This is a genomic window from Erwinia typographi, assembly GCF_000773975.1.
Lineage (GTDB): Bacteria > Pseudomonadota > Gammaproteobacteria > Enterobacterales > Enterobacteriaceae > Erwinia > Erwinia typographi.
In genome coordinates this window covers 1-57,093 of sequence record NZ_JRUQ01000040.1, presented here as the reverse complement: position 1 = coordinate 57,093, position 57,093 = coordinate 1, and the positions used below count along the sequence as shown (strand labels likewise).

The 57,093-nt window shown below is 57.4% G+C and carries 53 protein-coding genes (1 of these 53 only partly in view); 31 read left to right on the top strand and 22 right to left on the bottom strand.

Annotated elements, in window-relative coordinates:
• On the bottom strand, positions 1-2,398 hold the 5' portion of the coding sequence (gene acrD, locus NG99_RS13635) for a multidrug efflux RND transporter permease AcrD (RefSeq protein WP_034893727.1). The gene continues 731 nt to the left of window position 1, outside the view; 2,398 of the gene's 3,129 nt are visible here — the first part of the coding sequence; its start codon is at positions 2,396-2,398; its stop codon lies off the left edge, out of view.
• Positions 2,399-2,659: 261 nt separating this feature from the next.
• Positions 2,660-4,315, bottom strand: coding sequence for a nitrate/nitrite two-component system sensor histidine kinase NarQ (narQ, locus tag NG99_RS13630; protein ID WP_034893725.1), 1,656 nt, complete (start codon positions 4,313-4,315; stop codon positions 2,660-2,662).
• 360 nt (positions 4,316-4,675) lie between these two features.
• On the opposite strand from narQ, the gene NG99_RS13625 reads away from it, so the two are divergent.
• The 8 genes from NG99_RS13625 to nudK all read left to right on the top strand — a co-directional run bounded on the left by NG99_RS13625 (position 4,676) and on the right by nudK (position 12,751).
• Complete coding sequence (locus NG99_RS13625) at positions 4,676-4,951, top strand: YdgH/BhsA/McbA family protein (RefSeq protein ID WP_034893722.1); 276 nt, start codon at positions 4,676-4,678, stop codon at positions 4,949-4,951.
• 319 nt (positions 4,952-5,270) lie between these two features.
• Entirely contained in the window at positions 5,271-6,746 is a 1,476-nt protein-coding gene (ansP, locus tag NG99_RS13620) for an L-asparagine permease (protein WP_034893719.1), read from the top strand.
• Between the two features lie 322 nt (positions 6,747-7,068).
• Positions 7,069-7,842, top strand: a complete 774-nt coding sequence (locus tag NG99_RS13615) for an ATP-binding cassette domain-containing protein (protein ID WP_034893716.1) — start codon at positions 7,069-7,071, stop codon at positions 7,840-7,842.
• A 33-nt stretch (positions 7,843-7,875) separates the two neighbouring features.
• Positions 7,876-8,859, top strand: coding sequence for an autoinducer 2 ABC transporter substrate-binding protein (locus tag NG99_RS13610; protein WP_034893712.1), 984 nt, complete (start codon positions 7,876-7,878; stop codon positions 8,857-8,859).
• A gap of 11 nt (positions 8,860-8,870) precedes the next feature.
• Complete coding sequence (locus NG99_RS13605) at positions 8,871-9,836, top strand: ABC transporter permease (protein ID WP_034893709.1); 966 nt, start codon at positions 8,871-8,873, stop codon at positions 9,834-9,836.
• Positions 9,833-10,777, top strand: coding sequence for an ABC transporter permease (locus NG99_RS13600; RefSeq protein WP_034893706.1), 945 nt, complete (start codon positions 9,833-9,835; stop codon positions 10,775-10,777). The genes NG99_RS13605 and NG99_RS13600 overlap by 4 nt, the downstream gene beginning before the upstream one ends.
• A gap of 3 nt (positions 10,778-10,780) precedes the next feature.
• Positions 10,781-12,109, top strand: a complete 1,329-nt coding sequence (locus tag NG99_RS13595) for a M20 family metallopeptidase (protein WP_034893704.1) — start codon at positions 10,781-10,783, stop codon at positions 12,107-12,109.
• A 63-nt stretch (positions 12,110-12,172) separates the two neighbouring features.
• Complete coding sequence (nudK, locus tag NG99_RS13590; protein ID WP_034893702.1) at positions 12,173-12,751, top strand: GDP-mannose pyrophosphatase NudK; 579 nt, start codon at positions 12,173-12,175, stop codon at positions 12,749-12,751.
• 17 nt (positions 12,752-12,768) lie between these two features.
• On the opposite strand, the gene NG99_RS13585 is transcribed toward nudK, so the two are convergent.
• The 8 genes from NG99_RS13585 to NG99_RS13550 are packed head-to-tail and all read right to left on the bottom strand — an operon-like array spanning position 12,769 to position 20,706.
• Complete coding sequence (locus NG99_RS13585) at positions 12,769-13,731, bottom strand: ribokinase (protein WP_034893700.1); 963 nt, start codon at positions 13,729-13,731, stop codon at positions 12,769-12,771.
• The gene (alsK, locus tag NG99_RS13580) at positions 13,728-14,621 is read right to left on the bottom strand and encodes an allose kinase (protein ID WP_034893698.1); all 894 of its coding nucleotides are present in this window, start codon (positions 14,619-14,621) and stop codon (positions 13,728-13,730) included. Before alsK ends, NG99_RS13585 begins: the two co-directional genes overlap by 4 nt.
• The gene (alsE, locus tag NG99_RS13575) at positions 14,618-15,310 is read right to left on the bottom strand and encodes a D-allulose 6-phosphate 3-epimerase (RefSeq protein ID WP_034893697.1); all 693 of its coding nucleotides are present in this window, start codon (positions 15,308-15,310) and stop codon (positions 14,618-14,620) included. Before alsE ends, alsK begins: the two co-directional genes overlap by 4 nt.
• Entirely contained in the window at positions 15,310-16,347 is a 1,038-nt protein-coding gene (locus NG99_RS13570; RefSeq protein WP_034894061.1) for an ABC transporter permease, read from the bottom strand. Before NG99_RS13570 ends, alsE begins: the two co-directional genes overlap by 1 nt.
• A 14-nt stretch (positions 16,348-16,361) precedes the next feature.
• Positions 16,362-17,351 (bottom strand): ABC transporter permease, encoded by a 990-nt coding sequence (locus NG99_RS13565; protein WP_034893695.1) that lies wholly within the window; start codon positions 17,349-17,351, stop codon positions 16,362-16,364.
• On the bottom strand, positions 17,344-18,849 hold the full coding sequence (locus NG99_RS13560) for a sugar ABC transporter ATP-binding protein (RefSeq protein WP_034893693.1): 1,506 nt from the start codon (positions 18,847-18,849) through the stop codon (positions 17,344-17,346). Before NG99_RS13560 ends, NG99_RS13565 begins: the two co-directional genes overlap by 8 nt.
• A 2-nt stretch (positions 18,850-18,851) precedes the next feature.
• The gene (locus NG99_RS13555; protein WP_034893692.1) at positions 18,852-19,835 is read right to left on the bottom strand and encodes a substrate-binding domain-containing protein; all 984 of its coding nucleotides are present in this window, start codon (positions 19,833-19,835) and stop codon (positions 18,852-18,854) included.
• A gap of 40 nt (positions 19,836-19,875) precedes the next feature.
• Positions 19,876-20,706, bottom strand: coding sequence for a DeoR/GlpR family DNA-binding transcription regulator (locus NG99_RS13550; protein WP_034893689.1), 831 nt, complete (start codon positions 20,704-20,706; stop codon positions 19,876-19,878).
• A 409-nt stretch (positions 20,707-21,115) separates the two neighbouring features.
• On the opposite strand from NG99_RS13550, the gene NG99_RS13545 reads away from it, so the two are divergent.
• Positions 21,116-22,207, top strand: coding sequence for a DUF1176 domain-containing protein (locus NG99_RS13545; protein WP_034893686.1), 1,092 nt, complete (start codon positions 21,116-21,118; stop codon positions 22,205-22,207).
• Between the two features lie 115 nt (positions 22,208-22,322).
• On the opposite strand, the gene tkt is transcribed toward NG99_RS13545, so the two are convergent.
• From tkt to rpiB, 3 genes are all read right to left on the bottom strand, one after another.
• Positions 22,323-24,323: a transketolase gene (gene tkt / locus NG99_RS13540; RefSeq protein ID WP_034893683.1), complete on the bottom strand. Its 2,001-nt coding sequence runs from the start codon at positions 24,321-24,323 to the stop codon at positions 22,323-22,325.
• Between the two features lie 112 nt (positions 24,324-24,435).
• Positions 24,436-25,386: a transaldolase gene (gene tal, locus NG99_RS13535; RefSeq protein WP_034893680.1), complete on the bottom strand. Its 951-nt coding sequence runs from the start codon at positions 25,384-25,386 to the stop codon at positions 24,436-24,438.
• 320 nt (positions 25,387-25,706) lie between these two features.
• Positions 25,707-26,165 carry a ribose 5-phosphate isomerase B gene (gene rpiB, locus NG99_RS13530; RefSeq protein WP_034893678.1) on the bottom strand — a complete coding sequence of 153 codons (459 nt, stop codon included), beginning with the start codon at positions 26,163-26,165 and terminating at the stop codon, positions 25,707-25,709.
• A 421-nt stretch (positions 26,166-26,586) separates the two neighbouring features.
• Between rpiB and NG99_RS13525 the strand changes: the two genes are divergently transcribed.
• From NG99_RS13525 to NG99_RS13500, 6 genes are all read left to right on the top strand, one after another.
• A complete protein-coding gene (locus NG99_RS13525; protein ID WP_034893675.1) occupies positions 26,587-27,927 on the top strand; it encodes an MFS transporter in 1,341 nt (446 codons plus the stop codon).
• Complete coding sequence (locus NG99_RS13520; RefSeq protein WP_034893672.1) at positions 27,924-29,684, top strand: dihydroxyacetone kinase family protein; 1,761 nt, start codon at positions 27,924-27,926, stop codon at positions 29,682-29,684. Before NG99_RS13525 ends, NG99_RS13520 begins: the two co-directional genes overlap by 4 nt.
• A complete protein-coding gene (locus tag NG99_RS13515) occupies positions 29,684-30,472 on the top strand; it encodes a triose-phosphate isomerase family protein (RefSeq protein WP_034893669.1) in 789 nt (262 codons plus the stop codon). The genes NG99_RS13520 and NG99_RS13515 overlap by 1 nt, the downstream gene beginning before the upstream one ends.
• The gene (locus tag NG99_RS13510) at positions 30,463-31,269 is read left to right on the top strand and encodes a sugar phosphate isomerase/epimerase family protein (RefSeq protein ID WP_034893667.1); all 807 of its coding nucleotides are present in this window, start codon (positions 30,463-30,465) and stop codon (positions 31,267-31,269) included. The genes NG99_RS13515 and NG99_RS13510 overlap by 10 nt, the downstream gene beginning before the upstream one ends.
• A gap of 3 nt (positions 31,270-31,272) precedes the next feature.
• Positions 31,273-32,130 (top strand): phosphogluconate dehydrogenase C-terminal domain-containing protein, encoded by an 858-nt coding sequence (locus tag NG99_RS13505; protein WP_034893664.1) that lies wholly within the window; start codon positions 31,273-31,275, stop codon positions 32,128-32,130.
• Positions 32,131-32,283: 153 nt separating this feature from the next.
• A complete protein-coding gene (locus NG99_RS13500; protein ID WP_034893661.1) occupies positions 32,284-33,246 on the top strand; it encodes a sugar-binding transcriptional regulator in 963 nt (320 codons plus the stop codon).
• A 50-nt stretch (positions 33,247-33,296) separates the two neighbouring features.
• On the opposite strand, the gene hemF is transcribed toward NG99_RS13500, so the two are convergent.
• Entirely contained in the window at positions 33,297-34,205 is a 909-nt protein-coding gene (gene hemF, locus NG99_RS13495; RefSeq protein ID WP_034893658.1) for an oxygen-dependent coproporphyrinogen oxidase, read from the bottom strand.
• Positions 34,206-34,255: 50 nt separating this feature from the next.
• A complete protein-coding gene (amiA, locus tag NG99_RS13490; protein WP_052130707.1) occupies positions 34,256-35,137 on the bottom strand; it encodes an N-acetylmuramoyl-L-alanine amidase AmiA in 882 nt (293 codons plus the stop codon).
• 209 nt (positions 35,138-35,346) lie between these two features.
• On the opposite strand from amiA, the gene NG99_RS13485 reads away from it, so the two are divergent.
• The 12 genes from NG99_RS13485 (at position 35,347) to NG99_RS13430 (ending at position 45,931) form a co-directional block, all read left to right on the top strand.
• Positions 35,347-35,772, top strand: coding sequence for a GNAT family acetyltransferase (locus NG99_RS13485; RefSeq protein ID WP_034894055.1), 426 nt, complete (start codon positions 35,347-35,349; stop codon positions 35,770-35,772).
• 45 nt (positions 35,773-35,817) lie between these two features.
• Positions 35,818-36,270 (top strand): DUF2919 domain-containing protein, encoded by a 453-nt coding sequence (locus NG99_RS13480; RefSeq protein ID WP_034893655.1) that lies wholly within the window; start codon positions 35,818-35,820, stop codon positions 36,268-36,270.
• Positions 36,271-36,332: 62 nt separating this feature from the next.
• Complete coding sequence (locus tag NG99_RS13475; protein ID WP_034893653.1) at positions 36,333-36,950, top strand: RpoE-regulated lipoprotein; 618 nt, start codon at positions 36,333-36,335, stop codon at positions 36,948-36,950.
• 162 nt (positions 36,951-37,112) lie between these two features.
• A complete protein-coding gene (locus NG99_RS13470; protein ID WP_034894052.1) occupies positions 37,113-38,009 on the top strand; it encodes a Dyp-type peroxidase in 897 nt (298 codons plus the stop codon).
• 207 nt (positions 38,010-38,216) lie between these two features.
• Positions 38,217-39,233, top strand: a complete 1,017-nt coding sequence (locus NG99_RS13465; RefSeq protein ID WP_034893646.1) for a sulfate ABC transporter substrate-binding protein — start codon at positions 38,217-38,219, stop codon at positions 39,231-39,233.
• A complete protein-coding gene (gene cysT, locus NG99_RS13460) occupies positions 39,233-40,066 on the top strand; it encodes a sulfate/thiosulfate ABC transporter permease CysT (RefSeq protein WP_034893643.1) in 834 nt (277 codons plus the stop codon). Before NG99_RS13465 ends, cysT begins: the two co-directional genes overlap by 1 nt.
• Positions 40,066-40,941: a sulfate/thiosulfate ABC transporter permease CysW gene (cysW, locus tag NG99_RS13455; RefSeq protein ID WP_034893640.1), complete on the top strand. Its 876-nt coding sequence runs from the start codon at positions 40,066-40,068 to the stop codon at positions 40,939-40,941. Before cysT ends, cysW begins: the two co-directional genes overlap by 1 nt.
• Positions 40,931-42,019, top strand: a complete 1,089-nt coding sequence (gene cysA, locus NG99_RS13450) for a sulfate/thiosulfate ABC transporter ATP-binding protein CysA (protein WP_034893637.1) — start codon at positions 40,931-40,933, stop codon at positions 42,017-42,019. The genes cysW and cysA overlap by 11 nt, the downstream gene beginning before the upstream one ends.
• 80 nt (positions 42,020-42,099) lie before the next feature.
• Positions 42,100-42,978: a cysteine synthase CysM gene (gene cysM, locus NG99_RS13445; protein ID WP_034893634.1), complete on the top strand. Its 879-nt coding sequence runs from the start codon at positions 42,100-42,102 to the stop codon at positions 42,976-42,978.
• 175 nt (positions 42,979-43,153) lie between these two features.
• Positions 43,154-43,834, top strand: a complete 681-nt coding sequence (locus NG99_RS13440) for a response regulator transcription factor (RefSeq protein ID WP_034893631.1) — start codon at positions 43,154-43,156, stop codon at positions 43,832-43,834.
• Positions 43,831-45,180 (top strand): ATP-binding protein, encoded by a 1,350-nt coding sequence (locus tag NG99_RS13435; protein WP_034893629.1) that lies wholly within the window; start codon positions 43,831-43,833, stop codon positions 45,178-45,180. Before NG99_RS13440 ends, NG99_RS13435 begins: the two co-directional genes overlap by 4 nt.
• A gap of 64 nt (positions 45,181-45,244) precedes the next feature.
• Positions 45,245-45,931: a GntR family transcriptional regulator gene (locus NG99_RS13430; RefSeq protein WP_034893627.1), complete on the top strand. Its 687-nt coding sequence runs from the start codon at positions 45,245-45,247 to the stop codon at positions 45,929-45,931.
• Between the two features lie 82 nt (positions 45,932-46,013).
• Here NG99_RS13430 and crr read toward each other — a convergent pair whose 3' ends face one another.
• The 5 genes from crr to cysZ form a co-directional block, all read right to left on the bottom strand.
• Entirely contained in the window at positions 46,014-46,517 is a 504-nt protein-coding gene (gene crr / locus NG99_RS13425) for a PTS glucose transporter subunit IIA (RefSeq protein ID WP_034893625.1), read from the bottom strand.
• A gap of 43 nt (positions 46,518-46,560) precedes the next feature.
• Positions 46,561-48,288, bottom strand: a complete 1,728-nt coding sequence (gene ptsI, locus NG99_RS13420; protein ID WP_034893622.1) for a phosphoenolpyruvate-protein phosphotransferase PtsI — start codon at positions 48,286-48,288, stop codon at positions 46,561-46,563.
• 218 nt (positions 48,289-48,506) lie between these two features.
• Positions 48,507-48,764 carry a phosphocarrier protein Hpr gene (ptsH, locus tag NG99_RS13415; RefSeq protein WP_004158914.1) on the bottom strand — a complete coding sequence of 86 codons (258 nt, stop codon included), beginning with the start codon at positions 48,762-48,764 and terminating at the stop codon, positions 48,507-48,509.
• A 393-nt stretch (positions 48,765-49,157) separates the two neighbouring features.
• Entirely contained in the window at positions 49,158-50,129 is a 972-nt protein-coding gene (gene cysK, locus NG99_RS13410) for a cysteine synthase A (RefSeq protein ID WP_034893615.1), read from the bottom strand.
• Between the two features lie 129 nt (positions 50,130-50,258).
• A complete protein-coding gene (cysZ, locus tag NG99_RS13405) occupies positions 50,259-51,020 on the bottom strand; it encodes a sulfate transporter CysZ (protein ID WP_034893612.1) in 762 nt (253 codons plus the stop codon).
• A gap of 220 nt (positions 51,021-51,240) precedes the next feature.
• Here cysZ and zipA point away from each other — a divergent pair, with 220 nt between their 5' ends.
• From zipA to NG99_RS13390, 3 genes are all read left to right on the top strand, one after another.
• Complete coding sequence (zipA, locus tag NG99_RS13400; protein ID WP_034893609.1) at positions 51,241-52,206, top strand: cell division protein ZipA; 966 nt, start codon at positions 51,241-51,243, stop codon at positions 52,204-52,206.
• 85 nt (positions 52,207-52,291) lie between these two features.
• Positions 52,292-54,310 carry an NAD-dependent DNA ligase LigA gene (gene ligA / locus NG99_RS13395; RefSeq protein WP_034893606.1) on the top strand — a complete coding sequence of 673 codons (2,019 nt, stop codon included), beginning with the start codon at positions 52,292-52,294 and terminating at the stop codon, positions 54,308-54,310.
• A gap of 1 nt (position 54,311) precedes the next feature.
• Positions 54,312-54,524, top strand: coding sequence for a DUF3820 family protein (locus NG99_RS13390; RefSeq protein WP_034893603.1), 213 nt, complete (start codon positions 54,312-54,314; stop codon positions 54,522-54,524).
• 53 nt (positions 54,525-54,577) lie between these two features.
• Here NG99_RS13390 and NG99_RS13385 read toward each other — a convergent pair whose 3' ends face one another.
• Positions 54,578-55,594, bottom strand: coding sequence for a bile acid:sodium symporter family protein (locus NG99_RS13385; protein ID WP_034893599.1), 1,017 nt, complete (start codon positions 55,592-55,594; stop codon positions 54,578-54,580).
• Positions 55,595-55,690: 96 nt separating this feature from the next.
• Here NG99_RS13385 and NG99_RS13380 point away from each other — a divergent pair, with 96 nt between their 5' ends.
• Entirely contained in the window at positions 55,691-56,611 is a 921-nt protein-coding gene (locus NG99_RS13380; RefSeq protein WP_034893596.1) for a LysR family transcriptional regulator, read from the top strand.
• Here the strand turns inward: NG99_RS13380 and NG99_RS13375 are convergent.
• Entirely contained in the window at positions 56,608-56,955 is a 348-nt protein-coding gene (locus NG99_RS13375) for a FlxA-like family protein (RefSeq protein WP_034893593.1), read from the bottom strand. The two genes, NG99_RS13380 and NG99_RS13375, sit on opposite strands and share 4 nt — an antisense overlap.
• Positions 56,956-57,093 lie beyond the last annotated feature (138 nt).

The window sequence follows — 57,093 nt, the reverse complement described above, 5'->3', positions numbered from 1 at the left end:
TGAACGGCACCATGCCGCCGCTGCTGTTGCGCACGTACCACTTGCTGATGTCATCCGGCAACATGCGGTATTTCGCCGCCGCCTGAACGTAAACTTTCTTCACGCGGCCACGATCGAGGAAGTCATTGACGTAGGTCGATCCCCAGCCGGTTTGCAGCGTGTTGTTGATGTCATCAATGGAAACCCCAAGTGCCTGCGCCTTATGCTGATCGACATTGATCCGCAACTGCGGCGTATCATCCAGACCATTGTGGCGCACGCGGATCAGCGAGGCATTCCCCTCCGCCGCGCTAAGCAGCAGGTCACGCGCCTTCATTAATGCATCGTGTCCCTGGCCGGCATGATCCTGCAGCTCCATATCAAATCCGGCAGAGTTGCCCAGGCCGGTAATGGCTGGCGGGCTACTGGCAATAACGCGGCCCTCTTTAATTTTTTTAAAGGCCCTGGTCGCGCGCTCGATAATGGCAAACGAGGTATTGTCCGCGCCGTGACGATCGCCCCAGTCCTTCAGCCGCACGAACATACGCGCCACATTCTGACCATTCCCCCCCGGTCCCGCGCCGATGGTCGAGAAGACGGAAAGCACGTTATCTTTCTCTTTGGTTAAATAGTACTGTTCAACCGTGTTGACCACTTTGTTGGTTTCCTGCAGCGTCGAGCCGGGCGGGAGCTGAACCTGAGTAGTAAACACGCCGCGATCTTCCAGCGGCAGGAAAGAAGTCGGCAGGCGCAGAAACAGAAAGGCCATCCCGGCGATTAACAACAAATACAGCAGCATCCAGCGCCCGGCTTTTGCCAGAATGCGGCCGACGCCGCGCTCATAGCGCTCGGCATTGCTGTTGAACATACGGTTAAACCAGCCAAAGAAGCCTTTGCGCCCATGATGGTGTCCCTGTGGGATCGGCTTAAGCAGCGTAGAGCACAGGGCCGGGGTGAGGATCATCGCCACCAGCACCGACAGCACCATCGCGGAAACGATAGTGACCGAAAACTGGCGGTAAATTGCGCCAGTGGTGCCGCCGAAGAAGGCCATAGGGATAAATACGGCAGACAGTACCAGCGCAATACCCACCAGCGCTCCCTGAATCTGCCCCATCGATTTCCTCGTGGCGTCGCGGGGCGAAAGTCCTTCTTCGCTCATGATTCGCTCGACGTTTTCCACCACCACGATGGCATCGTCCACCAGTAGTCCAATAGCCAGCACCATGGCAAACATCGTCAGGGTGTTGATGCTGAAACCGAAGGCAGAAAGAATGGTGAAGGTGCCCAGCAGCACCACCGGAACGGCAATCGTCGGGATCAGCGTGGCGCGGAAATTCTGCATAAACAGATACATCACCACAAACACCAGCATCACCGCTTCAACCAGCGTTTTAACCACATCCTCGATCGAGGCCTTCACAAATGGCGTGGTTTCGTAAGCGATTTCGGCCTTCAGCCCGTGCGGAAAGTAGTGGGAAAGCTCGTCAATACGCGCACGAACCAGCTCATCGGTTTGCAGCTCGTTGGCGCCGGAGGCCAGCTTGATGCCCAGCCCGGAGGCGGGCTGGCCGTTATACTGGCTGAGGAAATCATACTTCTCAGCGCCGAGCGCGATATCCGCCACGTCGCCAAGTTTCACTTCCGAACCGTCCTGATTTACCCGCAGGGTGATATTGCGAAACTGCTCTGGGGTATTCAGCAGCGACTGTGAGTTGATGGTGGCGTTCAGCGCCTGCTTATCGACGGAAGGTAACCCGCCCAGTTGGCCCACCGCCACCTGGCTGTTCTGCGCCTCGATGGCGGTGACGATATCCGAGGTCGTGAGGGCGTAATTAATCATTTTATTCGGGTCAAGCCAGATGCGCATCGCATACTGCGATCCGTAAGCATCCACTTCCCCCACGCCGTCAATGCGGCTGAGTGGGTCCTGCACGTTGCTGGCGACGTAGTCGGAGATGTCCTGTTTACCCATGCTGCCGTCGGTCGAAACAAACGCCACCATCAGAATATTGGTATCCCCGGTTTTGGTGACGGTGACCCCCTGAGACTGCACGTCCTGCGGCAGCTTGCGCAGCGCGGATTGCAGCTGGTTTTGCACCTGCTGGCGCGCCTCGTCTGGATTTGTCCCGGCGGTGAAGGTCAGCGTGATAGTGGCCTGGCCGGTATTACTGCTCTGCGACGACATATACATCAGGTTATCGATGCCGGTCATGTTCTGTTCGATAACCTGGGTCACGGTGTTTTCCAGCGTTTCCGCCGAAGCGCCAGGGTAGTTAGCCGTGATACGAACGTTGGGGGGAGCAAGATCGGGATATTGCTCAACGGGAAGGGAAAAAATCGCCAGTGTGCCGGTCAGGCAAAGCAAAATCGCTATCACCCAGGCGAAGATCGGGCGATCGATAAAAAAATTCGCCATTGAATAAAGCTCCAGGCAAGTCGTCAGAAAAGGAAATGCGCCAGCCTTTTCCCTGAGGCGCGGGATGCTGAACGTCAGTCCGCCGCAAATTTTTTTAGTTTATTCAATATGCTTTGGCTGAGTTCACTTTACCCTCAGGTAGGTGAATAATCGTGGAGAAATTGAGGAGAAAATGTAAATTATCGTGCTAATTCGTCCACTAAGATTATCTGGCAGCCCTTGTGCCGTCACGCTGTTGTCGTAAACAGCGCAACCGGCAGACTAAGTGGGGAAGCGCAGTGAGACGACTGTTCCCTTTTGGCTTGCTGAAGAAATGTTGAGCTCTCCTCCCAGACTGGCTGTACGCTCGCGCATTATCGACAGGCCGTAATGGCCGGGCGGCGAGATTTTGTCGCCGATGCCGATACCATTATCCTGAATTTCAATGACATTCTGCCCTTCAGCCGGGCAGCTACAGTGGATCTCAATTCTCGACGCCTGCGCATGGCGGATCGCGTTGAGCAGGGCCTCACGGACGATTTGCAGTACGTGTACCTGTTTCTGCGCTTCCAGCTGGCGAGGTTCAGGTTCGCTCACCAGCACGATGTCCGCGCTGGACTGTTCGCTAAGCGTCGTTATCACCTGGCGCAGCGCGGTGGCTAAATCGGCAGGCTCAATCGACAGGCGGAAAGTGGTTAACAGTTCCCGCAGCTGGAGGTTTGCTTCCGTCAGAGCGCGATCGATTTCGCCCACGATAGCCTGAGCCGGTAACGCGTTGCCCTCCGATACGCGCTTCAGCCGCGCAAGCTGGATGCGCAGATAGGCAAGAGATTGTGCCAGCGAGTCATGCAGCTCGCGGGCGATGGTGGCGCGCTCTTCCATTACCAGCAGGTGGCGAACCTTTTGCTGCGCGCGATCGAGCAGCACCGACCTGGCCAGCATTGTCGCCACTCCCTGCATCAGCTGAGGCTCGCTACTCTGCGCCTGCCAGCGCAGAGTAGCGCCTTCCGTATCCAGCGGCAGGGTAAGCCAGGCCAGGCTTGGGTCAGGCTGACCGGCGCTGAGGGGGCCGTGCGGCGGGGCGCTTATTTCGATCGCGCAGAAACTTTCGTGTTCTGCCACCAGCTCAAGCACTTCCGGCCAGGCCCGGGCGGGATCGAGGTAGCGGCTGAGCGTCTCTGAGCACTGATAAAGCAGGGCCAGACGGCGATTGGCGAGGCGCAGGTCGCTGGTTTTCTCTTTCACCGCCAGCTCAAGACTTTGATAGAGTTTTTCCAGCTCGGAGGTCATGCGGGCAAAGGCCCGGGCCAGCACGCCCAGCTCGTTTGGCAGCCGGGTATCCAGCGTCGTATGGTGAAAACGGGCGTGCTCAATGGCGTTACTGGCCATCACCAGCTGATTCAGCGGGGCCACCACCTGACGTTTAACCAGGCGCAGCGTCCAGATGACCAGCAGCGCGATCGCCGCAAAGCCCAGCAGGCTGACCCCGGCAACCAGCTTCATTTTCAGTTCGGCCCAGTGCTGTAACGCCAGCACGAAGCGATCGATCTGCGCGACATAAAGAGAAACGTTCTGTTGGTAGTGTCGGGTATTGCCCGCCGCCAGATCCGGCTGCAAGGTTTGCCAGTCCTGTAGCAGCGCGTGATAGCGCGTCCTGACGCTGTTCGGGACATAAAGCCGATCCAGCGCCTTTAGCGCCGGGGCTTCAACCGACTGCTGGTACGCCGCGATATCTCGCGGCAGCTCAGAGGTCAGGCTGGCGGCATCCCAGGCCAGTCGATAACTCTGCATACGCAGCGACCCGGCAATATTAACGGCTTCGGCATCGCGCAGGCTGGTGGCGAGCGTCAGCAGCGCCAGGCCGGACGAGAGCACCGAGAGCAGCACAATGGCGAACAACATGCGGCCCAGGCTGCTGGTTACGGAACGCTTAAACATCCATCGCTTCCTTATAGTAGCGTTGCGGTCAGTATAGCGGTAACGCCCGGCAAAACATTGACCTGGGTGCCAGGCAGAAAGAATGTTCAAAACGTGCTCTTTATCGCTTGAAGCCAGCCCTTATGCTGGTTACAGTGCTTACATCCCCAACAAAAGTGGCGGTATTTATTTCAGCAGCGGCTGTTGAGACACATCCTTTTACAGTCCAGGTTAAATGTAACTTTCATTGACACTTCTTTGGACAGCACCTCAATCTCTTCACAATCCTTAAACACTTTTACCCCATTGCCACGCTGCTTTTCATTAGCAGGGTCATAATTAATCTCGTGACGAATGATAACTTCGACGAGGAAATAAATTATGAAGATGAAACTCCCTGCTCTGCTTGCCGCCACCCTTTTTGCCGCCACCTCTTTCTCAGCGCTGGCTGCCACCCAGGTCGACCGGGCACAGAGCCAGGATCTACAGGCTATGGGCACTGTTTCTGTGTCTGGCGTCAGTGGTTCACTGGATGATGCCACCCATCAGCTGTCGAAAAAAGCGGAAGAAATGGGGGCCAGCCACTACCGTGTCATTCGCGCGGATACCCCCGGTGATTCCAGCCTGTGGAGCGGTAACGCCGAGATTTACCGTTAAGTTTTACCCCTCAGTCCGACCCCTGTGTAGCCTTAGTGACCTCACTGAACCGACCGCCTGTTGCGGTCGGTTTTTTTATGCGCCAACCGGCAAAAATAACAAAAGCTCACGATTTCCCCGGCGGAATTTTTGCGTCAGCTTTACAGAACGGTTAGGATGCATCGCCGCAATTTTCCCGCTTCCGTCAAGAATATAACTACAGGAACCCGGGTTTTGCCCAGACGTTTGTGCTGCTGGCGCAATCGTTTGGTTGGTAACACACATCAGGATACCCGGGACGGGTAGCCGTCATACTGTGGACAGGATAATAGGAACGATAATGAAAGCTGATAAAACAGCGGTTGCCAACAAGCGCGCCGCAAGAAGACGTTGGTTAAACTCTCATGACTCCGGCTATCACAAGGCCATGGACAATCGTCACGTTCAGATGATTGCCATTGGCGGCGCAATAGGCACGGGGCTGTTTCTGGGGGCGGGGGCTCGTCTGCAGATTGCCGGTCCGGCGCTGGCCATCGTCTATTTAGTATGCGGTATCTTCTCTTTCTTCATCCTGCGTGCGCTGGGTGAGTTGGTGCTTCACCGCCCCTCCAGCGGTAGCTTTGTTTCTTACGCGCGTGAGTTCCTTGGTGAAAAGGCTTCCTACGTGGCGGGCTGGATGTATTTCGTCAACTGGGCGATGACCGGTATCGTCGATATCACGGCGGTAGCGCTCTATATGCATTACTGGGGAGCGTTTGGCGATGTGCCGCAGTGGGTGTTTGCGCTGGGCGCGCTGGCTATCGTCGGGACCATGAACATGATCGGCGTGAAGTGGTTTGCTGAGATGGAGTTCTGGTTCGCGCTGATTAAAGTGCTGGCGATTGCTATCTTCCTGGTGGTTGGCGTGGTGTTCCTCGGCTCTGGCAAACCGCTGGACGGCAACACCACCGGCTTCCACCTGATCAGTGATAACGGCGGATTCTTCCCGCATGGCCTGCTGCCGGCTCTGGTTCTGGTCCAGGGGGTCGTCTTCGCCTTTGCCTCTATCGAACTGGTAGGGACGGCTGCCGGGGAGTGTAAAGATCCGAAGACCATGCTGCCAAAAGCGATTAACAGCGTGATCTGGCGAATTGGTCTGTTCTACGTTGGATCGGTGGTGCTGCTGGTGCTGCTGCTGCCGTGGAATGCCTATCAGGCCGGGCAAAGCCCGTTTGTTACCTTCTTCTCCAGGCTCGGCGTTCCCTATGTTGGCAGCATCATGAATATTGTGGTGCTGAGCGCGGCGCTTTCCAGCCTTAACTCCGGCCTTTACTCAACGGGCCGCATTTTGCGCTCAATGTCGATGGGCGGATCGGCGCCGAAGTTCATGTCAAAAATGAGCGGCCAGCAGGTGCCTTATATGGGCATTCTGGTGACGATTGGCGTCTACATCATCGGGGTTTACCTCAACTATATCGTGCCCTCCAGCGTCTTCGAAATCGTGCTGAACATCGCTTCGCTGGGGATTATCTCCTCCTGGGCCTTTATCGTGGTCTGCCAGATGCGGCTGCGCAAGGCGATTAAAGAGGGGCGGGCGGAAGACGTGAGCTTTAAGCTGCCGTGGGCGCCGTTTACCTCGTGGCTGACGCTGCTCTTCCTGGCGAGCGTGCTGGTGCTGATGGCTTTCGACTACCCGAACGGGACGTTCACCATCGCCTCGCTGCCGCTGATTGCGGTGATTCTGGTGCTGGGCTGGTTTGGCGTGCGTAAGCGCGTGCATGCGGTCGCTCAGACCGAACACGAACAGCAGCCGACGAAAGAAGATTCGGCAGGCTAACCGTTTGCTGAACAGAGAAGGGCGGCCTGAGTCAGGCCGCCTTTTTTATGGCGGCTGCTTCAGACTGGCGCAGGGCTGCACGATGATGACGCATCCTTGATTTTCAACGGAAAAAATCCTCTGCCATCGCGTTAACCGGTTTACCGGCTCATTCATAAATTACTGCTGTTATTTCAGCCTCCTGCCTTTTATATCTGTCACCTCACCGCTGAACTGGCACGCGAACTGCTTAATTATTCCCCAACAGACCAATGCTGGATGCCCCGCTCCCTAAAGCGGGTAAACCGGTTTACTTAAGCACAGTCAGCCTCAGGGAATCGTTATGGGTGAAGTTCTGGTCAAAGCAAACAATATTACCAAGCGCTTTGGGGCGCTGACGGCGCTGAACGGCGTCAGTCTTGAGATCCATCGCGGAGAGGTACTGGCGCTGCTGGGAGATAATGGTGCGGGCAAATCAACCTTCACTAAAGTGCTTTCGGGGGCCTTCAGCGCCTCTTCCGGGGAACTGAGCGTCTCCGGGAAAAGCGTCCGCTTCGCCTCGCCTAAAGACGCCGCCGACCACGGCATCGCCACCATCTATCAGGAACTGGCGCTCGCCGAAAACCTGTCGATTGCTGAAAACGTTTTCCTTGGCCGCGAGCTTAAGCGTCGGGTGTTGGGTATTCCTTTCTTACGGATGCAGGCCATGCGGCAGCGCGTTGAGCAACTGCTGAAGGAGCTGGACGCGCATATCTCAGATGCCGAAGCGCCGGTGGGCAGCCTGTCAGGCGGGCAGCGGCAGGCGGTCGCCATCTGCCGGGCGCTGAACCTGAATGCGCAGCTGGTGATGATGGATGAGCCTACCGCCGCGCTGGCGGTGGCGGAAACCCGCAAAGTACTCTCCCTGACGCGCAGGCTCGCCGAGCGTAACTGCGGCGTGGTGCTGATTAGCCACAACATCAGCGACGTTTTTGAGGTGGCCGATCGAATGGTGGTATTCCGTCGCGGTCGGAAAATTGCCGAGCGGCGGCGGAATGAAACCTCGCCTGATGAAATTGTCTCCCTGATCACCGGCGCGCATCCCGACGCGCGCGCCAGTGAGCAACTGCGTGATTAACCGATCGTTCCTTTCACTGGGTGGAATCTGACTATGATGAAACGCATCACTCTCACATTGCTTGCGACCTCTGTTTACCTTGCCAGCCAGTTTGTCAGCGCCGCCGACAAACCTAAAGTGGCTTTCGTCCCACAAATCGTCGGTATTCCTTACTTCCAGGCGATGCAGGAGGGCGGAAACCGCGCGGCGAAAGATCTGGGGGTGGATTTTGTCTACTCCGGGCCGGTGGATACCAACCCGATGGACCAGCTGCAAATTGTGCAGAACCTGATTGCTCAGGGCGTTAAGGCCATTTCGGTCAGCGTGCTGGACGCGTCAAGCCTCGCGCCGGTGGTGGAACAGGCGAAATCTCGCGGCGTATCGCTCTATACCAGCGACAGCGACGCGCCGGACAGCGGGCGGGCGGTCTATGTGGCGCAGGCAACCGACCAGGGACTCGGCGAGAGTATTATTGATGAGATGGTGAAGCGCGTCGGCGAAAGCGGCAAAATTGGCATTGTCTCCGGTGAGGCCACCGCTTCTAACCTCAATGGCTGGATTGGCTTTATGCAGGCCAGGGTGAAGGCGAAATACCCCAACATTACCCTGCTGGCGCCCCAGTTCGCCGGTGGCACCGCCAGCCGCGCCGCGCAGATAGCCACCGACCTGATCTCTTCCAATCCTGATTTGAAAGGCATTATCGCCGTCGCTTCTACTACCTGTCCGGGGGTAGCACAGGCTATTGAAACCGCAGGCAAGATTGGCAAAGTGATTGGCGCTGGCTATTGCAGTCCGAACACCGCCCGCGCCTACCTGAAAAGCGGTGCATTTGGCTACACCGTGTTATGGGACCCGGAAAAACTCGGCTATCTGACCGTCTGGGCAGGCAAGCAGCTGATTGACGGCAAACAATTCGCCACCGAAAACAGCGTTCCCGGCTTTGCTAAACCGGTCAGCTACGACAGCAAAACCGGCATTCTGCTGCTCGGCGCGCCCGCCGTTTTCACCAAAGATAACGTTGACCAGTATCACTTCTGACGGGAGCCGGTATGAAAGGAACGCTGTGGCGCTGGTCCGCGCGGGAAATCACTCTGGCAGCCGTTTGCCTGCTGGCCTGCGCGATTTTTTCGCTGGCTTCCCCCTGGTTTGCCACCGCCGACAATCTTGGCACGGTGCTGCGCAACAGCGTGGAGCTGCTGCTAATCGGTTTGGGAATGACGCTGATCCTGGCGATGGGTGGCGTTGATGTCTCGGTTGGGGTGGTGATGGGGCTGGCGGCATGGGGCGTTGGGCAGATGCTGGGGGCCAACGCGCTGTTTGCCGCCGTGCTGATTGGGCCAGCAATTGGTATCGCCGTTGGCGCTCTCACCGCCACCGTGGTGGTGGTGGGGCGGATACCGGCGATTGTTGGCACCCTGGGCCTGTACGGCGTTTATCGCACCGCCATCTTTGCCTTGCTGGGCGGCCAGTGGCTGTCCGGCCTGCCGGACGGGCTGACTCGCTGGGTAAACAGCCGGTTGCTGGGGCTGCCGCTAATGGCGTGGCTTATCGCGCTGGCCTGGTTGCTGGTCTGGCTGGCGCTGCGCAGGACTGCCTATGGTCCTCATCTGCTGGCTATCGGCCATTCGGAAGAGAAGGCTCGCCTCTCCGGCGTGCCGGTCAACCGCATCCGGTTTATGACTTTTATGCTGAGCGGACTGCTTTGCGGGATTGCGGCCACTTTTTATGTGGCGACCTACCGTAACGTCGAGATGACCATTGGCAGCACGCTGGCGCTGGAAGCTATCGCCGCTGTGGTACTCGGCGGAACGCGGATTACCGGTGGTGAATGCAGCCTGCTGGGTACGCTTCTGGGCGTACTGCTGCTGCGCATTTTGCAAAACGGCCTGCTGCTGATCGGCGTGCCTTCGCTGTGGCAGACGGTAGTGACCGGCGTGCTGTTGCTGGGGGTATTAAGTGCGGAAGTGCTAAGCGGACGCCTCTCGGTAAATGGACTGAGGCGGGGAAGGACATGAAATTTTTGCGTTCGCATCTCGTCACCTGCCTGCTGGTGGCGCTCTGGTGCCTGCTGGTCGCCGTGGTGCTGCTATTCCAACCCACGATGCTGGACCCGATAAACCTGACGGCCCTGCTTCAGTTTGCCACGGTGCTGGCGCTGGTTGCGCTGGGCCAGGCGCTGGTGGTGCTGTCAGGCGGCGCCGGGATCGATTTATCCGTTGGCGGCAATGTCTCCCTCTCTGCGGTAGTGGGCATGATGGCGCTGGACGCGGGAGCGCCTGCCTTTCTGCTGCCGGCGATCTGCGTGCTGTGCGGGCTGCTGCTCGGCCTGTTCAACGGCCTGTTGATCGCCCGGCTGAAGATCTGGCCGCTGATTGTCACGCTGGGGACGTTTTACGCCTGGTCAGGTCTGGCGCTGGCGCTGACCGGCGGCGCGGCGCTGTCCGGCGTTCCGCGCGAACTCCTGCCGTGGGGACGGGGCGCGTTAGCCGCTATTCCGCTGCCTTTCCTTTGCTGCGTGCTGCCCGCTTTTATCCTGGCGTGGGGAATACTGCAATTTACCAGCTGGGGGCGCTGGATCTATGCGATGGGGTTTAACGAACGTTCGGCCAGGCTGGTCGGCATTCCGGTCGATCGCTTACGACTGCTGATCTACGGCATTTGCGGCGCGCTGGCCGGCTGTGCCGGGTTTATTACCCTGGCCTGGCTGGGCAGCGGTCGTCCGAACGTCGGCGTCAATCTTGAGCTGGAATCCCTGACCGCCGCGCTGCTGGGCGGCATGGCGATCTTTGGCGGGCGGGGTGGGGCGATCGGCGTGCTGGCCGCCACGCTGCTGCTGGTGGCGATCAAAACCAGCCTGTTGCAGTTTGGCATCAATACGGTCTGGCAGGTCGGCGTGGTCGGGCTGCTGCTGATTATCGTGCTGCTGGCCGACCGTTTCTCATCTTACCGGAGATAATTTATGACATTAGCTCAGCGGATAGCCCGCCATGTGGAGAGCAACAGCGATCGTCTGGTGCAGACGCTTTGCGACTTAATTGCCTTTCCGTCGATAGTTAAGGTTGACCCCCGTGAAGCGGGGCCGGGAGAGCGTGACTGTCAGCTCTACCTCCAGCAGCGCCTGGCTGCGCTGGGCATGACCACCGACCTCTGGGATGCTGATGGCCCGGCGCTGTATGCCAAATATCAGGGGCGACCGGGCGCGAATAAAGGCCGGACTTTCGAAGGGCGTCCCAACCTTGGCGGCGTCCTGCGCGGCAGCGGCGGCGGGCGTTCAATCATGCTTAACGGCCATGTTGATGTGGTTCCTGCTGGCGCAGCGGAGCACTGGCACAGCGATCCTTTTACGCCGGTCGTGAAAGAGGGCGCGGTGTACGGGCGCGGCTCGGTAGACATGAAGGGCGGGGTGGCCTGCATGTTGATGGCGCTGACATTTCTTCAGGAGCTGAAGGTGCCGCTGGCCGGTGACGTGGTTTTCACCACCGTAGTGGATGAAGAAATTGGTGGGATGGGTTCGCTGGCTATGGTCGACCGGGGGTTCAGGGCCGATGCCGGGATCATGACCGAGCCGACCGCCAACCGTATTGCGCCAATCTGTCACGGCGTCCTGTGGGGAAGGATTGTGCTGGAAGGCATCGGCGGTCACGCGGAGCTGACCCCGAACTCGTGGGACGCCAGCGGCCCGGTGGATGCGATCGTGCTGTGTCGACAGATGCTGGACTCGATAGATATTCTCAATCGCCGCTGGCAGTACGATCCGCGTAAAAATCATCCGCTGATGGATTTGCCCAACCAGATTATCGTCACTCAGCTGAAGGCGGGAGAGCATCCGGCATCGCTGGCGGGAAGGGCTGAAATAATTATTGATGTCCAGTACCTGCCCGCCGAAAAGGATGAGTTTGGGCTGGGCGGCCACGTAAAGCGCGAACTGGAGGAGTATCTGGCGCGGGTTTGTGACGTCGATCCCTACCTTCGGGCGCATCCTGCCCGCATTGAGTGGATCCTCGATGCGGACTGTGCAGAAGTGTCGGCCAACCATCCTTTCGTCACCACTTTTCAGTCGGCGGTCGCGGAAGCGGCCATGCCGCCGGGCCTGGCGGGGTTTGGCGCGCATAGTGATATTGGCCTGCCGGGGCTGTTCGGCACGCCAACCGTCAACTTTGGCCCCGGCGATCCGGCGCTGTGCCATCAGCCGAATGAGCATGTGCCGGTGGCCGATCTGATGAGCTGCACCACGGCGATCGCGCTGGCGATAGCGCGCTGGAGCGGTCCGTCAGAAAGCCAGAATTAGGATAGTTTTCACCGCCGCGCGGCCTTATGATGACAGGCTCCCGAAAAACGCAACGGAGCCTGTATGTCAGCTAAAATCGAAGTGATCAAGAATAAAATCCTGTCAGATAACTGGTTCGTCCTGCGTAACTTTACCTACGATCTTACGGCCAAAGATGGCACCACAATCCGCCACAAGCGCGAAGTTTACGATCGCGGCAATGGCGCAACTATCCTGCTTTACAACCGCGATAAAAACAGCGTGATCCTCACCCGCCAGTTCCGCATTGCTACCTGGGTTAACGGTAATGAAAGCGGAATGCTTACGGAAACCTGCGCCGGGCTGCTGGATGATGATTCGCCGGAAGACTGCATCCGTAAGGAAGCCATTGAAGAGACCGGCTACGCGATAGGCCAGGTTGAGAAGCTGTATGAGATGTATATGTCGCCCGGCGGCGTGACCGAGCTGCTCCATTTTTTCGCGGCAGAATACGATGATTCCCTGCGCGCCAACGCTGGCGGCGGCGTGGAGGATGAGGATATTGACGTGATGGAAATTTCTTTTCCTCAGGCGTGGGCGATGATCAAAGAGGGCCGCATCAAAGATGGTAAAACCGTGATGCTGCTTCAGCATGCGCTGCTGGAAGGCTGGCTGACGCTTTAGCCCTCTCCGACGTTTGCTTAAACCGTTGCTGGCTGCAATGCCTGGATAGCGATCTCAGGAAAAGCACGCATCCTTTCCACCGCATCCGCGTAGAGCGGCATCGAGTGCGCGGCACCGGCCCGCTCAACGCAGACCGAAGCATAGGCGGCGGCGAACAGCGCCGCTTTCTCCAGCGCTTCGCCTGCCGCCAGCCTGGCCGCCAGCGCGCCGTTAAACGCGTCTCCTGCGCCGGTGCTGTCTTTTGGCTGTGCGGGATACACCGGGATCAGCGAAAACTGCTCGCCGTCGGACAATAAGGCGCCGCTGGTGCCTAAGGTGATAATCAGCTGCCGCACGCCTTTACGATGCAGTATGGCCGCCGCCTGCCGCGCACTGGGCACATCGTTAACCGTCATGCCGCTGAGCAGAGAGGCTTCGGTACTGTTCGGCGTCAGCAGGTCAATCTTGCTTAACAGGCCGTCGCTGACCTTTTGCCACGGTGCCGGGTTGAGGATCAGGAAGGTTTCTGCGGCCCTCGCGCTGTCCACCATCCGCTGGATAGCGTTGAGGTTGTTCTCCAGCTGCATCAGCATGATATCCGCCGCCGCGACCGTCGGCTGGCAGCGCGCGACCTCCTGGGCGGTCACCGTCAGATTAGCGCCCGGATAGACCGAAATCATATTCTCGGCATCGTCACCCGCCACATAGATCAGCGCGTTACCGGTTGGTTTCTCTTTACAGGTAAACAGCGTAATGGCATCAAAGCCGGTTTTTTCCAGATGACGGCGGGCGAAGCTGCCGAAGTCGTCGCTGCCGATTTTGCCGATATAGTGCACCCTTGCGCCAGCGCGCAGGGCTGCGGTGGCCTGATTCGCCCCTTTGCCGCCCGGTCCCATCATGCAGCTTTGCGCAATCAGCGATTCGCCCGGCATCGGGAAACGGGCCATCCTGGAGACGATATCCAGATTGAACGAGCCAAATACGCACACTTTTCCTTTCATGCCGTTTCTCCAAAGTGACGCTCGGCGGCCAGGCAGGCGCCGCGACAGCCGGTGCGGTCGGTGGCCTCGCTGAAGACGATTTTCAGAGCGTTGCGGGTAACCGGCGGCCGCAGATGCTGTTGAATTTGCTGGCGCAGCTCGGCCAGCGGAAAGTCCGCCATTGCCAGCACGCCGCCGCCGAGGATCAGCGTGTCCGGGTCAAGAATATTCATCTCGGTAGCGATAGTTTTTGCCAGCCGCTGCGTAAATGCCTGTAGATCGGCATGAGCGTGATGGCGAGTGAAAAGATGGGCGATCGGCGTGTCCGGCGCCTCTTTTGCCGCCCAGCCGCTCAGCCAGTGGCCGGAGATCAGCGTCTCTGCGCAGCCATGGTTGCCGCACGGGCAGGGGAGCGCGTTGTCACCCAGCGGAATATGCCCCAGCTCGCCTGCGCCGCCGTGCTCGCCGTGATAAAACGCGCCGTTCAGCCACAGGCTGTTGCCCATTCCTGTGCCAAGGTAGAGCCCTACCGCGCTGTTGGGCAGCGCGGGGAGCTGGAGCAGATCCCACAGCATCAGATGGTTGACATCCTTATCCATCGCCACCGGCACGCCCAGCCTTGCCGACAGTTTTTCCGCCACCGGCTGGTTATCCAGCGCCTGAATAAACGGCAGCGACAGCACCTGCAGGCGATCGCGGCTGAGGATCCCCGGCAGGCCCAGCATGATCCCGCTGACCCGCTGTTTCTCCAGCACCTGCAAAATCAGTTCCGCCAGCGCGGCCAGCGCATCGTGCTGCAGCGACCAGCTGGCGGTAGCGACCTTATGAAAATCCAGCCACTTTCCCTCACTCATCGTCGTCAGCCTGGTGCTGGTCCCGCCAATATCCACACCCAACCAGCTTTGTGTCATGCGGACGCCCTCAGCCTGTCCTGAGCGTCGGCAATCTTCTGCGCCATGCTGTCCCAGGCCCTGGTCAGATCGTTATCCAGGTTAAACAGGCCTGAGGTGCCGACGATCAGCACTTCCGCACCGGCCTCCAGCAGCGTGGCGTAGGTTTTCTCGTTACAGGAACCGTCGATCTCAATCAGGTAGTGATAGCCGTGCTGCTGCTTCAGCGCCTTCAGCTCGGCAATTTTCCTGACCATTTCGGGAATAAAAGGCTGACCGGCGTAGCCGGGATCAACGGTCATCACGGTAATTTTATCCAGCAGATGGATGTAGTGATGAATAAAGGATACGGGCGTTGCAGGATTCAGCACCACGCCCACTTTCTTCTTCAGCGAGCGAATTTGATTGATAACCCGGAACGCATCGCGATTAATGGTTTCTGCGTGTGGGCAAATATAATCGGCACCGGCTTTGGCTACCGCGTCAATAAAATCGGTGGGCTCTTCAACCATCAGATGCACGTCAATCGCCACCGGCGTGAAGGGGCGGATCTGTTCGATAAAAAACGGCGACAGCGTGATGTTTTTCACGTAGTGACCGTCCATGATATCCACATGGAGAAAATCGGCGCGGGTATTCAGTACGGCCAGCTGCTGCTTAATTTCCATCAGGTTCATGCACATCAGCGAAGGGGAGATTTTAGTACGCATCAGACTTCCTTTTTCATTAAGTTGGCGCGCAGGGCGCTACGGCGCACGGCGCGGTATTCCGCGTGACGGGCGTTAAAGAATTTCACCGCCAGCACCACGATCAGCACGGCTCCCCACATGGCGAGGCTGAAATGCTGGCTGATATTCATCAGGTTGAAGCCGGTAGAAAGGGTTTGCAGCGCAATCAGCGAGAGCACCACGCCGCTGACGCGGCCAAAGCCGCCGTTGGGGTCGGTGCCGCCAAGAATGATCGCCAGCACGGTCAGCAGCAGATACGAGTCGCCGTAGCCCATGCGGGCCGAATTAAAGCGAGCCATCATCACCAGCCCGGCCAGCACGCAAAGCAGGCTGGAAAGGATATAGACCAGCATCAGAATGCGGTGGGTGTTAACGCCGCTGAACCAGGTGGCGTTGATATTGCTGCCGCCCATATAAATACATTTGCCCGCGTGGGTTTTGCCGAGGAACAGCGCCATGCCGGCGGCGGCAAACAGGAACACCCACATCGGCAGCGGTACGCCAAGCAGCGTGCCGGAACCCAGCACGTTCAGCACCTCTGGCATACCGCTGATGGCTGCGCCGCGCGTCAGGAAAATGCCAATGCCGTTGACCGTCATCATCGTAGCCAGCGTGACCAGAATAGGATGAGCACCAATTTTGGTGACCATCAGCCCGGTCACCGCGCCGATAACAATGGCGATGGCCGCCGCGCCAGCCAGCCCCATCGCCAGCCAGAACAGCTGCATAGCAATGCCCGCTCCGGCCGGTAGAAAATGCAGCAGCAGCCAGGCGATAAACAGACTGGTCAGGTTAGCGGTGGCGATAATGCACAGGTTCAGGCCGCCGCTGAGAATGGCGATAAACATCGCCAGCGTCAGCAGCCCCAATTCCGGCAGTTGAAAAGCCATGCTCATAAAGGTGCCGTCGGTCAGAAAGCGGCCCGGCAGCATCCAGGAAAAAAGGGCGACGGCCAGCACAATCAGCAGCAGCAGCCCGCTGGTTACGCCGTCCGGTTTAGCCCAGTGCAGTCGTTTCATCATCTCTCCTCCGGTCAGACGAAGCTGACGTCGGTCTCTTTGCGTTTTTTGTAGTGGGTCACGGTAATAGCCGCCATGATCACCCCGCCAACCACGATATTCATGAAGTAGTCAGAGACGCCGAGCAGGTTGAGGCCATTTTTGAGGATGGCTATCAGGAACACCCCCATCAGCGTGCCGGTCACCGTGCCTTTGCCGCCCATCAGGCTTGCGCCGCCCAGCACGGTAGCGGCCAGCACGTCCAGCTCGCCGCCGACCAGCGCGTTCGGCACCACTTCACCCATGCGGTAAACCTGCACCAGCCCGCCGATAGCGGCCAGCGCCCCCAGATAGCCGTAGGCCAGCAGATGAATCAGCCCGACGCGGATGCCGATGCGGCGCGCCGACTCCTGATCGCCGCCGACGGCATACAGCTGGCGGCCCAGATGGGTTTTGTTCAGCAGCAGCCAGGTCAGCAACGCCAGGCTCAGCATCACCGTCAGCGGCAGGCCAACCTGAAAGGGTTGCCCCTGCCACGTAAAAGGCATCACGCTTCTGAGCTGAATCCACCAGTCCGGCAGGCTGTAAAGGCTTTTGCCGTTGGTCAGCCACATCAGCAGGCCGAACAGCAGCGACTGCATACTGATGGTGATGATGATCGAGACGATGCGCAGCGAGTAAATCAGCAGCGCATTGATCGTCCCGAACAGCGCGCCGCAGACGATAGCGAGCACAATGCTCAGCAGCGCGTTATCGAACTGGAACTGAACAAACAGTGTCGCTATCAGGTACTGCACCACCGAGGCAACGGCCGCGAAGGAAATATCAATGCCGCCCGTAACCAGCACCACAAACAGCCCGAGGGCGAAAATTCCGGTAACGGCGTAGCTTTCCGCCAGATCCAGCAGATTCTGCACGCTGAGGAAACGATCGCTGGCGAGAGAAAAAATCACCACGCCGATCAGCAGTACCCACGCCAGCCAGCCCTGACTGGACTGCGGTTTGAAAAAGGATAAATCAGGCATTGATCACCTCCGCGAGAGCCTGTTGGTCCAGCCCGGCAGGCTGATATTCCGCGCAGATCTGCCCGTCGCGGAAATGCAGGATGCGGTCGCAGTTGTAGTAAACCTCCGGCACTTCGTCGGAGATCAGCAAAATTGCCAGCCCCTCTTTTGCCAGCTCGTGAATCAGCCGGTAGATGCTGGCCTTAGCGCCAACATCCACGCCGACGGTTGGCGAGTCGAGGATCAGAATTTTCGGCTGGGTCAATACCCATTTCGCCAGCACGATTTTTTGCTGGTTGCCGCCGGAGAGGGTAGAGATGGCCTGGCTGGGATCGGCCACGCGCACGCCAAGCTGATTAATCCACTGGTGGATCAGCTTGTTTTTGCGATATTCATCAATCAGATGGAAGCGGTTGCGCAGCTTGTCGAGGATCGGCAGCACCATGTTGTCCGCCACCGACTGCTGCTGGACTAATCCCAGCGTCAGGCGATCTTCCGACACATAGCCAATGCCGGCCTTGATGGCGTCTTCATGACTGCGAAAGCGCACCGGCCTGGTATCAAGCCAGATTTTGCCGCTGTCCGGGCGGGTCATGCCAAACAGGGAAAGCGCCAGTTCGGTGCGGCCGGAGCCAAGCAGGCCGCAAAGGCCCAGCACTTCGCCTGCCCGCAGGCTGAAGCTGACGTCCTGATACTGACCGGCGCGGGTGAGTTTTTCCACCTCCAGCAGCGTGCGGGCATCCTGCTTAAAAGGCGGCCTGAGCTGATAATCGAGCTTCAGCCCGGTCATCAGCTCAGTCAGCCGGTGACCGTCGATTTCGCTGGCGGGCCAGGTGCCCATTTTGCGACCGTCGCGGATCACCGTGACCCGATCGGATATCTCCAGCACTTCGTCCAGCCGGTGGCTGACGAACACCACGCAAATCCTCTTCTCCTTCAGGTAGCGCACGGTTCTCAGCAGCTGGTTGACCTCGGTACGGGTCAGCGAGGCGGTCGGCTCATCCATGATCACCAGCCGCGCATCCGCCACCAGCGCGCGGCAAATGGCCACCTGCTGACGCTGGGCGATCGACAGGGAAGCCACTTTGTCATCCAGCCGCAGGCTAAAATTCAGCTCGCTGATAATGCGTGCGGCGGTCTGGCGCAGCTTTCTGGCGCTGTACCAGCCCAGCAGCCCGTTAAGGTTGTGTTCAAAGGCGATGTTCTCGGCCACGCTCAGGTTGGGAAACAGGGACAGATCCTGATAAATCACCTGAATACCAAACTGTCGGGCCTGTTTCGGGGTAAGGCGGGGAAACGACTCCCCGCTATCCAGCGTGATGCTGCTGCCGCTGTCCGGCGCGTGTACGCCGGAAATAACCTTGATCAGCGTGCTCTTGCCACAGCCGTTGGTGCCAGCCAGGCAGTGAACTTCCCCTGCCATCAGCGACAGCGAAATTTCGCTCAGAGCGCGGTTACCGCCAAAGGTCTTCGACAGGTTAGCCAGCTCAATCAGCCGGTGTGGTTCGATTAGCTCCATGATCACAGCCCCATTTTGACCAGTTTCGGCAGGTTGGTTTTGTCCAGGCTTTCGGTGTTGTTACCCAGCAGGGTGTGGCTCTTCTCATCCACTTTTACCTTGCCGAGGCCCTCAATCGTCATGCCATCGGTGAACGGCTCTTTTTTCTCCATCATGTCGGCCACGCGGACAAACACTTCACCCGCCGTCATTGGATTCCAGATATAGCCGCCTTTAATTGCGCCGCGGTTAACCAGCGAAGCGCCCTGGCCAGGACTGAAGGCGCCGATCACGCAGATTTGGTCGGTCTTCTGCCGGTTCAGCACCGCGCGACCGGCGCCAATCGGTCCCTGAGAACCGAAAGCCATGATGCCTTTCAGATCGGGATATTTGGACATCAGCTCATTGGTGGTGCGGATCGAGTCATCCAGCGATTCGCCGACGCCAAACTTGTCGGACACCATCTGCATTTTCGGATAGTGCGCTCGCTGATAGTTGAGCGCTGCGTCGGTCCACTGCTGATGCAAAGGGACGGTCAGGCTGCCAACGTACATGGCGTATTTCCCTTCCTCATGCATACACTGGGCGAGCGCCTTCATATGGTTAATGCCGTGGGTATCGGCATCCACCAGCTCAAAATCCCAGTTGGCGTACTGCTGGCCGGGAGACTCGTGAGTAATCACCCTGATGCCTGCCTCCCGAGCGCGCTTCAGCACCGGTTCCAGTACCTTCGGGTCGTTAGGTACGACGCCAATGATGTCGACCTTTTGTGCAATCAAGTCCTCGATAGCGCGAACCTGAAGCGCCGGATCGGCCGAGGTGGGGCCAACCTGCCAGGCATCAATCCCGCGCTTAGCCGCTTCGCTTTTAATCCCGGCTTCCATTGCGTTAAACCAGGGAATGCCGCCGACTTTGACCACGATGCCCATCCGCAGCTTATCTGCGGCGTGGAGGGTGCTGCTGGCGAATAGCGCGAAGAGGGAACAGACAATAAGCGTCTTTTTCATTCTTACTCCTTGTTTTATTTTTTAATCGGTAAACGTTCGGTTAAAAATTCATTATTTGCATGGTGCTTTGTCGTTGGGAACAGTCAATAATATTGACGCCGTTCCACGCCAGCTCCTGCTGCAATTCTTTATCTTTCAGGGTGTCGGTAATTAAAATATCCACGTCCCGGTAGTGGCAAATACGAGCAAATGATGGCTTGAGAAATTTACTGGCATCCATCAGCAGAAACTTTCTCTCTGAAGCCAACAGCATTTGTTGTTTTAAATGGGCGTTATTTTCATTGCCTTCCCGCAGATAGCCGTCATTACCGAGGCTGCTACAGGAGAAGAAAATTTTATTAATCAGAAACTCCTTTAGGGGATGTTCTGCGACCACGCCTTTAAAATCTTCATAGCGTGAGGAATATTGCCCTCCCAAACAGATCGTGCGGATATTTCCCTTCGCGGCCAGCGTTTGCACCGTTCTCAACGAGTTAGTCAGGACGGTTAATTCAATATCCGGCAGCTGTCGCGCTAAAAACCAGCAGGTGCTGCTGCTGTCTAATAGCAGACAGTCTCCAGGGCTTATAAAGTCCAGCGCCCGTTTGGCTATCTGCATTTTTTGCGGCACGTTCTCGTTAATCCGCTGGCTGAAGGCTAATTCATGTTCACTCAGGTCAGCTTTCCCGGCCGTTGATGGCCCGATATTTCGCTGGGTAATCACTGCTCCGCCGTGGCTACGCTGGAGAATCCCTTGTTTTTCCAACATGCTTAAGTCACGACGAATAGTTTCCTGCGAGACCTGACATAAATTAACCAGTTCCGCGACCAGCACCCGACCGTGGTTGGTTAATTGCTCAACAATTTGTCGCTGGCGTTCAATCGGCAACATAATGGCCTCCGGTGTTGATAAAAGTAATGGATAGCGGGATCGCAAAATGTGCCCTGGACGAGGGTCCAGGGCCCAAAAAAGGGGCCCGCTGAATTAAGCGATCTTCATCAAGTAAATAGTTGTGACTGTCATGCGTTTCAGGAAATAATTTGAAGTGCATCACATTATTTCGGCATTCTGGTGCCTGGCGCCGCGAGAATTATCTCAACAGCCGTTGTCGCAAAATTAGAATAACATGACCGTTTTTGCCCGAAAGTGTGGATTTGACTGATTTAACGTTTTGCTAACCTTGTCCGACAAATCTGATTGAGCTGGGGAGTGGCAGGCTGCATGATAGATACCGTATTATCAACTGCTCTTATTCGCTCTCTCCTGTAGCCATTACGCCACCCTGGGATATACGTTATCAATGCCTTACTGGATGAAATTACCTTTTGCTTCGCTGCTGCTGTTCGCTGCTTCGCTTCACGCTGAGCCGCTGCAAAAAGTCTTTTCCGACTGGCAAATAACCTGCAATAACATTAACAGCTGCGTAGTGCGTAATTTCCCCGGCGACAACGGTCTGGTGATGACCTTTAGCCGCAGCGCCGGCAGCAACGATCGCCCGCTGCTGCGCATCGACTATGGCAACCGCTATACCGGCGAGCTACAGGGCGCGCCGCTGAAAGATAATTTATTGCTCGATGGGCAACGGCTGAAGCCCGACCTGAAGCACTGGGACGTGCAGCCTCACCATCTGGCGACCGCCCACGCGATTTCCATTGATGAGTTTCTCGCGCAGGTTATGGATGCGGACAATATTCAGCTGCTTTACCGACCCAACGCCACCATTTCGCTGCACGGCCTGAAGGCGGCTCTGCTGCTGATGGACGATATTCAGGGGCGAGTGAACGGCATGAGCGCCTGGGTGAAGCGGGGCAATCGTGCGGCGATGGATGTGCCGCCTGAACCGGCGATCCCTGAAGTTGAGCCGCCTCTCCGCGCGCCCACGCCGCTGACGCGCGATGAAACTACCGGCCTGATTGATTTTGGCACCTGGCGGGTCAATACCGACGAGTGCTCGCTGGATCCTCAGCGCCGTGAAGTCAGCGTAGCGCCGCTGTCCGATGACAAAGCGCTGCTGCTGGTGAGCTGTGAAATGGGCGCCTATAACGTGATTGACCTGGCTTTCGAGGTCAGCCGCAGCGAGCCCTATGTGGCCAAGGGGCTGACGCTGACGCTGCCTTTCGTGCCGCCAGATCGGGGCGACAAGCAGCTTGAACTGATCAACGCGGAATACGACGCCAACTCAGGCGAGCTGCTGACCTTCAGCAAAGGGCGCGGCCTGGGAGACTGCGGCACCGCCACCCGCTGGCAGTACAACGGACGTCAGTTCGTGCTGGCTGAATATGCCCAGGAGAGCACCTGTGACGCCTGGCACGGCAGCGATGACTGGCCAACGCTGTGGACCAGCAAAACCGAACCAGTCGCGCCGACGGGAACCGTCGAGATGACGCCCTGAGGGCGTTAAAGCGCAGCCTTTTTGCCGCATAAAAAAAGCCCGGCAGCGATTGCCGGGCTTGAGTTTATAAGCCATTGCCCTCACCGCCAACGCGCGGCGAGGGCGCTGTCATACCTTAGTGTGGTTTCAGCAGCGCTTCGGCATGGCTGACGATATTCTCTACCGTGAAGCCAAACTCGTTGAACAGCTTATCGGCCGGGGCAGATTCACCAAAGGTGGTCATCCCTACGATTGAGCCGTTCAGGCCGACATATTTGAACCAGTAGTCCGCAATTCCCGCTTCTACCGCGACGCGCGCAGTAACCGTTGAAGGCAGCACGGATTCACGATAGCTGGCTTCCTGCGCATCGAACAGTTCGGTGGACGGCATCGAAACAACCCGGACTTTATGGCCGGTAGCGGTCAGCTTCTCCGCCGCGCCGAGGGTAATTTCCACTTCCGAACCGGTAGCAATCAGAATCACTTCTGGCGTACCGTCACAGTCTTTCAGCACGTAAGCGCCGCGAGAAATGTTATCTACCTGCGCCTTGCTGCGCTCAGGTTGCAGCAGATTTTGACGCGACAGGATCAGCGCAGTGGGACCATGCTTACGCTCAACGGCATGTTTCCACGCCACGGCGGTTTCGACCTGGTCGCACGGCCGCCAGACGCTCATATTCGGCGTGACGCGCAGGCTGGCAAGCTGCTCAACCGGCTGGTGGGTCGGACCATCTTCTCCCAGGCCAATCGAGTCATGGGTATAAACCAAAATCTGCCGCGCCTTCATCAGCGCCGCCATGCGTACCGCGTTACGGGCATACTCAACGAACATCAGGAAGGTGGCGGTATAGGGCACAAATCCGCCGTGCAGCGCGATGCCGTTGGCGATGGCGGTCATGCCGAATTCGCGCACGCCATAGTGAATGTAGTTACCGGCAAAATCTTCTTTGATCGATTTTGAACCGGACCAGATGGTGAGATTGCTCGGCGCCAGGTCGGCGGAGCCGCCAAGGTATTCCGGCAGCAGCTTGCCATAGGCTTCCAGCGTGTTTTGCGACGCCTTGCGGCTGGCGATTTTCTGCGGGTTAGCCTGGAGGTCAGTAATAAACTTCTGCGTTTCCTGCTCCCAGCTTGCCGGTAGATCGCCAGCCATGCGGCGGGAAAACTCTTGCGCCAGCTCAGGGTGCGCAGCTTGATAGGCAGCGAACTTCTCGTTCCAGGCCTTCTCGTATTTTGCACCGGCTTCTTTGGCATCCCACTGGGCATAAATCTCTTTCGGGATTTCAAAGGCTGGATAGTTCCATCCCAGCTGCTTGCGGGTCAGGGCGACTTCTTCCGCACCCAGCGCCGCGCCGTGCGCTTCTTCCTTACCGGCTTTGTTCGGCGAACCGAAGCCAATCACGGTTTTACAGATAATCAGCGAAGGCTTATCGGTAACGCTCTGCGCCTCTTTAATTGCCTTGCCGATCGCTTCGGCGTCGTGGCCGTCGATATCGCGGATGACGTGCCAGTGATAGGCTTCAAAACGTTTTGCCGTATCGTCGCTGAACCAGCCTTCTACTTCGCCATCAATCGAAATGCCGTTGTGGTCATAAAAGCCGATCAGTTTGCCCAACCCCAACGTACCGGCCAGCGAGGCGACTTCGTGCGAAATCCCCTCCATCAGGCAGCCATCGCCCATAAAGACGTAGGTGTGATGGTCAACAACGTCATGGCCGGGGCGGTTAAATTGTGCGCCCAGCGTGCGTTCTGCAATCGCCATTCCTACCGCGTTCGCCAGACCCTGGCCCAGCGGCCCGGTGGTGGTTTCCACGCCTGGGGTGTAGCCATATTCCGGGTGCCCTGGCGTTTTCGAGTGCAGCTGGCGGAAGTTCTTCAGCTCTTCCATCGGCAAATCGTAGCCGGTAAGGTGCAACAGGCTGTACAGCAGCATGGAGCCGTGGCCGTTGGAGAGAATAAAGCGGTCGCGATCGGCCCACTGCGGATTTGTCGGGTTGTGGTGAATAAAATCACGCCACAGCACTTCAGCGATATCTGCCATGCCCATCGGGGCGCCTGGATGACCGGAATTGGCTTTCTGTACCGCATCCATACTTAAGGCACGGATGGCGTTAGCCAGTTCTCTACGTGAAGACATGTTTTTCTCCCTGATTATTGGGTGGGATAAATGGGCGAATAAAACGCTAAAGGGCGAAGGCCCTGCTCCTCCGGCTATGCTGGAGGGGGAGCGTTTCGCCCATTTGCTGCAATTAAAGCTTAGCGGACAGCACGTCTTCCAGCTTCTGCTGGTCAACGGCGAACTGACGGATACCTTCGGCCAGTTTATCTACCGCCATCGGGTCCTGATTGTGCTCCCAGCGGAACTCTGACTCGGACAGCGGCGCGGGCTGATGGAAAGCTTCGGTCGACGGCGCGAGCTTGCGCTCAACGGGCGCATCGCTGGCCTGCAACTCTTCCAGCAGATTAGGCGAGATGGTCAGGCGGTCGCAACCGGCCAGCGCCAGGATCTGCTCCGTTTTACGGAAGCTGGCGCCCATGATCACCGTGTTATAGCGATGCTGCTTGTAGTACTTGTAAATATTACGGACGGAAACCACGCCCGGATCTTCATCCACCACGTACGGGTCCTGAGGTTTGCGGGTGTTGTACCAGTCAAAGATGCGGCCAACAAACGGCGAAATCAGGAAGACGCCCGCTTCGGCACAGGCGCGGGCCTGGGCAAAGGAGAACAGCAGGGTCAGGTTACAGTTGATGCCGTTCTTTTCCAGCTCTTCCGCCGCGCGGATACCTTCCCAGGTGGAAGCCAGTTTGATCAGGATGCGTGAGCGGTCAATGCCGTTGTCTTCGTACATTCTGACCAGTTTTTCAGCCTTGGTGACGCACATGCCGCGATCGAAAGAGAGGCGCGCATCCACTTCGGTAGAAACGCGTCCCGGTACGCTTTTCAGGATTTCCATACCGAGGTTGACGGCGACTTTATCGCTGGCGTTGATAATCTGAGTTTGTTTGCTGCCGCCCTGTTTTTTGGCGTAGTCGATGGCGTCGGTAATCAGATGTTTGTAAGAGTCGAGGCTGGAGGCTTTCAGGATCAGAGACGGGTTGGTGGTGGCATCTTCTGGATGATAATTACGGATGGATTCGATATCGCCACTGTCAGCCACCACGGTGGTGTATTGTTTCAGTGCGTCTAGCTGGTTCATCTCTTGGCTCCTTGATGTGCAATCTGCATAACGAATGTGATCCTGCCAGGCAAAAGGGACTGAAGGCCAACGGTGTAGCCTTGAATCTTCTCATTAGGGGAATTTTCAGGGGCTAACATCGAGTCTACCCGACACGGTTTTCTGTTTTCAGGCCAAACATTGCATCAGACGTCCTGTAATGGAAATGCGTTTTCTCTGATTGTTGCAATGGGTCCGCCCAATGTTTGGGACGCGCACACTAAAAAATGCCGCACTCTTCAGTGTAGCACTTCCCTGAAATTTCGTGATGGCGCGCACGCTCGCGCGCCTCTCGCAACGATCTATTTGCCGCAGGCGCTCTGCTCGTAATAGCTGATCTTGTCGACCTTTGCCGACGAACCGCCGCCCTCAAACTCCGACTTCAGCCAGCTGGAGACAATGGAACGAGCCAGCTCAGGGCCGATGACGCGCGCACCCATGGTCATCACCTGCGCATTGTTACTCTTACGGGCGCGTTCCGCTGAATAGGTGTCGTGGCACTGCGCGGCGCGAATGCCCGGCACTTTGTTAGCGACGATGGCCATGCCGATACCGGTGCCGCAAATCAGAATGCCGCGCTCGTGTTTACCGTCTTTTATGGCATTCGCTACCGTCCAGGCGATATCCGGGTAGAGCGGTTTATCGGTCTGGGCGTCATTGCTGTAGTCGCTGACGGCAATATCCTGGTCCTGAAGGTACTGTTTAATCAGGTTTTTTAGTTCCAGCGCCGCATCATCGGCGCCAATCGCGATAGAAGACATAGGTTTCTCCACAGGGTAAGGGGCCGCTGGGCATCCTGAGATCAGGAAAGCCGCGCTACGGCGAACAGTCATTACCCTGGCACATAATTGCTCATATGTTCAATAGGTGTTCTTTTGTTTTTTTTAATTCCCAGTCACTCCCTACAAGTATGGTGACGCATGTCGCTTTATTATGCGTTTATTGCACCGCAGTCGGAAAAATTAAAGGTTTTGAGATCGGTCACACTTTTGTGATTGTCTCGTGGGCAATGAACATTGATACAGGTAATGTTCATATGTTCACGCATTGATGCAATGCCCAAGAAGACCCACTGAGGACTCAAACCATGCGTCAAATTCACTTTCAACCAGGTCCATCGCCCTACCTTACGACTGCGCCAGCCGCTCCTTCCGTTGCGTTATTAACCGAAGGGGCAGGGGCATGAGTACTCATCTGCAATCAGCCGTTGAAAAATCGGCTATCCGCAAGGTCTCGCTGCGGCTGGTGCCGTTTGTCGCGCTGATGTTTTTCATCAATTTCCTCGATCGGACCGCCATCTCCTTTGCCGGTCCGAACGGCATGAGTGAAGATCTTGGGCTACATGCCGCGCAGTTTGGCCTGGCTTCCGGCATCTTCTTCATCGGCTATATCCTGCTGGAGGTGCCGAGCAACCTCGCGCTGCATCGCTTTGGCGCCCGCAAGTGGCTGGCAAGGATTATGGTCAGCTGGGGCATCGTCTCGCTGCTCTTTACCTGGGTCAGCAGCGTGGAAGGGCTTTACACCCTGCGCCTGCTGCTGGGCGTGGCCGAAGCGGGCTTCTTCCCCGGCGCCATCCTGTTCCTGAGCATGTGGGTTCCGGCACGCCATCGCAGTAAAGTGCTGTCGCTGTTCTATCTGGCTCAGCCGCTGACCGTGGTCTTTGGCGCGCCGTTAGCCGCCGCGCTGATTGAGCAGCATGGCCTGTTTGGCCTCTCTGGCTGGCGGGTGATGTTCCTGGGCGTCTCCATACCGGCGATCGTGATCGGTATCGTCACCTGGTTCTATCTGGCGGATTCGCCGCGCCAGGCGAAATGGCTTAATGCCGAAGAGAAAGAGTGGCTCAGCGGCGAGCTGGAAAAAGAGAACAGCCAGAAGCAGAGCAGCGCTCACCCAAGCCTGCGTACCGTGCTGTTTAATGGCCGCGTCTGGATGCTGTGCCTGATCTACTTTGGCTTCATTTACGGCCTGTACGCGCTGGCCTTCTTCCTGCCGACCATTATCTCCGGCTTCCAGCAGCAGTTTGGCACCTCTTTCAACGTGATTGAGAAAGGGCTGATCACCGGCGTGCCGTATATTTTCGCGGCGGTAGTGATGTTCTTCTGGTCGCGGGATGCCTCGCGCCGTGGCTGCAAGACCTGGCATATTGCGCTGCCGGCCCTGACCGGCGCGATCAGCGTGCCGCTGGCGCTGTACATGGATTCCCCGATGGCGACGATTCTGGTGATGTCTGTCACCGCCAGCTCGATCTTTGCCGCCTTACCTAATTTCTGGACTCTGCCAACGCAGTTCCTGACTGGCGCTTCGGCGGCGGCAGCGATTGCGTTGATCAATACGCTGGGCAATGTCGCCGGATTTTCGGCTGGCTACCTGACCGGCATGTTGAAGGATGCGACCGGGAGCTACACCGTTTCAATGATGGTGGTGGGGGGCTTTATGCTGCTCTCCGCAATACTGATGCTGTTACTTAACGCTAAACGTTCAGAAATTCAGCCTGCCCATCTTGCACAGGAGCAATCGCAATGACCTACCTCTTTAACCAACCTTCGGCCTTCGCCAACGAGCTGATTGAAGGATTTGTCGCGGCCAACGCCGACAAGGTGCGCCAGGTGCCGGGCGGCGTGGTGCGCAGCACCCGCAGCAGGCAGGGAACCGTGGCGGTGGTGATTGGCGGGGGATCTGGCCACTATCCGGCCTTCTCCGGGTTGGTCGGACAGGGGATGGCGCACGGCGCGGCAATGGGCAACCTGTTTGCCTCTCCTTCGGCACAGCAGATTTACAGCGTGGCCCGCGCGGCGGAAAACGGCGGCGGCGTGCTGCTGGCTTTCGGTAACTATGCGGGTGACGTGCTGCACTTCGGCCAGGCGTGCGAGCGCCTGAAGTCGGAAGGCATTCCCTGCGAGCTGCTGGCGGTGACCGATGATATCTCCAGCGCTTCGCTCTCCGAGCAGGAAAAGCGTCGTGGCGTTGCCGGCGATTTAGCGGTGTTTAAGGCGGCCTCTGCCGCGGCCGAAGCGGGTTATTCGCTGGACGAAGTGACCCGCCTTGCCCGTCATGCCAACCATCGCACCCGCTCGCTGGGCGTGGCGTTTTCCGGCTGCACGCTGCCCGGCGCCAGTCAGCCGCTGTTTGAAGTGGCGCACGGCACGATGGCGTTAGGCATGGGCATTCATGGCGAGCCGGGCATCAGCGAATGCGACATCCCGCCTGCCGACGCGCTGGCCGAGCTGTTTGTTGAGCGCCTGCTGAAAGAGTGCCCGCAGGAGATTGGCGAGCTGCGCGGTCAGCGCGTGGCCGCGATCCTCAACGGTCTTGGCTCGGTAAAATATGAAGAGCTGTTTGTGGTCTATCGCCGCGTGGCTCAGTTGCTGAAAGAGGCGGGGCTGGAAGTGGTCGAGCCGGAGGTGGGGGAGTTTGTCACCAGCTTTAATATGGCCGGGGCTTCGCTGACGCTGGTGTGGCTGGATGAAGAGCTGGAAACCTTCTGGCGCGCCCCGGCCAATGCCCCGGCGTTTCGTAAAGGCAGCGTTATCGTCGCCGAGCCGCTCAGCGAAGCCGAACTGATTCTGCCAGAGGTCGATGAAGTCCCGACGGCGTCGAAGGTGTCGCAGCAGTCTGCGGGCTGCGTGCTGGCGGTGGTGAATGCCATGGCTGAGATTATCTATGAACACGAAGAAGAGCTGGGTCGTATCGATGCGGTAGCCGGTGACGGCGACCACGGTATCGGCATGGCTCGCGGGGTGAAGGGCGCGCTGGAGAAGGCGCAGGAAATGCAGCAGCGCCAGGCCGGCGCGGGTACGCTGCTCTGCCGCGCCGCCGATGCCTGGGCTGATAAAGCGGGCGGCACTTCAGGCGCGCTCTGGGGCGTGGCGTTAACCGCTATCGGCACCGCGCTGGGCGACAGCGAAGCGCCGAATGCCCAGCGCGTGGCGCTCGGCGTGCAGCACGCTAAAGAGGGCATCATGCACTTCGGCAAGGCCAAACCGGGCGATAAAACGCTGGTCGACGTGCTGGTGCCGTTCAGCGAGACGCTGAGCGCCCGCGTTGAGGCCGGTGATTCGCTGAACGAAGCCTGGGCCGCCGCCGCGAAGCAGGCCACGCTCAGCGCCGAAGCTACCGCACAGCTGGTGCCGAAAATGGGGCGTGCGCGTCCTCTGGCGGAAAAAAGTATGGGAACGCCGGACGCCGGCGCCGTTTCGCTGGCGCTGATCGTCAATAAAGTGCTGGAGCAGCTTCTGGCGCAGGCGTCTGCAGACAAAGGCCGCCTGCAGGAGGTTAACTGATGACCACGCCGCGTATCACGCTGGGCGTTAGCCTGAAAATGTACTTCAGCTATCAGCAGACGCTGGCATGGAGTGAGGAGGTTGCGGCGCTGGCCCGTCACCACCCGGCAATTGTCAGCGGTGAGGTCGGGCTGTTTGTGCTGCCGTCGTTTCCCGCTTTACCTGCGGTGCTTGCGGCATTTGCCGACACCAATGTGGTGGTAGGCGCGCAGGATCTCTGTCAGCAGGACAACGGTGCCTGGACTGGCGAGGTTAGCGGAACGATGCTGGCTGAAATGGGCTGTGGATTTGCTGAAATCGGCCATGCCGAACGCCGTCGTTATTACGGTGAAAGCGACGAGCTGATCGCCGCTAAGCTTGCCGCCTCGCTGCGTAACGGCCTGACGCCGGTTCTTTGTCTTGGCGAACCTGACCAGGGCAGCAGCCAGAGCGCCATCGCGCTGTGCCGTCAGCAGCTGGACGCCTCGCTACAGGCGGCCAGGGAGCAAAAATTATCCGGCCATGTGATCCTCGCCTACGAACCGCAGTGGGCTATCGGCGCGGCAACCTCCGCGCCTGACGATTTTATTGCTGAAGTTTGCCACGGCCTGCGCGAGTTCAGCGGGCTGGGCGAGTTCACCTTCAGCGTTATTTATGGCGGCAGCGCCGGACCGGGTCTGCTGAGCCGTCTTGGTCACCGCGTCGGCGGCCTGTTCCTCGGGCGCTTTGCCCATCAGCCTTCCGCGCTGGCTACCATCGTGGATGAAGCCGCCGCGCTGGCAAAAACTCAGGAGGCCTCATGGCAATAGGCTTAAGCACCTACGCCTGGTTTTGGCGGATGTCGGAGAAGGCGCCTTCGCCATTGAGCCTTCAGCAGATGCTGGAGCAGACGGCGGAGATGGGGGTTTCACTGTTTCAGATTTGTGACTACCCGCAGATTGAAGGCTGGAGCGCAGCGCAGCTGACGGCTCTGCGCCAGCAGGCTGACCGGCTGGGCATGGCGCTGGAACTGGGTACGCGCGGACTGACCCCCAGTCATCTCCAGCGCTACCTCGAGCTGGCTGATGCGCTGGACGTGACCGTGCTGCGCTCAATGTTTAACAGCGCCAGCTCTAAGCCGACGCTGGCGGAAGCCGGGGCGATGATCGAAACGATTCTGCCGTCATTCGAACGGCAGAAGGTCAGTCTGTGTCTGGAAACCTACGAGCAGGTTCGCAGCGCGGACATGATGTCGGTGATCAACCGCTTCGACTCATCCTATCTGGGCGTCTGCCTCGACCCGGCTAACTGCGTTGCCGCGCTGGAACTGCCGGCGCAGGTGATAGAGAACACCGCCGATCGGGTACTGAACCTGCACATCAAAGATTTTGCGTTTTCCCGTCAGGATGGCTGGGTTGGCTTTACGCTGGCCGGCAGCCCGATGGGGGAAGGCCTGCTTGATTACGACCAGATGATTGAGCGCGTGCGCCCGGACAGCCGGGGCATAAACCAGATCGTCGAACACTGGCTGCCGTGGCAGCAGGATGCCGAAAGCACCTGCCTGATGGAGCAGCAGTGGACCCAGCAAAGCGTCGACTATTTAAATAACCGTCAATTCCAGGAGTAATTTATGAGCACACAATTAAAAACGATTACCGTCGTCGGTGCGGGCGGAAAAATGGGTATGCGCATCTCTGCTAATTTGCAGAAAAGCGACTATCAGGTGTTTTATTGCGAAAGCGCCCCTCAGGCTCAGGCTCAGGTCACCGCGCAGGGCCGCGAACTTTCATCCGCTGAATCCGTGGTGCCGATCAGCGACGTGGTGATCCTTGCCGTGCCAGATATCGTGCTGGGTAAAGTGTCTGAGATCGTGGTTCCGCAGATGAAGACCGGCGCGATCCTGCTCACGCTGGACCCGGCGGCGGCCTATGCCAACCTGATCGCCATCCGCGAAGGTATTGAGTACGCGGTGGCGCATCCCTGCCATCCTTCAGTGTTCCTTGAGCGCTACACCAAAGAAGAACATGCGGACGCCTTCGGCGGCGTGGCTGCTATTCAGCATGTTGCCGCGTCCTGGGAAACGGGAAGCGATGCGCAGAAAGCCGAGCTGAGCAAAGTGGTTAGCGTGATGTACGGCCCGGTAGAAGAGGTTCACTGGGTGACGGTTAAGCAGCTGGCCTACCTTGAGCCAACGCTGGTGGAAACCGTTGCCTGTATGGTGGGGGCGTTTATGAAAGAAGCGCTGGATGAAACCGTCAAACATTCCGGCGTGCCGGAAGCCGCCGCGAAGGCGATGCTTTACGGACACATTCAGATTGCGCTGGCGGTGGCCTTCCGGGCGACCAACCCCTTCTCCGATGCCTGTATGATTGCGATGGAATACGGCCGCGAGAAAATCGTTAAGCCGGACTGGAAGCAGATTTTCGACGAGAAAGAGCTGGATATCGTCATTGCCCGCATGTTGAAAATTGATGCTATCCGTCGCTAATTTGTGACCGGCCCCAGTGCCTGGGTGGGCAACCATTAGCTCACCCACGGCGGAAAGTGGTATAAATCCGGTATAAACCGTGCGGGCGATCTGCCGATCGCCCGGGCTTTTGCCCGTCGCGCACCAAATCATCTCCAGCTCAAGAGAACCCGGATGGAAAAGAACTCGCCTTCTCAGGATACAGAACTGCTGACGGAAATTGCCGTCGCCTACTATCAGGATGAGATTACCCAGGAAGAGATCGCGCGTAAATTTGGCATTTCCCGTATTAAAGTCGGACGGCTGCTGAGACGAGCCAAGGAGGAGGGCATTGTTGAAATCAACGTGCGCTACCACCCGGTGTTCAGTACCCGCCTGGAGCAGCAGCTGCTGGAGCGCTTCCCCCTGCAGCGGGCGCTAATCGCGCTGGATTACCAGGATGAAGAAGAGCAGCGTCGGCAGGTCGCGGCGCTGGTGGCTACGCACCTGGCGCAGACGCTGAAGGATAACGCCGTGGTCGCCATTGGTCAGGGGCGCAACGTCGCGGCTGTCGCCGATCATCCGGGCAACGTGCCGATGCGTAACTGCCATTTTATCAGCGGCATTGGCGGCACCCACCGTCCTGGCGACGCGATCAACGCCGATCATATCAGCCGCCGCATGGCCCGTAAGTTTGGCGGCATCAGCGAAACCCTCTATGCTCCGGCCTATGTGGAAAACCGCGCGCTGAAACAGTCGTTTATGCAGAATGGCACCATCAAAGAGACGCTGGACAGGGCGCGCAAGGCTGACGTGGCGCTGGTGGGGATTGGCGACATGAACGAGAACAGCTATATGGTAAAGCTGGGCTGGTTTACTCCGCACGAAATCATTGATGCCAGCCTGAATCAGGGCGTGACCGGCGACGTGGCCGGGTATGATTTTTTCAATGCGCAGGGCCAGCACGTCGACACGGTGATGAACGACCGGGTGATTGGCCTGAGCATTGACGAGCTGCGCAATATTCCCTGCGTGATTGCCATTGCCTCAGAGAATACGAAAGCGATGGCGATTCTCGGGGCGCTGCGCACCGGGGCGATCGATATTATCGCCAGCTCAGCGCAGAATATCCGCACGCTGTTAAATATGACCAAGTAGCCGCTAATCTTGGTCGCGGGCAGGGCCCGCCGCCGTCGCGTAGAGTGTGGTCAGATCCACTCTCTCACCGGCAGGAAGTCGGTATACAGCGCGGCTTCCGGCGTGCCTGGTTCAGGCTGATAATCGTATTCCCAGCGCACCAGCGGCGGCATCGACATCAGAATCGACTCGGTGCGCCCGCCCGTTTGCAGGCCAAACAGCGTGCCCCGATCCCACACCAAATTGAACTCCACGTAACGTCCGCGGCGATAAAGCTGGAAGTTGCGCTCGCGCTCGCCCCAGGGAATCGCCTTTCTGCGCGCAATAATCGGCAGATAGGCCTGAAGAAAACCTTCACCTACCGCCTGAGTGAAGCGGAAGCAGTAATCAAAATCCGGGGTGTTGAGATCGTCAAAGAACAGTCCGCCAATGCCGCGCTGTTCATTGCGGTGTTTGATAAAGAAGTAGTCATCGCACCATTTTTTGTAGCGTGGGTAGACCTCTTCGCCAAACGGCTGGCACAGATCGAAAGCCGTCTGGTGCCAGTGAACGGCGTCTTCAGCAAAGCCGTAATAAGGCGTCATGTCAAAGCCGCCGCCAAACCACCAGACCGGATCGGCTCCGGGCTTTTCAGCTATAAAGAAACGCACGTTGGCGTGGCTGGTTGGCAGCCAGGGGCTTTCCGGGTGGATGACCAGCGACACGCCCATCGCCTCAAAGCTGCGGCCTGCCAGCTCCGGGCGGTGCGCGGTCGCGGAGGCGGGCATCTGGTCGCCGTGAACGTGGGAGAAGTTCACGCCGGCCTGCTCAAAGATCGCGCCGTTGCGCAGTACGCGGCTACGGCCGCCGCCGCCGCCTTCCCGCTGCCAGCTGTCTTCAGCAAAGCCAGCCTTGCCGTCAGCCTGAGCTAACTGCTGGCAAATTGTGTCCTGGAGCGTGAGCAGAAACTGCTTCACCTGGGCGAGGTCGGGTGCGTTCATGGCTTACCTGGCTGATAAAAAATGACGCGCGGAGTATACGCCAAAATTCATCAACTGGGGCGCCTGTTGTGGGCATCGAACTCATTAAAGTAGCTGACGATGCCGCCAACGATAGCCGTGGCGATCTTCTTCCTGAAGGCGGTGGTGCCCAGCAGACGCTCCTCCGAGGGGTTGGTAATAAAGGACGTTTCGACCAGCACTGACGGAATTGAGGGGGATTTCAGCACGGCAAAGGCCGCCTGTTCCGTATGCTGGCTGTGCAGATGGTGTACCGGCTGGATCTGGCTGAGAACGTGCCTGCCCAACGTCAGGCTGTTTTTGATGGTGTCCGTCTGCACCAGATCGAACAGCACCTGTTGCAGGTACTGATCCTTCTGGGCCGCCTTCACGCCGCCCACCTCATCAGCGGCATTTTCACGCTGTGAGAGATAGCGAGCCATGCTGCTGCTGGCCCCGCGATTGGAGAGCGCGAACACCGACGCACCGCTGGCATCCGGGCTGGTAAAGCCATCGGCATGGATTGACATAAACAGATTGGCGCCGTGCTGATGGGCAATCTCAACCCGTTCGCCCAGCGGAATAAAGTAGTCCGATTCGCGCGTCAGCCTGGCTTCGATGTGCGGATGCTCGCTCAGCATCTCGCGGATATGGTTGGCAATTTCAAGCACCACATGCTTCTCTTCCGAGCCTTCTTCCCCCACCGCGCCGGAGTCGATCCCGCCGTGGCCCGGATCGATCATCACGATTTTCTTGCCGCTGGCAGCCGGGGGCGGCGGTGGCGTATGCGCTCTGGCCTGCGCTGAAGATAATTTCAGCGTGGCGGATTCTTCCTTGGCCCTCACCGATTTATTGGCCAGCAGAGTAAACGCCAGGGCAGAGAGCAGCAGCTGGCGACGGGAAGTCAACGGGGTCATCTGGCCAAACCTTTTCATCAAAACATCCTCAGAGCACAAAGTGCTTATTGTTATATCGTAACAACAGCCGCGGTGCGAGGACGGAACTATTTCAACATTTTACTTTCCATTTCAGCGGGCTAACTGAACAACCTTCCCTTTTTTAGCGCTAAATCCGCGTTGAGACTTGCACCGGCGAAAGAAAGCGTGATAATCAGCAGATTATGGTTAACATCTGGGGCAACGCCATGGAAATCCGCGTCTTTAGCCAGGACGATTTTGAAGAGGTGATCACCCTCTGGGAGCGGTGTGATTTGTTACGCCCCTGGAACGATCCTGAAATGGATATTGAGCGAAAGCTCAATCATGACCCTGACCTGTTTCTGGTGGCGGTGGTGGGCGGTGAGATTGTCGGCACCCTGATGGGCGGCTACGACGGTCATCGCGGCTCGGCCTATTATCTCGGCGTGCATCCTGACTATCAGGGGCGAGGCTTTGCCAACGCGCTGATCAATCGCCTGGAGAAAAAGCTGATCGCTCGCGGCTGCCCCAAAATTCATGTGATGGTCCGTGAAGAAAACGATGCGGTGCTGGGTTTTTATGAAAAGCTCGACTATGAAACTCAGGACACGATGCTGCTTGGCAAACGCCTGATCGAAGATCGCGAATATTAATAAGCTGGGTGGCCTGCGCCGCCCGCCGTTCCCGCCAGTGAAGTGATGAACCTGATATTTTCCCCGGACGACTATGACGCCAAAGGCCAGCTGAGATTACCGCTGGCCTTTTGGGCTATTTTACTGTTGCAGGCCCGCACCTGGGTGCTGTTTGTTATGGCCGGCGCCTCCCGACAGCAGGGCGCCTCGCTGCTGGAATTGTTCTATCCCGATAGCCATGCTTTCTGGCTGGGCCTTGGCTCAGGCATCCCTGCCGCGCTTGGGCTGCTGCTGACCGGCTACCGTCAGCGCTTTCCCCGCCTCTGGCAGTCGTGGCGCTGGGTGCTGATGCTGACGCTGGCGGGAATGCTGCTGCTACAGGTCTTCACCCTGTGGCAGGGCGAGCAGGCTTCGCCTCTGTCGATCCTGTTTACCGGTTTTGACCTGCTGGCGCTGGCCTGGCTGGGTCTTAACGGCCGCCTGCGCGCCTGTTTTGACCCGGCGAGTAACGGCGGATAAAACTTTTTGGCCGATTGGCACTCCAATCAGTTCAGTGGTTTATTGATTACCCAGGAGTTGCAATGAAATCTGTTCGCCCGGCACTGATTGTCGCCGTGTTGCTATTGAGCGGCTGCGCCAGCTCAGGCACATCCTCTGACGCCAGCAGCGGAGCCACCTGGTGGAATCCGCTGGCCTGGTCCTGGTCCAGCCTGGCGCCGTGGCACTGGTTCGGCTCTACCTTAACCGTGACCGAGCAGGGCGTGGGCAGTCTGACGGGCAGCACCGCCATGAATGAGCAGGCGATTAGCGATGGGCTAAGCGGCAAGTATCAGGTGCGCAAAGGAATGCGCGGCGAGAATGGCGGCGTGGTGACCTTTTTCCAGGGCGTCAGCGATAAGCAGGTGAAAGTGGTAGTGAACGGTCAGACGACAATTGACCGCATCGACGTCACGGATAAAGAGATCGCTTCCGCGAGCGGCAATAAGATCGGCACGCCGTTCGCCGATATCTTCCAGCAGGCTTATGGCGCCTGTGAGAAAGGAACGGGCAGCGACGGTGAAGGCGTCGAATGCCGCGCACCGGGAAGCCAGCACATCAGCTACCTGTTTAGCGGCGAATGGCACGGTCCGCAGGGCCTGATGCCTTCGGATGACACGCTGAAAAAATGGACTATCAGTAAAATTATCTGGCGTAAGTAATTCTCTCCGGGCCGCCTTCCGGCGGCCCTGCCGTCGCCTCAGCGCGTGATATCGCCCGGATCCTCTGATTCTTTGTCGCCCGACAAGATAGCCCCGAAAACATCGGGTATGATACGCCGTAAAGCCCCCGTCGGTTATCAGTCTATTGAGGAGAAGTTCAGCATGTCTCAGCCCCAGAGCGGCATTTTATTAGAACATCGCCGTTTTGCCATTTACCTTGAAGCCATGGTGCAGGACGACGTTGCCGCGCTGCGTCAGGCTATTCCTGTCTTTTTGCAGCAGCTTGACCAGCTGCAAAAGCGTTGGCCTGATGCCGGGTTGGGCGCGGTCGTCGCCTTTGGTCCGGCGCTGTGGAACGATCTGTGCCCGGGCAACAGTACCGCTGAGCTGAAAGATTTCCAGCCGATGGGCAAGGGCATGGCGCCCGCCACCCAGCGCGACCTGCTGATCCATATTCAATCCTTACGCCACGACGTCAATTTCAGCCTCGCTCAGGCTGCCGTGACGGCCTTTGGCGAAGCTATCCAGATTGTGGAGGAGACCCATGGCTTCCGCTGGGTGGAAGAGCGCGACCTGAGCGGCTTTGTCGACGGTACGGAAAATCCACAGGGCGAGCAGCGCCCGCTGGTGGCGCTGATCGCCGAAGGAGAGAACGCGGGCGGCAGCTACGTGTTTAGCCAGCGCTGGCAGCATAATTTGTCGATGTTTAACCGCCTGGCGGTGAACAGGCAGGAGCAGATTATTGGCCGTAGCAAACAGGATAACGAAGAGCTGGAGGGCGATGCCCGTCCTGCCACCTCGCACGTCAGCCGCGTCGATCTGAAAGAGGAGGGGAAAGGTCTGAAGATCCTGCGCCAGAGCCTGCCCTACGGCACGGCCAGCGGTACTAACGGCCTGTTCTTCCTCGCCTACTGCGCTACGCTGTACAATATTGAGCGGCAGCTGCTGAGCATGTTTGGTGAACTGGATAATAAATTCGATGCGATGCTGCGCTTCACCAAACCCGTCAGCGGCAGCTATTTCTATGCACCTTCGCTGCAACAGCTGACCGCGCTGTAAGCAGTAAAAGCCTGCCCGTTATAACGTTGAGATAACGGGCAATAAAGCGGTGCTTTCCCATCCTCTGCATAAACAATTCCACATCCTTATAGCATTTTAAACTTCCAAATCACCAAACGGTATATAAAACCGTTACTGCTTTTAGTGTGGTTATAAATAAACTGAAGGCACTTCAGGGCGCGAGCCGGACTGTTTTCAGGGTGCATAATGACGTTACCGACGGTTAAAAAGATAATAAGCAGTGCCGCTTTCTCGCTGCTGTTGGCCGGCTCAGCCCAGGCAACCGAGCTGTTAAACAGTTCGTACGACGTTTCGCGCGAACTATTTGTCGCTCTGAATGCCCCCTTTGAGAAACAGTGGGCAGAGCAGAATAACGGCGACAAGCTAACTATCAGCCAGTCACACGCCGGTTCTTCCAGGCAGGCGCTGTCCATCTTGCAGGGACTAAAGGCGGATGTGGTGACCTATAATCAGGTCACTGACGTGCAGATCCTGCACGATCGCGGCAACCTGATCCCGGCAGACTGGCAAAAACGCTTCCCTAACAACAGCTCGCCGTTCTATTCCACCATGGCTTTCCTGGTGCGTAAGGGCAACCCGAAGAACATCCACAGCTGGAACGATCTGGTTAAAAGTGATGTGAAACTGGTGTTCCCAAATCCGAAAACGTCCGGAAACGGTCGCTACACCTATCTTGCCGCCTGGGGCGCTGCCGATAAGGCCGACGGTAAAGATCGGGCGAAAACCGAACAGTTTATGACCCAGTTCCTGAAGAATGTTGAGGTCTTTGATACCGGCGGCCGCGGCGCGACCACCACCTTTGTGGAGCGGGGCCAGGGCGACGTGCTGATCAGCTTCGAGTCTGAAGTGAACAATATTCGCAATCAGTATGCTAAAGACGGCTATGAAGTTGTGGTGCCGAAAACCAATATTCTGGCGGAGTTCCCGGTGACCTGGGTCGACAAAAGCGTGCAGGCCAACAACACCGAAAAGGCCGCCAAAGCGTATCTGAACTATCTCTACAGCCCGTCAGCGCAGAAAATTATCACCCAGTTCTACTACCGCGTGAATAATCCTGAGTTGATGGCGCAGCAGAAAGACCGCTTCCCGGCCACCGATCTGTTCCGCGTGGAAGACGCGTTCGGTAGCTGGGATCAGGTCATGAAAACCCAATTTGCCAGCGGCGGCGAGCTGGATAAACTCTTAACCGCAGGACACCAGTGATGTTTGCCGCTAAAAGCAAGCGCGTACTCCCCGGTTTTGGTCTCAGCCTCGGCAGCAGTCTGTTCTTCACCTGCCTGATCCTGCTGCTGCCGATCAGCGCCTTACTGATGCAGCTGTCGCAGATGACGCTGGCACAGTACTGGGAAGTGATTACCAACCCGCAGGTGATGGCCGCGTATAAAGTGACCCTGCTGTCAGCGGGCGTGGCCTCGATCTTTAACGCCTTCTTCGGCATGTTGATGGCGTGGATCCTGACTCGCTACCGTTTTCCTGGCCGCACGCTGCTGGACGGGCTGATGGATTTACCGTTCGCTCTGCCAACCGCGGTGGCGGGCCTGACGCTGGCTGGGCTGTTTTCCGTTAACGGCTGGTACGGTCAGTGGCTGGCGCAGTTTGATATTAAGGTGTCTTATACCTGGCTGGGCATCGCCGTCGCTATGGCGTTTACCAGCATCCCGTTCGTGGTCCGCACCGTTCAGCCCGTTCTCGAAGAGCTGGGGCCTGAATATGAAGAGGCCGCCGAAACGCTCGGCGCTTCGCCGTGGCAGAGCTTTCGTCGCGTGGTGCTGCCCGAGGTTGCGCCTGCGCTGCTGGCGGGTACGGCGCTCTCTTTTACCCGCAGCCTGGGTGAGTTTGGCGCGGTGATTTTTATCGCCGGGAATATCGCCTGGAAAACCGAAGTGACCTCGCTGATGATTTTCATCCGCCTGCAGGAATTTGACTATCCGGCCGCCAGCGCCATTGCCTCGGTCATTTTAGCCGCCTCGCTGCTGCTGCTGTTTGCGATTAACACCTTACAAAGCCGCTTTGGCCGTCGCATTGGAGGTCACTAATGGCTGACGTAACCGCGTTCAACGGCGTGGGCCGCAGACGCATCAACTGGGGTAAATGGCTGCTGATTGCGCTGGGCATGGCGATCTCCCTCGGGCTGCTGGTAGTGCCGATGGTAGCCATTTTCGCCAGCGCTTTTTCAGAAGGCATTGGCGCGCTAATCGGCAACCTGAAAGACGGGGATATGCTGCATTCGATCTGGCTGACCGTGCTGATGGCGCTGATTACCGTACCGGTAAATCTGGTGTTTGGTACGCTGCTGGCCTGGCTGGTGACGCGTTTTGATTTTCCGGGGCGCCAGCTGCTGCTGACGCTGTTCGATATTCCTTTTGCCGTGTCGCCGGTGGTGGCAGGGTTGATGTACCTGCTGTTCTGGGGCGTTAACGGCCCGGTTGGCGGCTGGCTGGATGCGAAGAATGTCCAGCTGATGTTCTCCTGGCCGGGCATGGCGATGGTGACCATCTTTGTCACCTGTCCGTTTGTCGTCCGCGAACTGGTGCCGGTGATGTTAAGCCAGGGCAGCAATGAAGATGAAGCGGCGGTGTTGCTGGGCGCGTCAGGCTGGAAAATGTTCTGGCGCGTGACGCTGCCCAATATCCGCTGGGCGCTGCTGTACGGACTGGTATTAACCAACGCTCGCGCCATCGGCGAGTTTGGCGCGGTCTCCGTCGTGTCGGGTTCGATTCGCGGCCAGACCTATACGCTGCCATTACAAGTTGAATTACTGCATCAGGATTACAACACCGTCGGCGCCTTTACGGCGGCCGGGCTGCTGACCCTGATGGCGATAGTCACACTGTTTCTGAAAAGCGCGCTGCAGTGGCGTTTAGAGCACCAGCAGAAGCGTTTGCAACAGGAGGGGAACCATGAGCATTGAAATCAGCAACATTAACAAATCTTTCGGCCGTACTAAGGTCCTGAACGATATTTCACTGGATATCCCTTCCGGTCAGATGGTAGCGCTGCTCGGGCCTTCCGGCTCCGGGAAAACCACGCTGCTGCGCATTATCGCCGGGCTGGAGAGCCAGAGCAGCGGTCGTCTTAGCTTCCAGGGCAAGGACGTGACGCAGCTACATGCGCGCGACCGCCAGGTCGGCTTTGTGTTCCAGCACTACGCGCTGTTCCGCCACATGACGGTGTTCGACAACATTGCCTTTGGCCTGACCGTGCTGCCGCGCCGTGAACGTCCTTCTGCGGCGGTCATTAAGCAAAAAGTCAGCCAGCTACTGGAGATGGTGCAGCTGGGCCACCTGGCCGAGCGCTTCCCGTCGCAGCTTTCCGGCGGGCAGAAACAGCGCGTGGCGCTGGCCCGCGCGCTGGCGGTGGAGCCACAGATTTTGCTGCTGGATGAGCCTTTCGGCGCGCTGGATGCTCAGGTCCGTAAAGAGCTGCGCCGCTGGCTGCGCCAGCTGCACGAGGAGCTGAAGTTCACCAGCGTCTTCGTCACCCACGATCAGGAAGAAGCGATGGAAGTGGCGGATCGCGTGGTGGTGATGAGCCAGGGTAACATTGAGCAGGTCGGCACGCCGGATGAAGTCTGGCGCGATCCTGCCACCCGATTCGTGCTGGAATTCCTTGGCGAGGTGAACCGTTTTGCGGGCGAAGTGCATGGCTCTCAGTTCCACGTTGGCGCCCATCACTGGCCGCTGGGATACACTCCGGCTCATCAGGGCGCGGTAGAGCTGTTCCTGCGCCCGTGGGAAGTGGACGTCAGCCGTCAGAGCAGCCTGGAAACGCCGCTGCCGGTACAGGTTCTGGAAGTTAGCCCGCGCGGCCACTACTGGCAGCTGGTTGTCCAGCCGACAGGCTGGTCGACGGACCCGATCGCCCTGGTGGTCGACGGCGCCCAGACTGCGCCCGTCCGCGGCGAATCGCTGTTTGTTGGCCTGCAGCAGGCCCGCTTGTACAAAGGCGAAACGCCGCTGCAACAGGTTGCCTTTGCCCAAAGCGCCTGATATTTTCTAAATCAACAGGGGGTCAGGTCTGCCTGACCCTTTTTTTTGCCAGCTTTTCTGGCCCTTCCAGGAATTGCACCGTGACAACCTTAGAAAATACCATTGGCAACACGCCACTGATCAGACTGCAGCGCCTGACGCCAGCCAACGGCAGCGAAATCTGGCTAAAGCTGGAAGGTAATAACCCCGCCGGTTCGGTAAAGGATCGCGCCGCTTTTTCAATGATCGAACGGGCTGAACGCCGCGGCGAAATCCAGCCTGGCGACGTGCTGATCGAAGCGACAAGCGGCAATACCGGCATCGCGCTGGCGATGATTGCCGCCATGAAAGGCTATGCGCTGAAGCTGCTGATGCCAGACAACATGAGCGTTGAGCGCCAGGCCGCGATGCAGGCTTACGGCGCAGAGCTGATCCTGGTTAGCCGCGAACAGGGGATGGAAGGGGCGCGCGATCTGGCGAAAGAGATGGAGGCCAGGGGCGAAGGCAAAGTGCTCGATCAGTTCAACAACCCGGATAACCCGCTGGGGCATTACACCACTACCGGCCCGGAAATCTGGCAGCAGACCGCCGGACGCCTGACCCACTTTGTTTCCAGCATGGGCACCACCGGTACCATCACCGGCGTGGGACGCTTCCTGAAAGAGCAGAGCGCCAGCATTGAGATCGTGGGGCTACAGCCTGAAGAGGGCAGCAGCATTCCCGGCATTCGTCGCTGGCCCTCGGCGTATTTGCCCGGTATCTACCGCCCGGATCTGGTGGATCGGGTGATAGATATGTCTCAGCAGGAAGCGGAGCAAACCATGCGTCTGCTGGCGCGGCGCGAAGGGGTTTTTTGCGGCGTAAGCTCCGGCGGAGCAGTCGCCGGCGCGCTGCGGATTGCGCAGGAGCAGCCTGGCAGCCTGGTCGTCGCTATTATTTGTGACCGTGGTGACCGCTACCTCTCCACCGGAGTATATTAATTTCGGTGGGCTTCCTCCGGGTCGACGTCGTTCGACCCGCGCTTTCAACAGGTTATCTTTCAGACCGCCCTCCCGCATTTCATTCCTGCTGATACACTGTAAGGATTAGGTAAAACCTGCTGCTATTATGTTGCCGACGGGTGAAAATAGCGGCTGAATCACAGAGAGACGCTGCATGAAAATTTTACTGGTTGATGACGACCTCGAGCTGGGCACCATGCTCAGTCAGTACCTGATTGCCGAAGGCTTTGACGCTTCGCTGGTATTAACCGGCAAGGCTGGGGTGGAAGGTGCGATGTCCGGCGAGTACAACGCGATGATCCTCGACATTATGCTGCCGGATATGAGCGGAATTGACGTGCTGCGACAGGTTCGGCAAAGCTGCCGCCTGCCGGTAATTATGCTCACCGCCAAAGGCGATAATATCGACCGGGTGATTGGGCTGGAGATGGGTGCGGACGACTATATGCCTAAGCCCTGCTATCCTCGCGAGCTGGTGGCCCGACTGCGCGCCGTTTTGCGCCGTGTGGAAGAGCTACCGACCGTGGTGGAAAGTAAGGAACTGGCGAGCTGGGGCGACCTGACGCTGAACCCCGCTACGCGCATCAGCGAATGGAAAAAAGAGGCGTTTGACCTGACGGCATCCGAATTTAATTTGCTCGATCTGCTACTGCGTTCGCCCGATCGCGTGGTGTCGAAAGATGAGCTTTCCGAAAAGGGGCTGGGCCGCCCGCGCGAAGCCTACGACCGCAGCGTGGATGTGCATATCAGCAATATCCGCCAGAAGCTGGCGACGCTGACCAACGATACCATTAACATCGAAACCGTGCGTAGCATAGGCTACCGTATCCGATGAAAGCAGGGGTCAGAGGGCTGCTGTTCTGGAAAATTTTGCTGGGCTTTTGGCTGACCTTTCTGCTGATGAGCCAGCTGCTGTGGCTGAGTTTCTCACTGTACGGCAAGCATCATGAACCGCCTGAATCCCAGGCGGCCAGGCGTATCGTTAATCTGCAAATGACCTCCGCCGTCTCGGTTCTCCAGCGTGGAGGCATGGACGCGCTGAATGATATGATGGCGGACTGGTCAGATAAGGATCGCCGCTTTTTTTCCGTGCAGCTGATGCCGGAGCCTCCCCAGGAGATCCCCCGCAGCGAGTTAAATCGCAACCTGCGCCCCGGAGAATTTCCGAAAGAAGTGATTGAGTGGGTAACCGGGGCTGACGGACGACAATATCAGCTGCGTTATGATGTGGAGGGGCTGCGCGAAGATAGCAATATGGGCGGACCTCACCGCAACTTTCTGAACGTGCCTGAGCCGATGCTGTTTATTGCTGGCGGCGGCGGGTTGTTATTCAGCCTGTTCCTTGCCTGGAATTTGACGCGGCCGATGGGCCAGCTACGTGCAGGATTCAACCGCGTATCGAAAGGCGACCTCTCCGTCAGGCTGTTCCCGATTATGCGCCGACGTCACGATGAGCTTTCCGTGGTGGCGCAGGACTTTGATGCCATGGTAGAGCGACTTTCGGTGCTGGTGAAGGCGCGTGAAGAGCTGCTGCATGATGTTTCTCACGAACTGCGCTCGCCGCTGGCTCGCCTGCAGCTGGCGACCGGGCTTGCCCGCCAGACGCCGGAGTCGGTAGGGCAGTCGTTGGATCGTATTGATGAAGAAGCTCGCCGCCTGGATAAAATGATCGGTGAGCTCCTGACGCTTTCCCGAGCGGAACACGAAAGCCTGCCGGACGAGCAGTATTTCGACCTGCTTGGCCTGCTGGAGGCCGTCGCTAACGATGCTCGCTACGAAGCGCAGATCCCCGGCGTGGAGATTCTGCTCCATGCCGACAAATCCGGGGATTACACGGTGAAAGGGGATGCAAAGCTGATCCGCTCGGCGGTTGAAAACGTGGTGCGTAATGCGCTCCGTTTCTCGCTACAGGGGCAAAAGGTCAGCATCTCACTGCGCCAGGAGCAGGACTGGCTGGCGATTAGCGTGATTGACCAGGGACCGGGCGTGGACGCCGGGAAGCTCTCCAGCATTTTCGATCCCTTTGTTCGGGTTAACTCTCCGCTGTCCGGTAAGGGTTACGGACTGGGGCTGTCAATCGTGCGTAAAGTGGTGCTGGCCCATCAGGGCGAAGTCAGCGCGGTCAACGGTAAGAATGGCGGGCTGGAACTGACGCTGCGCCTGCCACACTGGGTGGTTTAATTATACCGTCGGGTGCTATGATTACCGGCTGATATCGTTAGCAATCACGTTGATGAGGTAAGGGATGAGTAAAGTTGCGACCAGCAAGCAACAGGAAGTTCAGCGGATCGTGGAAGCGCTGTCCATCGCCATTGCTCAGCATCGGTTAAAGCCGGGAATGCGGCTGGTTGAGGCGCAGATTGTTGAAGTGCTGGACGCTAACCGCAACCACGTACAGTCTGCCCTGCAACGGCTGGCGCTACAGCATATCGTCTCCATTGAGCCAAACCGTGGCGCGATGGTTGCGCAGCCCGAAGCCCGTGAAGCGCGTGAAATCTTTACTGCCCGCCGGGCAATCGAAAGCGCCATTATTGCCTGCATCACGCCGGAGAGTATGGCGGCTCAGCTGGCAGATCTTGAGGCTCAGCAGCAGTCAGAACAAAAGGCTATCGCGCTGAATGACCGCCGCGAAGTGGTCCGCGAGCTGAGTCAGTTTCATCTGCTGTTGGCTAAAATCAGCGGCAATAAGGTCCTGAGCGAAATTCTTGCCAACCTGATGGTGCGCAGCTCGCTGATTGTGGCGTTGTATCAGCGTAATGATATTCCGGCCTGTCAGTGTGAAGAGCACGGCGCTATTGTTGCCGCGCTGAAGGCGGGGGAGCTGGCGCGCGCGCAGGACATCATGATTGCCCACCTCAATGAGCTGGAGCAGCAGCTGGATCTGAACGATTCGTCGCCTGACACCCTCAGCCTGCGCCAGGCGCTGAGCTGACCCTTTCCTCCTGGCCGCAAAACGCCATAAAAAAAGCCCTCTGACTGCTCAGAGGGCTTTTTTACTCCCGACGCAAAGCCGATTACTTTTTGATACGGATCACAGGCGTTTCACCTACGACCACTGAACCCGTCAGTTTAACCAGCTCTTTGATCTCATCCATATTGGAGATGACCACCGGCGTCAGGGTAGATTTCGCTTTTTCTTCCAGCAGTGCCAGGTCGAACTCGATAACCACGTCGCCTTTTTTCACTTTCTGGCCTTCTTCAGCGATGCGCTTGAAGCCTTCACCCTTCAGTTCAACCGTATCAATTCCGAAGTGGACGAACAGCTCGATGCCATTGTCTGACTCGATGGAAAATGCATGATTGGTTTCGAAAATTTTACCGATGGTGCCATCAACCGGCGCTACCATTTTATTGCCAGTAGGTTTGATAGCGATGCCGTCGCCAACAATTTTCTCCGCAAACACTACGTCCGGTACGTCTTCGATATTGACGATTTCACCAGACAGCGGCGCTACGATCTCAATGGCTCCAGATGCGGTATCTGACTTATCGCCAAAAAGTTTTGAAAACAAACCCATGATCTTCTCCTAAGCAGTAATATTGGGCCAGCGTCTCAAGGTCTCAGCAGAGTGTTTTTTCTTCAATGAACTTGTTGACCAGGTTCACTAACTCATCCGCTGTCGGTTGAGCCATCGCCTGCTCTGCTAATGCCTTCGCATCTTCAAAATTCGTATTACGAATAATTTTCTTGATGCGCGGGATAGAAATGGCACTCATGCTGAACTCGTCCAGCCCCATTCCCAATAACAACAGTGTAGCACGTTCATCGCCAGCCAGCTCACCACACATCCCAGTCCATTTGCCTTCAGCATGAGACGCATCAATAACTTGCTTAATAAGCGTCAGGACGGAAGGGGTCATAGGGTTGTAGAGATGGGAAATCAGATCGTTACCACGGTCTACCGCCAGCGTGTACTGCGTCAGGTCGTTAGTGCCGATGCTGAAGAAATCAACTTCTTTAGCCAGATGGTGGGCAATTGCCGCTGAAGCCGGCGTTTCCACCATGATACCCACTTCGATGCTTTCATCGAAGGCTTTGCTTTCGGCGCGCAGCTGCGATTTCAGCGTCTCCAGCTCGCCTTTCAGGGTGCGAACTTCTTCAACGGAGATGATCATTGGGAACATGATGCGCAGTTTGCCAAAGGCGGAAGCACGCAGGATTGCGCGCAGCTGAGCGTGGAGGATCTCAGGACGGTCCATGGCAATGCGGATGGCGCGCCAGCCCAGGAACGGGTTATCTTCCTTCGGCAGGTTCATGTACGGCAGATCTTTGTCGCCGCCGATGTCCATCGTGCGCACAATCACCGCCTGAGAGCCCATCGCTTCCGCTACGGCTTTATAAGCCTGGAACTGCTCTTCTTCGCTTGGCAGCGAATCGCGGTCCATAAACAGGAATTCGGTACGGTAGAGGCCAACGCCTTCTGCGCCGTTGCGCTCGGCACCCGCGATATCACGAACGGTACCGATGTTAGCGCAGACTTCAACCTGATGGCCGTCAAGGGTGATCGCCGGCAGATCCTTCAGCTTCGCCAGATCGTTTTTCTCGGTGACGTACTGGTTGTGAATCGCCTTCAGCTCTTCAATTTTCTCTGCCGTTGGGTTCACGTAAATCTGGTTGTTTACGCCGTCAAGGATCAGGTAATCGTCGTTTTTCACCTGAGAGGTGACGTTACCGGTGCCAACAATGGCCGGCAGCTCCAGAGAGCGTGCCATGATCGAGGTGTGCGAGGTGCGGCCACCCAGATCGGTAATAAAGCCCAGCACCTTGTCGAGGTTCAGCTGTGCGGTTTCTGACGGCGTCAGATCCTTCGCGACCAGCAGGACTTCATCAGCGATGGCGCTGAGATCGACAATGTGCAGACCAAGAATATTTTGCAGCAGGCGTTTACCGATGTCGCGCACGTCGGCCGCACGCTCTTTCAGGTATTCATCATCCAGCTCTTCTAACGCTTTCGCCTGGCCGTCAATCACCGAGAAAGCAGCCGCGTCGGCAGAAGCCAAATCGTCTTTAATCAGGGCTATGATTTCCTGCTCCAGCTCTTCATCTTCCAGCAGCATAATATGGCCTTCGAAGATGGCTTCTTTCTCTTCACCGAACGTCTCGCCGGCTTTGATTTTGATCGCTTCCAGCTGCGTGGCAGCCTTGGCGCGACCGTCAAGAAAACGCTGAACTTCCTGCTCAACCTGGTCGGCAGAAATTTTTTTCCGGTTGATGACTATCTCATCTTCTTTCAGCAGAAGCGCTTTGCCAAAAGCGATACCCGGTGATGCTAAAATACCTGAAATCATAACCCTACCTTTTTAATGACTAGTAATCACCCGTGGCGATCGATCCAGAAACTGTTGGCTAATCTACTCAGCGAGCCAGCCCGAACGGGCGACAGCATAGCGTGCTGATTACCCTCGTGTTACGCAGAAACGTACTTTACGAAAGCAACAACGCGGACATGCTGTCCGCGATCAATATGTTTGCACTAATTTTACTGGCCCGGCATGAGAAGAGGCGCTTATTCGAGCTCTGCCATCAGCTTAACCAGATGCTCAACGGCTTTCTGCTCATCTTCACCTTCAGCAGACAGCGTGACGACGGTTCCCTGAGTCAGACCCAGCGTTTGCAGCTTGAACAGGCTTTTTGCGCTGGCTGATTTGCCGTTAGAGGTCACGGTGATATCTGATGCAAAGGCTTTCGCTTCTTTTACGAACTGTGCAGCAGGGCGGGTATGGAGGCCGTTAGGTGCTGTGATGGTAACTTCTTGCTGGAACATTCTTTTTCCCCAACTTAATTTGGTTTGATGTTATCGACCTAAAGTCTAGCCTGGTGACAGGACTTTAGCCTGGATGAGTCGCGCTGGTCTGCGTACTGAGACGCACCAAAAAATGCGCTGTTAAGGGTAGGGAGGAGGCGGGGGTGAATCCTGCAACTCTCGTCTCGCTTTCCTGTCCCCATTATGCCGCTATTTATGCCGCTGCGCCAAACGAGTAAATCGATTCAGCTTGATCCAACTCACGCGGCGATTAATTTTGTGGATCGAAATAATGGCTGCTTAGATACCAGACACTGACGGGTAAAAGCAATCTACAGGGTGGCAAAAGTTTGACGGACTCCACAAAAAAGCACCCATTTGGGTGCTTTTTTAGACAAATCCGCCGCCACGATGTTACTGCTGCAGCTCTTTTTCCGTGAAGAGGTCGGCAAACAGCGCGGTACTCAAATAGCGCTCGCCGGAGGAAGGCAGGATCACCACGAAGGTCTTATTGGCGAAGGCCTCTTCTTCCTGCAATTTCAGCGCGGCCGCTACCGCAGCACCAGAAGAGATACCCGCCAAAATCCCTTCTTCTTCCATCAGGCGACGGGCAGTAGAAATGGATTCTTCGTTGGAGATGGCCACCACGCGGTCAATCAGTTTCAGATCGAGGTTGCCAGGGATGAAGCCAGCGCCGATCCCCTGGATTTTATGCGGGCCTGGCTTGATTTCTTCGCCTGCCAGCGCCTGAGCGATGACCGGGGAGTCGGTTGGTTCAACCGCGACCGAAATCAGATCCTTTTTGCCTTTGGTATTTTTCAGATAACGGCTAACGCCAGTCAGCGTTCCGCCGGTGCCTACGCCAGCAATAAAGACATCCAGATTGCCATCGGTATCTTCCCAGATTTCCGGGCCGGTGGTTTTCTCATGGATTTCCGGGTTTGCCGGATTGCTGAACTGCTGTAACAGTACAAATTTGTCCGGATTGCCGGCGACAATCTCTTCCGCTTTGGCAATCGCGCCTTTCATTCCTTTGGCGCCTTCGGTGAGGATCAGATTGGCGCCCAGCGCTTTCAGCAGCTTACGGCGCTCGACGCTCATGGTTTCCGGCATGGTCAGCGTCAGCTTGTAGCCTCTGGCGGCGGCAACGTAGGCCAGCGCGATGCCGGTGTTACCACTGGTCGGCTCGACCAGTTCGACGCCCGGTTTCAGTATGCCGCGCTTCTCTGCGTCCCAAATCATATTGGCACCGATACGGCATTTCACGCTGAAGCTGGGATTACGGGATTCCACTTTTACCAGAATGCGACCGTTACCGATGCGGTTCAGTCGAACCAGCGGCGTATGACCGATTGTTAAAGAGTTGTCTTCATAGATCTTACTCATAGCCCGTCCTTAACTGTATGAAATATTGGGAACGCTAAAAGCATACCCGGTTCAGTTTTTCAAGGAAGTGATGAAATCGTATATATATATGTTAAGCAGCAATAAGGGTAAAAGAAATGGCATAAGCCCTCAGTCGACCCGGCCCAGCGTCGTGCGATAGCGGTCAACCCACATCGCCGTTGCGCCGCAAACCGCCACCGGCATAATGGCCAAATTCAGCACCGGGATCATCGTAAACAGGCTGACCAGCGCGCCAAACTGCATATTGTCCGTTTTGTACTGGCGCAGCGCGGTGCGCATCTGCTGGAAACTGACCTTGTGGTTATCGAACGGATAATCGCAGTACTGAATCGACAGCATCCACGCGCTGAACAGAAACCACAGCACCGGCGCGACGGTCTGTCCAAAGCCCGGCACAAAATAGAGCAGCAGCAACACGATGGCGCGCGGCAGATACCAGGCCAGCTTTTGCCATTCACGCTTCATAATGCGCGGGATATCCTTCACCATGCCCATCCAGCCGCTGTCCGGCAGCGGTTGGCCGGTCAGCCGCGCCTCCAGCTGTTCCGCCAGCAGGCCGCAAAAAGGCGCCGCTATCCAGTTGGCTATCGTGGAGAACAGGTAGCTGAACACCAGCAGAATAGAGATGACCGTCAGCGGCCATAGCAGGTAGCTCAGCCATTGCAGCCAGTCGGGCACCTTTGCCATCAGCGCCGGAAGCCAGTGGCCCAGTTGCCAGAACAGCCAGATAAAGGCACCGCCCATCAGCAAAATGTTAACCAGCAGCGGCACAATCACAAAGCGACGGATCCCCGGCAGGCGGATCAGTTGCCATCCCTGCGAAAAATAGTGGATACCGTTGGCGGATTTCGCGGTATTCATCGTGGACATGTTCTGATTTTCTCCTTACAAACGCTGTTGCTACGCTATCATAACCCAGCCATTTGCGCTGACCACTGCCCATTTGGACGAAAAAACAGCAAAAAACCGTGTTGATGCACGCTTATTTGTCAGAAAATACTGCACGGACTTGCACTTGTTATCCAGGGCAAATACAGTTAGAGGATAAAGTTTGCCGCGGTGGCAAGGTATTGGAACAACAGAGAATACAATGATGCAGGATTTGCGTCTGATATTAATCGTTGTTGGCGCGATCGCCATAATAGCGCTTTTACTGCATGGCCTCTGGACCAGCCGTAAAGAGCGCTCATCTGTTTTTCGCGATCGCCCTCACAAGCGTTTAAAACAGGATAGAGAAGAGGCATTTGACGACGTCGATGAAGGCGTGGGTGAAGTGCGGGTGAAAAGGTTGCGCGCTGAAGATGAAGACCCTGCATCTTCTCCTGCAGCTTTTGGCACTGATGAAGCGCCACCGCGTGCTGTCGCACCGCGAGCCCCGTCCGAACCCGTGCGTCAGCAGCCGCCGGTTGATCGCCAGCCGGAACGCGATCCGCTGTTCGGCGACGATCTGCCGGATGAGGTTCAGCCGGAGTTTAACTTCGACGATGAGCCGGAGCCGGAACCTGTTCGTCAGCCGCAGCCTGAAGCGCCGCGTCAGCCAGCGCAGCCTGCGGCGAAGTCTGAACCCGTTCCGCCGGTGGCCGAGGCTAAGCCAGCGCCTGAAGCGCCGCCTGCCGCGACGAAGCCGGAGCGCGCTAAGGAAACCGTGCTGGTGTTGCACGTCGGCGCACATGCTGGCGGCACGCTGAACGGCGAAGCGCTGTTGCAGGGTGTGCTCCAGGCCGGATTCCAGTTTGGCGAGATGAATATCTTCCATCGCCATCTGAACCCGGCAGGCAGCGGTCCCGTGCTGTTCAGCCTGGCTAACATGGTGAAACCCGGTTCGTTCAATCCGGATGAAATGTCTGACTTCTCCACGCCTGGCGTCTCCATCTTTATGATGGTGCCTTCCTACGGCGACGCGAATCAGAACTTTAAGCTGATGCTGCAATCCGCACAGCGTATCGCTGATGACGTTGGCGGCGTAGTGCTGGATGACGAGCGCCGCATGATGACGCCACAAAAGTTGGAAACGTATAAAAACCGTATCCGTGATGTGATTGAGGCCAACGCCTGACCCACTGAGCGTTAAGGCAACAGCCAAACTCCTCGTTTTTCAGGACCCCCGCCAGTCGGGGGTTTTTTATCGCTATGGTGCCGCTATGGAATCCGTACAAGACAAAATCACTGCGCTGCAAACCACCCTCCGCCATCACGAATATCAGTATCACGTAATGGACAGCCCGGAGGTTCCGGATGCGGAATATGACCGGCTGATGCGCGAACTGCGCGAGCTTGAAGAGGCCCACCCCGATCTGATCACGCCCGACTCGCCGACCCAGCGCGTGGGGGCGGCGCCGCTGAGCGCGTTTGAGCAGGTGCGCCACGAAGTGCCGATGCTGTCGCTGGATAACGCCTTTGATGAAGAGAGCTACCTGGCGTTCTATAAGCGCGTGCAGGACCGTTTAAAAAATACGGATGACATCACCTTCTGCTGCGAGCTGAAGCTGGATGGGCTGGCCGTTAGCCTGCTGTACGAGGACGGTTTGCTGGTGCGTGCGGCAACGCGGGGTGACGGCACTACTGGCGAGAACATTACCGCCAACGTGCGAACCATCCGCGCCATTCCACTGCGCCTGCACGGTGACAATATTCCTTCTCGCGTTGAAGTTCGTGGCGAGGTGTTTATGCCGCAGGCCGGGTTTGAGGCGCTGAACGATGAGGCGCGCCGCACCGGCAGTAAAGTCTTTGCTAACCCTCGCAATGCCGCGGCGGGGTCGCTTCGCCAGCTTGATCCGCGTATCACCGCCAAACGTCCGCTAACCTTTTTCTGCTATGGCCTTGGCCTGCTGGAAGGCGGAGAGATGCCGCGCAGCCATATGGCGCGGTTGCAGCAGTTCAAAGCCTGGGGCCTGCCGGTCAGCGATCGGATTCGCCTCTGTCATACCAGCGATGAGGTGCTGGCGTTTTACCGGCAGATTGAGCAGCAGCGGACGACCTTAGGGTTTGATATTGATGGCGTGGTGATCAAAGTTGATTCGCAGGATCTGCAAGAGCAGCTCGGCTTCGTTGCCCGCGCTCCTCGCTGGGCGGTGGCTTTCAAGTTCCCTGCCCAGGAGCAGATGACGACCGTGCGTGACGTCGAGTTTCAGGTCGGCCGCACCGGGGCGATTACCCCTGTTGCCCGCCTGGAGCCGGTACAGGTGGCTGGCGTGATGGTCAGCAACGCCACGCTGCATAATGCCGATGAAATCGAGCGTCTTGGGCTGCGCATTGGCGATCGCGTGGTGATCCGCCGGGCGGGCGACGTCATACCTCAGGTTGTCGGCGTGGTGGAGTCAGAGCGTCCTGAGGATGCCAGAGAAGTGGTCTTTCCGTTGCACTGTCCGGTTTGCGGCTCCGACGTGGAGCGTGTAGAGGGAGAAGTAGTGGCGCGCTGTACCGGCGGGTTGATCTGCGGCGCGCAGCGCAAGGGAGCGTTAAAACACTTTGTCTCGCGTCGGGCGATGGACGTGGACGGCATGGGCGATAAAATTATCGACCAGCTGGTAGAAAAAGAATATGTGAAAACGCCGGCTGACTTGTTCACCCTGACGGCTGGAATACTCACCGGTCTGGACCGGATGGGGCCAAAATCGGCTCAGAACGTGGTTAGCGCGCTGGAAAAGGCCAGGCAGACTACGCTGGCTCGCTTTCTATATTCGCTGGGGATCAGCGAAGTTGGTGAGGCGACCGCCGCCAATCTGGCCGCGCATTTTGGCTCGCTGGATAAGATCATGGCTGCCGATCTTGAGGCGTTGATCGCGGTACAGGATGTCGGCACCGTGGTTGCCAGCCACCTGCGTAATTTTATGGATGAAGAGAGCAACCGTGAAGTTATCCGCCAGCTGGTAGAGGTTGCCGGAATTAACTGGCCAGCGGTGGTGGTGGTTAAAGCTGAAGAGATCGACAGTCCTTTCGCCGGTAAAACGGTGGTGCTGACCGGTTCGCTGACGATATTGTCGCGCGATGAGGCAAAAGATCGCCTGACGGCATTAGGAGCCAAAGTCAGCGGCAGCGTCTCGAAGAAAACCGATCTGGTGATTGCCGGAGAAGCGGCAGGCTCCAAGCTGGCGAAAGCGCAGGAACTGGGGGTTGAAGTGATTGACGAAGCGGAGATGATCCGCCTGCTGGGTGACTGAAATGGAAAAAGAGAACCTGATTGAGATCGCCAATACCGAAATGCCCTTTGGCAAATACAAGGGGCGGATGCTGATCGACCTGCCAGAGCCTTATCTGCTGTGGTTCGCCCGTAAGGGCGAATTTCCGGCGGGCCATTTGGGTGAGCTGATGCAGCTTACCCTGGCGATAAAAATTGAGGGACTGGAAGGGTTAGTTAAGCCGCTGAAGCGTTAGTCCTTTTCCTCAGGCCCGAGTGCTGATGGCGCCTCCCTGCGCCATTTTCCCGCTTATTTCTGTGATTCAACCACCGTCGGGTTTGCCTGCTGCTGCTTTGCCGCCAGCTTCTCACCCGATTTTTTGTAGCGCTGCGCCAGCATTGAGCAGACCATCAGCTGAACCTGGTGGAAGATCATCAGCGGCAGCACAATGATCCCGACCGACGCCGACGGGAACAGAATGTTAGCCATTGGTACGCCGTTCGCCAGGCTCTTTTTGGAACCGCAGAACAGAATGGTGATCTCATCCGCACGGTTAAAGCCGAACAGCCGTGCGGCCAGCAGGTTGATTGCCAGCACGACAAACAGAATGCCCAGGCTGCCAACCACAATGTAGAGCAGCGTAGACGCGCCCACCCGATGCCAGATGCCGTTCACCACCGCTTCACTGAAGGCTGAATAAACGACCAGCAGAATCGACGCCTGATCGGTTTTGCCAATCAGCCCACGGTTTCTTTCCACCCAGCCAGCAATCCAGTGGCGCGAAATGTGCCCCAGCACAAAGGGCACCAGCAGCTGAAGCATAATCTTACCGATCTGTTCGAGACTGCCGCTGGCGGCATCGTTGTGCACGTTCATCACCAGCCCGACCAGCAGAGGGGAGATGAACACGCCCAGCAGGCTGGAGGCGGAGGCGCTACACACGGCGGCCGCTACATTTCCTCCGGCCAGCGAGGTCAGCGCAATGGCGGACTGGACGGTAGCGGGCAAAATGCAGAGATAGAGGAAGCCGGTGTAAATTTCCGCGCTCACCGGCAGCGGGTGCCACCAGACGAACAGCAGTCCAAGGATCGGAAACAGCACAAAGGTGCTGCACATGACCCAAAGGTGCAGGCGCCAGTGGCTGCCACCGGCAATAATCTTCTCGCGCGACAGCTTGGCGCCGTGCATAAAGAACAGCAGGGCGATAGCTGCCGTGGTCAGCCATTCGAAGAACTCCACGAAATGCCCGCGGGCTGGCAGGAAAGTCGCCAGCAGCACGGTAATAATCAGCTTCAACATCAGTGGATCGATACGGAAAATACCCATTGTTAACGCCTGGTTAAAATATTGATGGAGGTTATTGTGCGCCGGACGGGTTTAGAAATAAAATTGATTTATTGAATACATCTATGAATAAAAAAGATGAATTATACGCTTCGTCAACTTCGTGTGTTTGTCGCCGTCGCTCAGCAGGGCAGCTTTAGCCAGGCCGGGCAGATGATTGGCCTCAGCCAGTCGGCGGTCAGCCACAGTATCAAAGAGCTGGAAGGGGAGATGGGCATTCGCCTGCTTGACCGCACCACGCGTGAAGTATTGCTGACCGAGGCGGGCGAGCAGTTGTCCAGTCGTCTTGAGCGGTTGCTGGAAGAGTTGCACACTACGCTGCTGGACGTGCGCAGCTATGGTCAGCAGAGAAGCGGGACGGTCAGAGTGGCGGCCAGCCAGACCATCTCCGCGCACCTGATGCCTCAGTGCCTTGCGGCCAGTCAGCTGCATTTCCCGGATATTAAGATGATGCTGCGCGACCGTCCGCAGCAGTGGGTATTGCAAAGCATCCGTAATGCTGAGGTAGATTTCGGTATTGTTATCGGTCCGCTGCCGGTTGAGGACTTTGAGTGCGAGGCGATACTGGATGAACCGTTTTTGCTGCTGTGTCGGCAGGACGACCCGCTGGCTGCGCAGCAAACCATTCGCTGGCAAATGCTGAATCATCGCCTGCTGGTGCTACAGGATTACGCTTCCGGCAGTCGGGTGTTGATTGATGAGGCGCTGCGAGTGCAGCAGGTTCAGGCGGAGATTGTGCAGGAGATTGGACACCCCGCCACGCTGTATCCGATGGTGGAGGCCGGAATTGGCATCAGCATTTTGCCCGCTCTGGCGCTGCCGCTGCCGCAGGGCAGGCCGCTGCTGGTCAGGCGCATGGTGCCGGAGATCAACCGAACTATCATGCTGGTGCGCCGTAAGAATCGTTCGTTAACGCCTGCCGCAGAGGCTATCTGGCAAGAAGTGCGTCAGCAGGCGGCCCTGCTGACGCAGCAACGTGAAACCAACCCGGCATTTTAGATATAAACGTTTAGCGTGTTGCTGTCGGTTGGGCGATTAACGCCGTCGGCCGCTTTGCTGCTGGCGGCAGTCGCGTCTTTCTGGCTGGCCTGCTTTTCCTGCGCTTTCTCTGCCTGCTGCTGTTCAATCTGCGCGATCTGCGCTTCAATCATCTGAATCTGGCTTTCGACCAGAGTCTGCTCTTCCGATTTTTGCTCATCGGTCAGCGTTGTATCGCTGCTCAGATCTTTTAGCTGAGTCTGAAGCTGGGCGATCTGTTTGTTAAGGCTGGCAATTTGTGACGTTGAGCCGCCGCCGGAACTGACGGAGCTGATTGCGCTGGTGCTGGAACTGATAGTTGTCATCGCTTTCTCCTTTGTAATAAACCAAAACGGTTATCGGTAAAAGCGCCGGGAGACTTGATGATAAAAAGCGTAAAACAAGTGATAAGAAATCGAAAAGAAAAGAGGGGGCAAATCCTTTACGAATCGCAGATAGCAAAA

Coding starts and splice junctions, on each gene's coding strand:
- narQ (WP_034893725.1), bottom strand. CDS start 4,315: ATGTTTAAGCGTTCCGTAACCAGCAGCCTGGGCCGCATGTTGTTCGCC.
- NG99_RS13625 (WP_034893722.1), top strand. CDS start 4,676: ATGAAGATGAAACTCCCTGCTCTGCTTGCCGCCACCCTTTTTGCCGCC.
- ansP (WP_034893719.1), top strand. CDS start 5,271: ATGAAAGCTGATAAAACAGCGGTTGCCAACAAGCGCGCCGCAAGAAGA.
- NG99_RS13615 (WP_034893716.1), top strand. CDS start 7,069: ATGGGTGAAGTTCTGGTCAAAGCAAACAATATTACCAAGCGCTTTGGG.
- NG99_RS13610 (WP_034893712.1), top strand. CDS start 7,876: ATGATGAAACGCATCACTCTCACATTGCTTGCGACCTCTGTTTACCTT.
- NG99_RS13605 (WP_034893709.1), top strand. CDS start 8,871: ATGAAAGGAACGCTGTGGCGCTGGTCCGCGCGGGAAATCACTCTGGCA.
- NG99_RS13600 (WP_034893706.1), top strand. CDS start 9,833: ATGAAATTTTTGCGTTCGCATCTCGTCACCTGCCTGCTGGTGGCGCTC.
- NG99_RS13595 (WP_034893704.1), top strand. CDS start 10,781: ATGACATTAGCTCAGCGGATAGCCCGCCATGTGGAGAGCAACAGCGAT.
- nudK (WP_034893702.1), top strand. CDS start 12,173: ATGTCAGCTAAAATCGAAGTGATCAAGAATAAAATCCTGTCAGATAAC.
- NG99_RS13585 (WP_034893700.1), bottom strand. CDS start 13,731: ATGAAAGGAAAAGTGTGCGTATTTGGCTCGTTCAATCTGGATATCGTC.
- alsK (WP_034893698.1), bottom strand. CDS start 14,621: ATGACACAAAGCTGGTTGGGTGTGGATATTGGCGGGACCAGCACCAGG.
- alsE (WP_034893697.1), bottom strand. CDS start 15,310: ATGCGTACTAAAATCTCCCCTTCGCTGATGTGCATGAACCTGATGGAA.
- NG99_RS13570 (WP_034894061.1), bottom strand. CDS start 16,347: ATGAAACGACTGCACTGGGCTAAACCGGACGGCGTAACCAGCGGGCTG.
- NG99_RS13565 (WP_034893695.1), bottom strand. CDS start 17,351: ATGCCTGATTTATCCTTTTTCAAACCGCAGTCCAGTCAGGGCTGGCTG.
- NG99_RS13560 (WP_034893693.1), bottom strand. CDS start 18,849: ATGGAGCTAATCGAACCACACCGGCTGATTGAGCTGGCTAACCTGTCG.
- NG99_RS13555 (WP_034893692.1), bottom strand. CDS start 19,835: ATGAAAAAGACGCTTATTGTCTGTTCCCTCTTCGCGCTATTCGCCAGC.
- NG99_RS13550 (WP_034893689.1), bottom strand. CDS start 20,706: ATGTTGCCGATTGAACGCCAGCGACAAATTGTTGAGCAATTAACCAAC.
- NG99_RS13545 (WP_034893686.1), top strand. CDS start 21,116: ATGCCTTACTGGATGAAATTACCTTTTGCTTCGCTGCTGCTGTTCGCT.
- tkt (WP_034893683.1), bottom strand. CDS start 24,323: ATGTCTTCACGTAGAGAACTGGCTAACGCCATCCGTGCCTTAAGTATG.
- tal (WP_034893680.1), bottom strand. CDS start 25,386: ATGAACCAGCTAGACGCACTGAAACAATACACCACCGTGGTGGCTGAC.
- rpiB (WP_034893678.1), bottom strand. CDS start 26,165: ATGTCTTCTATCGCGATTGGCGCCGATGATGCGGCGCTGGAACTAAAA.
- NG99_RS13525 (WP_034893675.1), top strand. CDS start 26,587: ATGAGTACTCATCTGCAATCAGCCGTTGAAAAATCGGCTATCCGCAAG.
- NG99_RS13520 (WP_034893672.1), top strand. CDS start 27,924: ATGACCTACCTCTTTAACCAACCTTCGGCCTTCGCCAACGAGCTGATT.
- NG99_RS13515 (WP_034893669.1), top strand. CDS start 29,684: ATGACCACGCCGCGTATCACGCTGGGCGTTAGCCTGAAAATGTACTTC.
- NG99_RS13510 (WP_034893667.1), top strand. CDS start 30,463: ATGGCAATAGGCTTAAGCACCTACGCCTGGTTTTGGCGGATGTCGGAG.
- NG99_RS13505 (WP_034893664.1), top strand. CDS start 31,273: ATGAGCACACAATTAAAAACGATTACCGTCGTCGGTGCGGGCGGAAAA.
- NG99_RS13500 (WP_034893661.1), top strand. CDS start 32,284: ATGGAAAAGAACTCGCCTTCTCAGGATACAGAACTGCTGACGGAAATT.
- hemF (WP_034893658.1), bottom strand. CDS start 34,205: ATGAACGCACCCGACCTCGCCCAGGTGAAGCAGTTTCTGCTCACGCTC.
- amiA (WP_052130707.1), bottom strand. CDS start 35,137: ATGAAAAGGTTTGGCCAGATGACCCCGTTGACTTCCCGTCGCCAGCTG.
- NG99_RS13485 (WP_034894055.1), top strand. CDS start 35,347: ATGGAAATCCGCGTCTTTAGCCAGGACGATTTTGAAGAGGTGATCACC.
- NG99_RS13480 (WP_034893655.1), top strand. CDS start 35,818: ATGAACCTGATATTTTCCCCGGACGACTATGACGCCAAAGGCCAGCTG.
- NG99_RS13475 (WP_034893653.1), top strand. CDS start 36,333: ATGAAATCTGTTCGCCCGGCACTGATTGTCGCCGTGTTGCTATTGAGC.
- NG99_RS13470 (WP_034894052.1), top strand. CDS start 37,113: ATGTCTCAGCCCCAGAGCGGCATTTTATTAGAACATCGCCGTTTTGCC.
- NG99_RS13465 (WP_034893646.1), top strand. CDS start 38,217: ATGACGTTACCGACGGTTAAAAAGATAATAAGCAGTGCCGCTTTCTCG.
- cysT (WP_034893643.1), top strand. CDS start 39,233: ATGTTTGCCGCTAAAAGCAAGCGCGTACTCCCCGGTTTTGGTCTCAGC.
- cysW (WP_034893640.1), top strand. CDS start 40,066: ATGGCTGACGTAACCGCGTTCAACGGCGTGGGCCGCAGACGCATCAAC.
- cysA (WP_034893637.1), top strand. CDS start 40,931: ATGAGCATTGAAATCAGCAACATTAACAAATCTTTCGGCCGTACTAAG.
- NG99_RS13440 (WP_034893631.1), top strand. CDS start 43,154: ATGAAAATTTTACTGGTTGATGACGACCTCGAGCTGGGCACCATGCTC.
- NG99_RS13435 (WP_034893629.1), top strand. CDS start 43,831: ATGAAAGCAGGGGTCAGAGGGCTGCTGTTCTGGAAAATTTTGCTGGGC.
- NG99_RS13430 (WP_034893627.1), top strand. CDS start 45,245: ATGAGTAAAGTTGCGACCAGCAAGCAACAGGAAGTTCAGCGGATCGTG.
- crr (WP_034893625.1), bottom strand. CDS start 46,517: ATGGGTTTGTTTTCAAAACTTTTTGGCGATAAGTCAGATACCGCATCT.
- ptsI (WP_034893622.1), bottom strand. CDS start 48,288: ATGATTTCAGGTATTTTAGCATCACCGGGTATCGCTTTTGGCAAAGCG.
- ptsH (WP_004158914.1), bottom strand. CDS start 48,764: ATGTTCCAGCAAGAAGTTACCATCACAGCACCTAACGGCCTCCATACC.
- cysK (WP_034893615.1), bottom strand. CDS start 50,129: ATGAGTAAGATCTATGAAGACAACTCTTTAACAATCGGTCATACGCCG.
- cysZ (WP_034893612.1), bottom strand. CDS start 51,020: ATGTCCACGATGAATACCGCGAAATCCGCCAACGGTATCCACTATTTT.
- zipA (WP_034893609.1), top strand. CDS start 51,241: ATGATGCAGGATTTGCGTCTGATATTAATCGTTGTTGGCGCGATCGCC.
- ligA (WP_034893606.1), top strand. CDS start 52,292: ATGGAATCCGTACAAGACAAAATCACTGCGCTGCAAACCACCCTCCGC.
- NG99_RS13390 (WP_034893603.1), top strand. CDS start 54,312: ATGGAAAAAGAGAACCTGATTGAGATCGCCAATACCGAAATGCCCTTT.
- NG99_RS13385 (WP_034893599.1), bottom strand. CDS start 55,594: ATGGGTATTTTCCGTATCGATCCACTGATGTTGAAGCTGATTATTACC.
- NG99_RS13380 (WP_034893596.1), top strand. CDS start 55,691: ATGAATTATACGCTTCGTCAACTTCGTGTGTTTGTCGCCGTCGCTCAG.
- NG99_RS13375 (WP_034893593.1), bottom strand. CDS start 56,955: ATGACAACTATCAGTTCCAGCACCAGCGCAATCAGCTCCGTCAGTTCC.